Here is a 57,671-nt window from a genome sequence, read left to right as displayed (position 1 = left end):
TGTAATTTGTTCTGTGCTAATTTTTAAACAAGAAAGGTCAGCCTCTTTAGGCTGACTTTTCTTGTTTATGCCGTAATACGATTGAACTATAGTGTATATACTGGATATTTGTGAGTATACTGTCTGCCTTTACAGAATAAAGTTGCTTCTTCAATTCTTCGTCTTTGTAGCTTTCTATCATATGAAAATGCTTTGCTGACCAATTTTGAACAAGTATCAATTTCATTTGCTGAAAGTGGACCACTAAAAGTTGGATATATTTGCTTATAGGCAAGCATAGCTTTTACATCATTGGTTTCTAGCACCCCAGGACCTCCATTAAAAGTGGGCGAAACAAGTGCGTCAAACTGAGATTGTGAAAAATTCAGTTTCAATTTATTTACTGCCGTTACAGCCTTTGCAGTATCCTCAGTAAAAAAAGTATTTGCCTTAGACTGAGAAATTGGTGAAGTATAACCTAGATTTAAAGAGCTTGATAGAGCATTAGCTTCTGCTTGAGTTAGAAGAGACGTATTTGGATTACCTGATGTATTTTTAGTATATGTTTTAGTCTTTGTTATCAGATGTCCCCATCCAACTGTTGGATACCCATAAGGATCTCCATAAAATTTCAAGGTAATTCCCTCATGCGATTTGATAAGGGTTGCTCCACCGGTTCCTAGATTCGTAATAATCACTCCTGAAATTAGAGAATGAGCATATGGAATAAAATATATTGGCGCTCTGGGGTCTTCAGTATGAACCCCATAAGCCCAGCACTTGGGCCGGACCGGTAAGCTTGCCGTCCGGATAACAAAAAAAGGGCTCCCCGCCAGCCAAACGGCTTGCCGGAGACCCTTCTTAAATCATGTGTTAGCTATTACTGGAAGCTGCGTCCCTGGTTCATGGAAGAACCAAAGGATTGGCCTGAAGAGATTGGTGAATGCACCTGCTGTGAACTAAAGGATGAATTGAGCGGGCTGTGCAGCATCTGTGATGGCTGCTGGTTCATGGAAGAATTGAAGGCCGGGTTGAAGGATGGATTGAAGGATGGATTAAATCCTTGTGATCCTGTGCTGAATCCTTGAGCCCCAGTGCTGAAGCTGGAAGTTTGGGCATTTTGCTCCACCTGTCTAACCAGCTGGGATGCATGCTGCAGCTGCTGTACAGCCGTTTGATGACCCTGCAGGGCCTGCTGGATTATTTGGCTGGCTTTGCGTTCACGGTCTGCCAATTCTTCAAGCTTAGCAACATTTTGCTGTTCCTGTTGAAGAAGCTGCTGATAGTTTTGGCTGGCCTGTTGAGTCTGGGAGATCAACTGCTGAATAATTTGTTCACACTGGCTGACCTGGCTGGAAATGTTTGAATTCAAAGTGATTGCCTCCTTGGCAGGTTTGTTTTTTTAATGCGATATTATTATCTGTGATGAAAGTAAGGTTTATTCATGCTTGTTGTCCAGGGACGAGTTGAAAAAGAAAGGTACAGGCAGCCCAGCAACTTTCGCGGGTTCTTTTCGTCTATGTAGAAAATGGCTTCCATACACACCTATAACCTGGAGGAGGGGCAGCATGAATCTGCATGATTTATTAGCTAGACCGAGGACTTTTTGGAGACACAGCATCACGGTGCCGCTTGTATTTATGCTTCTGCTTACGTTTGGTTTCACAGGAGCGGCCACCGCATCGGCATCGTCAGCCTCGGATCTGATTATTGTGAACAAAAAAACGAACACTCTGGGCTATTTCAGCAGCGGCAAGCTGGTTCGGACTTTTCCGGTTGCCACAGGCAAATCCAAGAGCCTCACGCCTGAAGGCAGCTTCAAAATTGTCGTCAAAATCAAAAACAGGCCTTATTATAAGGAGCATATCCCCGGAGGCGATCCGTCCAACCCGCTGGGAGACCGCTGGCTCGGTCTGGAAGTGAACGGCACAAAGGGTACAACGTACGCGATCCACGGCAATAATAACGAATCCTCCATCGGCAAATACGTCAGTGCCGGCTGCATCCGGATGCACAATGAAGATATCCACTGGCTGTACCCGCAGATTGCTAAGAATACATTGGTGGTGATTACCTCATCCACACTCAGCCTGGAGAGCATTGCTGTCAAAAGCGGCTATTCTATCGGGTCCACAACGTTCGCAGGTACCTTCATTATTAACGGTAAACCTTCGAAGCTGAAGAATGATTTCGTCGTGGAGAATTCGCGTGTTTTTGTTCCGCTGAGGGAAACCGTAGCTTTACTGGGAGGTACACTTACGAAGGATGCCGGAACCGGTGCTCTGGTGATTACTATAGGGAACCGGACCGTAACGCATAAACCGCTGACCGCCCAAGCGGTGGTTCAGGGCACAACGATATCCATGACCGCGTCCAAAAATGTGAACAACCGTCTGTATCTGCCGCTTGGCAGCCTGACAGAGCTGTTCGGTCTTTCATTTAAATGGAGCAAGCAGGATGCCACCGTCACTTTTTAAGGCGGATTCAGCTTCGTACAATTCTTAAAACGCAGTAGGCGAATGCCTGCTGCTTTTTTACCTTTTAGGAAATTATGCAATACCAAACTTGAAAGCTTCAGATGATATAGGCGGTGCAGGAGGGTTGGGCTCCATCAGCCCTGGATAGATCGTGAAGAGAGCTAATCGCGTCTGCAGAGAACCCAAGCCAAATCGCACAGTCAACCATGCTGTCCTAACCACGCGATATAGACGAGAGTTGTGAGCAAAAAGATATTAATCTCGCTATTGTACAACAACCCTCGCCTCCAGTGTGCCCCCGTTGATTTTGGAACATGAGCTGAAACGGGTCCCCCTTTTGAAGAAGGTGAAGCCGTTTCTGCTTGTGGTTTAGTTAGTGCGGCTTCGGTTCAGCAGGAATTACAGGATAAATATTGAAGAAAAGAAGGATACAGACCCCTGGAGGGACATAACGAATGAAGGAGCGAATACTTTATGCCCGCTTTAGCTTACCGCAGCTTGAAGCCGGAGGACCTGGAAGCCATCTGTGGCTTCGTGCGGAATCCGGAAGAGCTGTTCTACGCCGGTCCCAAATTTCACTATCCGCTCACACCGGATCAGATTTTGTGTGGATTGGAGAACCGGTACAGCCCAACCGTAATTATGTCGGGCAGCAATCCTGAACCGCTGGCATATGCAAATTTGTATGATAAGGATGAGGATTCCCGGAGCTGCTGGTTGGGAAATGTCATGGTCAGTCCTGAATACAGAAGCACAGGCGCTGCGGCCTACCTGATCAATACAATGATGAATGAGGCGAAGTTTACGCACGGACTTCAGAACCTGAAGCTGTACTGCCACAACGCCAATACCAGAGCCCTGCTGTTTTATTGCAAAAACGGCTTTAACCCATGCGGGTATAAGATAGTGTTTAATCAGAAGGGCGAGAAAATAGCAGCGATAGAGATGCAGCGTCCGCTGTGAAAAAAAGGATGGTGCTGAACATGCCAATGGATTTTCACGATAGCCGTATCCTTTGTACAGGGCAGCGCTTTGGAGACCCGGCTTGGGGCAGACAGTATTGACGTGCTGCTGCAACGTGCTTTGATTCATCATATACAGCAGCTTGACCAGTGTTTTCTTGAAGCGTGGAGAGTATTGAAACCGGGAGGCAGGCTAATCGTTCAGGACCGGACTCCTGAAGACTGCGCGCTAACGGGGAGTGTGACGCATCCTAGAGGGTACCTTTTCGACCGAGGCTGATTTGCTGCAGCGTAAGGGAAGATCCATTCTGCATGAATTGACGGACAATGAGCTGGTAGAACTGGTCAGCTTCATGAAGGAAAGGCTCGGTACAGTGCAGCCTACAGTGCAGCCGATCGAGGAAAAAGACAGATGGACCGTCTGGGTTGCCGAGAAGCAATGATCATGGGCTGCGAATATTTTCATTATGGAAGGTGAGAAAGATCCGAATTCGAATCATTGGCGGCTGTGGGAGCGGAAAATCCTATACGGCCAGAGAATTATCCAAGCGATATGGCGTCCCTTACTTTGAAACGGATAATTTTGTATGGGACAGAAGTACCCCGTACTGCAGGAACACCCCGGAGGTTAGGGATGCTCAGCTCGCAGAAATTGTGGCTATGGACTCCTGGATCATCGAAGGGGTTCACTATAAATGGGGGAGCGAGAGCTTCCGGCAGGCGGACTTTATTGTGCTGATCAGGCCTAACCGGGTCACCCAGGATTGGCGGGTAGTGCGGAGATTTGTCAAGACAAGACTTGGCCTGGAGCAGGGTAATTACAAGCAAACCTTCAGGAATCTGAATGAGATGCTGTTTAAATGGAACAGGAAGTATGTGCGGGCGGATTTGCCCCGGATTATGGAACTGACGGAAGAATACAGGCACAAGCGGATAATTGTCAAAAATAACCAGGAAATTCTGCAGTGGTTCAGCCTTTACAACGATTTAGTTGAAACCGGAGCCAACGTTCCTGTGCAGACAGAGAGGTGATGTAGGGTTGGGCAAACTGGCAACGTTTATGCTGGAACTGCTGCGGATGTGTTTTCTGCTGGTACTGACGATAGGTCTTCTGGGCGGTCTGGAATATGCCGTATTTAAACTGTTGTATGGCTGGACAATATATCCCGGGAGCGCTGCGGTGGGGAATATTATTCTATTTTTTGTGCTGTACCGTAACTATTGGCAGTTCAGGGGCTGGTTCAAGTCAGACAAAAATCAGAGATTGGGGCAGCATCTGACGCGCAGCTTGATCAGCCTTTCGCTGTTGTTGATTCTGCTGCCGTTTGCTGTACCGCTGCTAAAGTGATTAAGATGATGGGAAACTTTGAGTAAAACAGTTCTTACCCTTGATTCTGCCTGAGGCATTGACTATGCTGTAAGCATTAGTACATTTCGGACAACTACGGAGGTTCACCCGACTGATGAATAACTAACACGTTTCCTTCTCAAATGACCATTAATTAGTGCTGTGCTTATGCACAAGCCACGGGACGCCTTTTGGGGGCGTACGGTCAGGGGATACGTGTGTCGATCGGGGAGCTTACGATGCTTATTACAGATGAACGCAGCCAACAGTTGACGGCTTGCCCTGCCATTACGCGGGCGGAGCAGTCCTCGGCGCTGTTTTCATGGCATCTTTTCCTCCTTCATACATGCTCTGCCGCAGGCCGCTGGCTGCGGTTTTTTTGTATTTACATGGAAGCGGAGGAATGGATATGACCTTAATCAAAGTTAAAAATATACGCAAAGAATGGAACGGTATTCCGCTGTTCGCGAATGTCTCCTTTGAAATTGCGGAGGGAGAATGCGTGCTGCTCTTCGGGCGCAACGGGATCGGCAAGACGACACTGCTGCAGGGGCTGCTTGGACGGCATCCTTTTGACGAAGGCAGCGTCTATTACGGTCTGCCGCCGGAGGAGTGGGGCGTGCTGGACCAGCAGCTGGAGATTCAGTCAGATATCAGCGCACTGGATTATGTATTGTCCGGTTCGCCAGAGCTGAATGACCTTAAGCGCAGATTAGAGCGGCTTGGGTGGCTGCTCCAAGAATCAGACGGCGGGGATGAAGCACCTGTGGCCGAATACGGAGAGGTCTACGAGCGATATATGCAACTGGACGGATACGGCTGGGAGGCCAAGGCAGAGAAATCTCTTGGCCATCTGCGGCTCAATGCTGCGGTATGGAACCTGCCTTACCGCCAGCTCAGCGGGGGGCAGAAGACAAGAGTTCAACTCGCTGCCTTGCTGGCCCGTCAGCCGAAGCTGCTGGTACTGGATGAGCCGACGAACCATCTGGATGAGGAAACGCTGGCTTGGCTGGAGGAGTGGGTTCGGAATTATCCAGGGACGGTGTTCTTCGTTTCCCATGACCGCACTTTCATTGAACGGACGGCGACGGCGGTGCTTGAGCTGGGCCCTCAGGGCTGCCGCCGTTATCCCGGAGCCTACACACAGTACCGGGAGCAAAAGGGGATAGAGGCGCGGACGCTGGCGGTGCAGTACAGGAAGCAGGAGCTGGAGAAGGAAAAGCTGCTGGAGAGCATCCGGCGGTACGCCGAATGGTTCCAGCAGGCTCACCGCGCCGCCGGCCAGAACGATTTCCGGCGCGCAAAAGCGAAAAAGAATGTCTCCCGGCTTCACGCCAAGGAGGCAAGTCTGGAGCGCCTGGAGCTGAACAGGGTGGAGCGGCCGCAGGCCGCGCCTCAGCTAAGCATGAAATTGGAAGGTGAAGTTTTCCGGGGGGATGCTCTTCTGGATATGAGCGGTATTCGTTATACTTACGGCGGAGGCGCTGCGCTGCTGGAGAATTTCAATTTGACCTTGCGGCGGGGGGACCGGCTTGCGGTGCTGGGCCCGAACGGTGCCGGCAAGTCCACACTGCTGAAGCTGATCGCCGGCTTGCTGGAACCTGATCACGGCGAAATGCGCAGGCATCCCCGCACGCGGGTGGGTTATTTTGCCCAGGAGCTGGATGATCTGCCTCTGTCTTCAACCATTCTGGACAGCTTGCTGGAGCTGCCGGGCATGACCCAGACGGAAGCCCGGACCATTCTGGGCTGCTTCATGTTCCCGGGGGAGGATGTGTTCAAGCGGATCGGTGATTTAAGCCTTGGCGAGAAATGCCGTGTGGCTTTCCTCCGACTGTATTTCGGCCGTGCCAACCTGCTGGTGCTGGATGAGCCAACCAACTATCTGGATATCGACACCCGGGAACGGGTAGAGGAAGCACTTGCCGCCTACCCCGGCGGACTCGTTATCGTCTCGCATGACCGGTATCTTCATGCCGCAGTAGCCAACCGTCTGCTGCTGCTGGAACGGGGAAGCAAGCCCCGGCTGTTCCCGGGCACTTATGAAGAATATGCTGCCAAGGAGCGCAGCTTTATGCTTACACCGGATGAGCAATTGCGGGAAGGAGAACTGCGTCTGCTAGAGCTGCGGCTCGCCCAGCTGATGCACAGCGAACCCAGGGAGACGGAGGAGGAGGACCGGGAACTGATGGCCGAAATTGTTGAGCTGCGGCGAACCATTCAACGGCTGCAATAGACCCCGCCCGCTTCGTGGGTACGGATAATGTAACGAAACCAAAAAATTACAGCTGGGATAGAGGATCATGTCCTATTTTGGCGAAATCTATATTGAATACAGCTAAAATATGAGGGAGGCACTCTCAAATGAGGAACAAGGGAATCAAAATCATGGTACTGCTGATGCTAATCTTCAGTATGGCCGTACCGGTACAGTCTACTTCAGCGGCGTCCAAAAGCATAAAGGTCAAAGTTACTCTGGTCAGTGCGGTACTGACCGAAAACAATCATGTGGGCAATGAATGGTATACCACGGCATCTATTAACGGCAAAGAGATCAGCGAAGACTCGTCCGTGGTTCTGGACCTGAAATCAACAGAAAGCGTGAAGCTGAAAGCCTATGCGGAAGAGCAGGATAAGATCCCGGAATCCGCCACAGCTACTGCTTCTATTAAAGCCTCGGCCATTACCAAAGACATCAGCAAAGCCGTGGAAGTGACTGTAGTCGAGAACCGGGGGCGCTATTCGGGAAATACGGCGACGTGGACGTTTACTTTTGAGGTGCAGAAGCAATGAGTATGGCAAGACTGATGCAGAGACGTTAATATACGAGGGATAATATGATGGCAAAACAGGAATTTAGAATAGAGGGGATCCCCGCAATTTTGTGGGGAGACCAATCAGACAAGTTGTTTTTGGCTATCCACGGCAATATGTCAAACAAGGCAGATGATGCAATTGTTATATTTGCCGGGGAAGCAGCAGCACGAGGGTATCAAGTAATCAGCTTTGATTTACCCGAACACGGTGACCGCAAAGAAGAAGCCTATAGCTGCAAAGTCCAAAATTGTGTTCATGATCTTGATGTAATCATGCGTTACGCACAAAGGCTATCGGATGACATAAGTATTTTTGCGTGCAGCATGGGGGCGTATTTCAGCTTGCTTGCTTATCGTAACCTGCCGCTTAAACAGTGTCTGTTCTTATCTCCGGTGCTGGACATGAAAAGAATTATTGAAAATATGATGGCATGGTTCGGCATAAGTGAGGACAGATTAAAGGCTGAAAAAGAAGTTGCTGCACCCGTTGGGCAGACACTCTATTGGGATTATTACTGCTATGTTAACTCCCATCCGGTTGACACTTGGAATAAGCCAACTTCCATTCTTTATGGTTCTGACGATAACTTGTGCGAGTTTGACGTTGTATCTGCGTTTGCCAGCCGCTTTCATTGCGGACTACAAGTGATGGAGCATGGGGAACATTATTTTCACACTAAAGAGCAGCTGCAATTCTTCCAGCAGTGGCTGAAAGAACATATTAGGTAAAAAGCAAAACTTATTCACTTGCAATGGAAAAATGGTTTCTGATCCCATTTCCTAGAGCGTTTAGACGGAGAAATCCGTCAAATGCTCTTTTTTTATGCTCAGAAGACGGGAAAATTGCGCCTTAAAATAAAATTTCGTAATTCTCATTTTTTAATATAAAAATTAAAGGGATTGTGCCGAAGGCTGTCGAATTATGGAATCGTTAAAGGGTTTACATGCCCGGTCATCCTAGATTTATTAAAATTATTGGAGGCAGAATTATGAAAAGGAGCTTCAAACATTCAAGACACTCGCTTATCGGAATGTTCCTGCTTGGGATTGCGGTGTTTTTCTGTTTACGTCCGGCAGATTTGTACGCTGCGGGTCCTACGCCGGACAATTTTACAACAACGAGCTATAGCAGCTTGCCTTCAAATGCAATGTCAGCAATGGCTTACGGCAACAACGTGTATATCGCAGTCGGCTATTACGGGGCAATTGTCAAATCGGCAGATGCCGAAACCTGGGTGAATGTCAAAACCAAAGCCGACATTAATTACACAGGTGTGACGGCTCCGGGTTCTTTTACTTTTAACGGGGCGGCTTATGGAAATGGTTTATTTGTTGTTACGGGAAGTGAAGGGGTGATCCTTACCTCGCCGGACGGCAACACGTGGACTCAGCGCAGCTCGGGAGTCACTACTGGAATCTGGAGTACTGAATTTTTCACTTTTAATGGAAGCAGCGCCTTCTACGCGACAACACAAGGGAAGCTGCTGACCTCACCGGACGGAATCAACTGGACTACCATCGTTCCAACGGGCGTGGACTCCTCGCTCACGTTAACCAAAGTTACCGTAGGAAATGGCGGGACACGGTTAGCCGTAGGGGGAGCCAACGGAAGAATTTACTCCACCACGAATGGCACGGCTTGGACCTCGACCCAGCCCTCCACCGCTGACGGACAGTCCATTGGCACCAACATGCTGACCTGGATGAATGACCGCTATTATATTTCAGATCCGATGGCCTACATATGGACCTCTACGGATCTCTCCACTTTTACGCTGCTAGGCCCTCCTTTTAAACAGAATGCCTCTCAACATAACAACCAGATGTTTAATGGCTTTTACGATGGTACTAAGTATTACATGTTCGGTTATGAGTCTCCAAACTATGGGGCAGTGTATACATCGACGAACGGAACCACATGGACCATGCAGCCGTTCAAAAATTATTTTGTTACGCAGAACGCACGTTTTCTGAACGGAAAGTACTTCCGCTTGGGTAATGAAGGAATGCTCGTGTCCTCAGATGGCGCAGATTGGCGTTATAAATGGGGAGGAGTTTTTACAGAAATTGTTCATGGCAGCGGCTCACAATATGTTGCGGTTGGGAAAACAGGCGGCGACGGGGCGATCTGGAACTCGACGGATCTTGCAGATTGGAACCAGGTAACGCTGTCCCCGAGGACGACAGGTTTCACAGCAGCTGCATACGGAAATAACACCTATGTCGCAATCGGTGAGAACAATCAGACGACCACAGCGCTTGCCACCTCGCCGGACGGAACCACCTGGACGCTGCGAAGCGGTATAAATGATTCAACCTCCATCACGGATATCGCTTTTGGCAATGGGAAATTCGTTGCGGTAGGTTCCGGTGCGGGAGGCCCTAAGATAAAAACATCGGAAGACGGTATTTCCTGGCATGAACCCACGCTGCCCGTGCAGTCCATAGACGCAGTGTACTCCATCGCTTACACCAATAATCAATTTATTGCTCTAGGATACGGGTATAGTGATGAAGGTTATTTGAATGCTGCCAGCATTTGGACATCCGCAGATGGAGAAACCTGGGTCAACCGTTCCGGGGCATACCCCAACCAGACGGACGGTTTCAATAACCTTTTGTATGATGGAAGCAAATATGTTTTGACGGGTTATGATTCAAGCACCTATGAGGTTTTTTCCCGTTCCAGCGACGATCTAACCACTTGGAGCAGTCCGACATTAACGGGGGCGTATACCTATTTTTCATCCTCAGCCATGCTGGGGCAAAAAGGTAATAATCTCTATATGCTGGCCTATGACAGCAGCAATAATCCCGTCGTATATTACACTGCCGACCACGGTTCGACCTGGCAAAATGCCGGTGTGGACATGTCTTCCATCGATCCGAATCTGATTTATTCGCTGATGGAGGCGAATGGAAGAGTGATTCTATCCGGGAATTCACAATTGGTTATGACGACAACGGGTACCATGGCGCAGGTTGAAGCACCAACAGCGAATCCAGCCGGAGGTGCGGTAGCACCGGGTACGACGGTTGCGCTGAGCAGTGCGACGAGCGGAGCGGCGATCCACTACACGCTGGACGGCAGCGTGCCGACGGTCAGCAGCCCAGTTTATAGCGGGCCGATCGCGGTCACGAGTGCGGTGACGATTAAGGCCATCGCTGTGAAGGCGGGAATGACAGACAGTGTGGTGATGAGCGAAGCATATACGATCATGGCGCAAGTTGAAGCGCCAACGGCGAACCCAGCCGGAGGTGCGGTAGCGCCGGGCACGACGGTGGCGCTGAGCAGTCCGACGAGCGGAGCGGCGATCCACTACACGCTGGACGGCAGCGTGCCGACGGTCAGCAGCCCGGCGTATAGCGGTCCGATCACGGTCACCAGTGCGGTGACGATCAAGGCCATCGCCGTGAAATCGGGGATGACGGACAGTGCGGTGATGAGCGAAGCGTATACGATTATGGCGCAGGCCGAAGCGCCAACGGCGAATCCAGCCGGAGGTGCGGTAGCACCGGGCACGATGGTGGCGCTGAGCAGTCCGACGAGCGGAGCGGCGATCCACTACACGCTGGACGGCAGCATGCCGACGGGCAGCAGCGCGCTGTATAGTGCGCCGATTCCGGTGACGAGTGCGGTGACGATTAAGGCCATCGCGGTGAAATCGGGGATGACGGACAGTGCGGTGATGAGCGAAGCATATACGATCATGGCGCAGGCCGAAGCACCAACAGCGAATCCAGCCGGAGGTGCGGTAGCACCGGGCACGACGGTTGCGCTGAGCAGTCCGACGAGCGGAGCGGCGATCCACTACACGCTGGACGGCAGCGTTCCGACGGTCAGCAGCCCAGTTTATAGCGGGCCGATCACGGTCACCAGTGCGGTGACGATTAAGGCCATCGCGGTGAAATCGGGGATGACGGACAGTGCCGTCATGAGCGAAGCGTATACGATTATGGCGCAGGTTGAAGCACCAACAGCGAATCCAGCCGGAGGTGCGGTAGCACCGGGCACGATGGTGGCGCTGAGCAGTGCGACGAGCGGAGCGGAGATCCACTACACGCTGGACGGCAGCGTGCCGACGGTCAGCAGCCCGGCGTATAGCGGTCCGATCACGGTCACCAGTGCGGTGACGATCAAGGCCATCGCCGTGAAATCGGGGATGACGGACAGTGCCGTCATGAGCGAAGCATATACGATCATGGCGCAGGCCGAAGCGCCAACGGCGAATCCAGCCGGAGGTGTGGTAGCACCGGGTACGACGGTTGCGCTGAGCAGTGCGACGAGCGGAGCGGCGATCCACTACACGCTGGACGGCAGCGTGCCGACGGTCAGCAGCCCAGTTTATAGTGGTCCGATCGCGGTCACGAGTGCGGTGACGATTAAGGCCATCGCGGTGAAATCGGGGATGACGGACAGTGCGGTGATGAGCGAAGCGTATACCATTTCTGCTGAACCGGAACAGGACAGTATCATTAGCCCGGTGAGTGCTGCTTTTGACAAAAAACAGACCCAACAGGCCGATGTGACCATTGAATTGACATTGAATGGAAATACCCTTATTGGAATCTCAAACGGGATAGCGAATCTTACTGCAGGAACGGATTATACGCTGTCAGGCAGTACGGTAACGATCTCTAAAGCGTATCTCGCTTCTTTGGCGACAGGCTCCACCAGCTTAACCTTCAGATTTAGCGCAGGAGCAGCGCAGACTTTGGACATAACAATTACCGACACAACGGTTCCAATTCCCGGAGTACCTCTTCTGCAGTCCGCAGTATTCGGTAACGCTAAGGTCCAATTAATCTGGACACCTGTGGAAGGCTCGACCGGGTATAAAATCTTCCAAAGACTGGCTGATGCGGAATATGGCAGCGAAGTCGGTACCGTCAGCGGATCTGTCTACAGCTATGATGCGGTGAACCTGGTGAATGGAACAACCTATTATTTTGTAGTCAAAGCAGCCAATGCTGAAGGGGACAGCGCAGCCTCCAATGAACTAAGCGCTACTCCAAAAACGGCTCCGGGAGCACCAGCAAATGTAACAGCCGTATCCGGAAACGGTGAGGCGGTGGTATCCTTTACAGCCCCTGATTCAGACGGAGGCAGTCCAATTACCGGATATGAGGTAACCTCCTCACCGGGAAATATTGTTGCTTACGGAACCGCAAGTCCCATTACGGTCACTGGACTCACTAACGGGACGGCGTATACTTTTACGGTAAAAGCGGTCAATAGCGCAGGCAGCAGCGCTGTCTCTGCCCTGTCGAATGCAGTAACGCCAGTCGCCCCTTCCAGCGGCGGCGGAGACACCTCTCCTGCTGCGCCTACTGCACAACCGGCACCGACAGCATCACCGGCGGCCACCGGGTTTGATATTCTTGTCAACGGCAAGGCGGAGAAGGCCGGAACAGTTGTAACAGGCAGCGTAAATGGACAGGCGGCTCTGACTGTAGTCATTGATCAGGCTAAGCTGGAGGAAAAGCTTGCAGCAGAAGGCCGAGGCGCTGTAATTACGATTCCGGTAACGATGAAATCGGATATTGTCATTGCCGAGCTGAACGGTCAAATGGTCAAAAACATGGAAGACAAACAGGCAGTACTAGAGTTGAAAAGTGAAAATGCAACCTACACTCTGCCCGCAGAGCAAATCAACATGGATACGATCCGAAGCCAGTTCGGTACCGCAGTTGCTCTCGCGGATATTAAAGTCAAACTTGAAATTGCTGCTCCTGCGGAGGATACATTAAGAATTGTAGAAAATGCTGCAGTTCAGGGAGGGTTCACGTTGGTTGCTCCACCGCTTAATTTTGTGGTGCGGGCCGAATATGGCGGGCAAACGGTCGAAATATCCAAATTCGGCGCCTACGTCGAACGGCAGATTGCACTTCCGGATGGAGTGGACCCGAACAAAATTACTACAGCCATCGTAGTGGAGCCAAATGGATCGGTAAGACATGTGCCAACCAAGGTTACTACTATGAACCAAAAGTATTATGCAAAAGTGAACAGCTTGACCAACAGCACCTACTCGATCATCTGGCATCCGCTGGAATTCAAGGATGTGGCCGGACATTGGGCCAAGGATATCGTAAATAACATGGGCTCGCGGATGATAATTGACGGTACCGGAAATGGGCTGTTCGATCCCGATGCCGATATTACACGCGCTGAATTTGCCGCTGTTGTCGTACGCGGACTGGGACTGAAGCTGGAGAACAGCACAGAATCATTTAAGGACGTGAAAGCCGAAGCCTGGTACAGCAGCGCGGTTCAAACAGCTTATGCTTACCATCTGATCAATGGATTTGAAGATGGTACCTTCCGTCCGGCGGACAAGATCACCCGGGAACAGGCGATGGCAATCATAGCCAAGGCTATGAAGCTTACCTCGTTAAAAGACAAGCTTCCGGTCCAATCGCCGGCAGAACTGCTGGGTCCGTTCAAGGATGCCGGCAAAATCTCGCAGTGGGCGCAGACCAGCGCTGCGGACAGTATTGAGGCAGGCATTGTCTCCGGACGCAGCGCTTCAGAGCTGGCACCTCAGGCGTATATTACAAGAGCAGAGGTTGCTGCTATTGTCCAAAGACTGCTGCAGAAGTCCAATCTGATATAACTAAAACTCACCCTAACACCTCCGGCTGCTTGGCAGCCGGGGTGTTTTTTTCTAAATATAAGCCAGGATTTATATGTTTTGGGGGAAGCGAAGCTTGCCCCATATTTAATTTATATACTTCCCTTTTTTCAACTCTGGCCTAATTCAAAGAGATTTGCATAAGACTCATATCGGCATCCGCATCTGCCTCTGCCTCTGCATCTGGATGGGCCTGCTTGCTTCCATCCCTACTTTTTTAAGTTCAAATTATTTAGTTGGAAAAAGGGAGCTTATTTCTCCTCAAAATCAACAATTGTGAGATTAAAGTGGAAAAAGGGAACTTAATGGATTCATATTCCTTCGTCAGGGGCGAAATAAGCCGGATTAGTTATCCTTTTTCCACTTCGCCTGTGGAGAATAGGGTGTTCGAGCAAATTAGTGCCCCTTTTTCCACTTGGAATTGCCGAACGATCTATACAGGGCCTCCATGCAGCGATAAACAGAAATCCAAAACGGCTGTCGAATTCAGTCAAGGACGGCGAAGCCGTTTCTGCTTGACACATTGGACCATGGCTTATTGCTGCAACCTTTACTTGCAGCCAGCCGTCTGAACTAACAGCCGGTCTATACGGAGAGACTAACTTACTCTAGGAGATGACAACAATATGACAACCTCATTGAAAACAATTACCGGAATTCTAATATTAGCGGGTATGCTGGGCCTTACCGGCTGCAGCTCCGGCAGCAACGATGCGGCAACCGCCTCCCCGGCAGCGGCTTCGGCAACGGCAGCCCCGGTAGCCCCGGCAGCCCCGGCAGCCCCGCAGCCGGCAGCAAGCAGCTCCTCTGCACCGTCCGCAGCCCCGGCGGAAGCATTGTCTACTGCTTCGCCCAGTGCTGCTGGCGGAGGTGCTTCTGCTTCCTCAGCGGCAGAACCCCAAGACAGCAGTAAGCTGCTTGAAGAGCTCCTTGAACTGGCCCGGGAGGGCAAAGTGCCTGATGTTGAATATGCCGCACACACCGGATTAATTGACGACGTGGAGGCTGCATGGGGCGAGCCGGACACCAAAGAGGCTGCGGGCAAGGGGATATACGCAACGTACAGCAAAAAACATGTGGTCTTCGGCTTCAACAAAGGCAGCCGGATCTTTGATGTCCGCTCCAGTGCCGCCAACCTGCAGAAATTGACACTGAAGGAGATTGAAGCTGTGCTTGGCGAACCAGAGAATACGGCCGTGAACGGCGGCGATAAAATCTATATGTATCAGGCAGGCAAGCAATATGAGCTGAAATTTATCATACCGGAGGCCTCGGGTACGGTGGATCATATCTCCGTATTTTCTGAACAGGATTCAATTAACAATATGGCCGGATAAGCTATAATACTTCCATGGACTTATCCTTGGAAAAGAGGTTCGGCTATGCATCTTGAATTAAATAACAGCGAATACAAAGTTACGGCAGACGGGATTACGGTTACATTGCTGCCCAAGGAGTTCGCTCTTCTGCAGTTTCTGTACCGCAATGTTGGACGCACCTTCAGCCGGGAGCAGCTGCTGGACCAAGTCTGGCCGATGGAATATCCGGTAGAACGTACGGTGGACGACCATATCTACCGCCTGCGCAAAAAGCTGCACGTCCTCAGCGGCCTGGACATCAAGACTGTCCGGGGGTTTGGCTACAGTCTTGCCGTTCCGGGTACACCTGCCGGCGTAGCCCTAAATCCCGCAATGAATGACCCGGAGCTGCGGGAAACCATGCGCAGCGTATTTTCCAAATTTCATGTATACGGCCAGGGCAAATCCATGGTAACACTAGCGCGTCAGCAGGATATACTTGGCTATGAGCTGGACTCGGTGTATACCATGGTCATTCATTTTGTGCAGGGAGATTTGGAATGGCTGCTGCATACGGATGAAGTTCCGCTCAAGGAACGGCTATTTTATCTGATGATCTTCTACTTTTTATCCGGTGATCCCAAGGAGCGGCTTGCATATTGCGAGCAGGTGATTGAGCAGAAGCTGTTGTACCCTAACTATCAGCTGGAGCTGGAGATTCTCACCATTCTGGACCTATTCACCCTTGCGGGACAACCGGAGCGGGCCTTGGAGCGTCTGAAACGTTCTCATCAGGTCATTGCTGAGCTTGGTTATGACAATTTCATTCCCGTGACGTTGATTACGGAGCTGTTCGTGCATCTGGTGGCCGGTACCGGAGATGAGGAGCTTAAGCGGATGGATGAAGCGATTGGCGTCATTCTGCAGGAAAAGCCTTTTCTCCGGGAAATCGGGAGCTATAAAGTGGTGAAGGGCCTCTGGTGTTTGCGGCTGGAACAATGGCGTGAGGCAGAGAACCTGCTCAGTGAGGGGCTGCAGGTGCTGGAGATGTCCGGATTCATTCCTTTGCGGCTATATGCGCTGTACCGGATTGTGCATTATTGCCGTATGTTCCCGCCCCCAAAAGCGCTGCAGCATAAATATGAAGAAATATTTATGGCAGAGCTGGAACAATCCGGGCTGAACCGGTTCAACCCCTCTCTGGAGGACACACTGCAGCAGGTCCTGAAATCCCTCTGATCATTCTCTGACAATTCCCCGTTACAGTAGGGTCATACGAATGAACCTGTTCTATGATTCTAAATGCAAGCTGGAGGAATGACAGATGGAAGCTTCTATTAAGCAGGGGAAAAGCCTGCTGCACAACAAAGTTTATATGCGCGTGTACAGTGCCTACGCCACAGCAGCCTTCGGGGATTGGTTCGATTCGCTGGCGATTCAGGTCCTGGTGGGCTACCGCTGGCATGCCAGTCCGCTGATGCTGGCGCTGATTCCGGTAGCGGTCGCGCTGCCAAGCGTTCTGCTCGGCTCCGTGGCCGGAGTGGCCGCCGACCGGCTGAACAAGCTGAAGCTGATGCGCACTTGTGATCTGCTTACTGCGATCCTGACCGTACTGGTGCTGTTCGCACCCAATATGGTGTGGCTGCTGCCGCTGCTGGCGCTGCGCTCGGCGCTCTCCACGCTGAATGTTCCGGCCCAGCAGTCCATGACCCGCAGCATTGTCAGAGAGGATCAGCTGCTTCAGGCCACCTCGCTGAACGGGATCGTCAACCAGGGCTCCAAAATCGCCGGTCCCCTGCTGGGTGGTGTAGCACTTACGCTGCTCAGTCCGCAGTGGTGCATCCTGCTGAACGCCATATTCCGGGTAGGCTCTTATCTGCTGCTGCTCTCCGTAAAAAACATCCATACCGGGGATGAACACCCGGCGGTGGAGGTGCAGGAAGGACGGGTTCCACTGCGCACGATGTGGGCGGAGGGCTGGGGCTTTATGCTGCGCAGCAGACTGCTGCTGCATACGATGCTCTTTGGACTTACGGGGGCGCTGGCAATCCAGATCATTGATTTTCAGTTCACCAGCCTGTTTCGCGTGATATCACCGTTGAATGAATCGCTGCTGGGCTGGATGGTTGCCGCATCCGGTGCCGGAGCCGTATCTGTTATTCTGCTTCTGGGCAAGTTGAAACCCGGAACCCGCTATGGACTTCGGCTCGGAATGGGCTATGTGCTGATAGGCGGGTCCGTCGGAGGGCTCGGCCTGCTTCAACCGGGGGCTTCTGTGATTTGGGTGCTTTTGTTCGGATGGATACTGGGGCTGGGGAATGGAACCTTTTTCGTAACCTTCAATTATTGCCTGCAAAAAGAAACCCCGCCCCACATGACCGGCCGCATCTTCGGCATCCAGAGCAGCATTCTCGGTCTGGTGATGATTACAGCGCCTCTTCTGGGAGGCTGGCTGGTTGAGGTAGCCGGACCCGGCCGGATCTTCATGAATTTTGGCATGATTCAAGTGCTTCTTGGGCTCGTCGGAGTGCTTTTTGGCCGGGTGCTCTGGCCTGAAGCTAAGCGGGAAAGTGTGCAGCCCATGGTGGAGCACAGTTAGTTCACCGAATCCCGAATCTACAGGTGCATGTCTGAAGTGTTCGGATGAAGCTTCCTAAGCCCTCAGGGGCTTTTTTCCTTTTTACATGGAGGAGACGGGCCCAGCCGGGCGAATATGTAAATGGGATTGTTTTTTTGTATTTTTCAGGAGGTTGAAATGACAACGACTACTTATATTTACATGGTGCGGCATGGAGATTCGCTCAAAACATCAGGCAATGAAAGATCGCGTATCCTGTCAGCTCAGGGTAAAAAGGATGCGCAGAGAGTAACGCAGCGGCTGCTGGGTGAAGGCATAGATGCCCTATACAGCAGTCCGTATACCCGGGCAGTAGATACGATTGCGGGACTGGCCGGGGTGTTGGGCCAAGAGATCCATAAGGTCGAGGATTTAAAAGAAAAATGCTGGACGGAAGACGACCGTACGCTGCAGGACCCGGAGCTGTATCCTTTTCTGGAGCAAATGTTCGCGGAGCCGGATTTTGTGCTGGAAGACGGCGGGGAGTCGAACCGGGCCTGCAAAGAGCGGGCTGTTAAGGCGTTGAAGGAGATTCTGCGGAATCATCCGGACGAGAGGATCGTGATCGGCACCCACGGGATGGTCATGACGCTGATGATGAATGAATTTGCTGAGGAATACGGGCTGGATTTTTTGCTGCAGCTGAACAAACCGGATATTTACCATATGGAAATGAAGGATGGACTGCTTAGTCACGTGCAAAGAATGCCGCTTAGTGACTGATGCTTACATCATTAAGAGCAGGCAGGTGGGCTATGAGAAAAAGCATACTGCTGATCCAGCCGGAGAATCAGAAGATCAATCGCTTCCGGAGAAAGCAGTTCAACAATTTTGTGCAGATTACGATGCCTTATTTGGCTGGTTTCATAGATGAAGCAAAATACAAAATTACGCTTGTGGACGAATATCAGCAGCAGATCCCTTATAACCAAAAGTTCGATCTGGTAGCGATCACAGTAAATACGCCGAACAGCGGGCATTGCTACAGGATGGCGGAGAGATTTCAGGCGGATGGAGCCAAGGTTGTGATGGGCGGTCCTCATGCCACACTGCTGCCGGAGGAGGTGTCGGAGCACTGCGACATCATCGTCATTGGAGAAGCAGAGGCCACATGGCCGCAGCTGCTGGAGGATTTTTATCTGGGAAAATATCAATCCGAGTACCGTTCGGAAGCCATTCCTGAGCTGACGAACCTGCCGTTGCCCAGATGGGATCTCCTGCATAGAAACTCGCTGATGAAGGGTGCCGTATTCTCCACCCGCGGGTGCCCCTACAACTGTTCTTATTGTAACTTGAAGCAAATTTACCACAACCGGTTCCGTACCCGTCCGGTCGGTGAAGTGATTCATGAGATTTCCCTGATGAAATCGCGTTTTTTTGTGTTTTGGGACGACAACTTTTTTGCAGACAAAGCCCATGCCATAGAGGTGATGGAGCAGCTGCGGCCGCTGCGCAAAAAATGGGCGGCACAGGTGACCCTGGCTGACTGCAACAACGATGAACTGCTGGCCAAAGCCAGTGCCGCAGGCTGCCTGTACCTGTTCGTAGGCCTGGAATCCTTCTCGCCAGCAGCACTCCGGGGTGTGAACAAAGGAATGAACCGGGTGGGTGCCTACCAGGACATTATCGGCAAGCTGCACCGGCATAACATCATGATCCAGGCCGGCATTGTGTTCGGGTTCGATGAGGATACGCCGGATTCCTTCCGGCAGACCCTTGAGGGCTGCGAGGCACTGGGGATTGACGGAGTGACGGTCAGCTTGCTGACACCCTTGCCCCGGACACCGGTGTACGCCCAGATGAAGCGGGAGCAGCGTCTGCTGAACGAGGATTGGAGCCTTTATAACGGCAAAACCGATGTGGTATTCCATCCCCTCGGCATGACCCCCGCGCAATTGTATGAGGGTTATCTCGATTTCCGGCGGCGCTTCTATTCACTGCCTTCGTTCATCCGCCGGATGCGGGTGTCCAGAACACATCCGGTCTATAATTTTGTCATGAACCTTGGCTACCGTCTGGCAATCAAGCGCAGCTAATACGAAGGCTTATTGCCTGGCTTGGTGTATCGGTGAAAGTCTAACCTGGTCATGGCATCCGCTACAGCTGATAAAAGCGTACCGTATTGGCGGTCAGCATCGCCTTCGCCTGGGCGGCAGAATATTCTTGCAGCTCCGCCCAGGCGGCTGCGACGCTGTGAACCATTGCCGGGCGGGTTGGACGTCCGGCAAAAGGGCCTTCGAACGGCCAAGGCCCGTCCGTCTCGGCCATGACCAGCCCCGGCGGGTAGCGCCGTGCCAGCTCCCGGATTTCCGGCTCATATACAATATCCGGGGTGAAGGAAATATGATAGCCGCGTTCAATCATGCGCATGACCGCTTCTTCCGGACCTTTGAACCAATGAAAATGCGCTCTGGTAATGCCATGCTTCTCCAGCAGATTGCAGGCGGTAATGGCGTCCTCGTAGACCGCATGCAGCACCACTGGTTTGTTCAGGCGGGCTGCCAGAGCAAGCAGGTTATCGAGTACCCAAAGGTAAGGCTCCATCTCAAAAGCTTCCCCGCGTGCCAGCGCCTCAGCTCTTGAATAGTAGGGAAGCCCGATCTCGCCTACAGCCGCCATCTCCCCCGCATGCTGACTGATCCATTTCAACAGTGCCGCAAGTTCAGCTTCCGTTGGAGCCGGCTGCTCCGGGTGAAATCCGTAGGCCGGTTTTACCCGGCCCGGATACCGGGCGGCGATTTCTTGTGTGCGCATACAGGAGTCGAGGTTCATCGAGACTGCAATGAGCGATTGGATATCTTGCTCAGGCAACCCAAGCAGCATGGCCTTCTGCTCAGAATCCTGATATTGCTCCAGATGAATATGAGCGTCAATCATCGCCGCACTACTCCTTCTCCACATACTGCTCAGTGGTGTCATGGGGTTCAAACTTGATCGAGTCGAGGATCAGTCCTGTTCCGCCCCGCTTGTAGTCCAGCATAAGTCTCCCCATGCTCTCCAGCATTCCCACACTTAGGCTGGTTTCAGCCTTCAGCTTGCCATTTGCTACTTTATAATAGGTAACCGCTCCGATTCCTGCCTGCTTGCCGAAATAATCCAGTCCGCCGTCCCCCGCACGGCCGGGAAGCCTTAAGGCAACCTTCGATGGAGTAGACCCTGCAAGCTCAAGCCGGACCACAACATCGCCGCTGTCCAACGAAATCTGGGAGGACACAGCAGCGGAGGCAGCCTTTTCCGCTGCGGGTACCGCAATCTCCTTCCACACTTCCGGCTTGACCACATGGACCTCCTCCTGAGAAATCCCCGTTCCTGTACCAAGACTTAGGATCACTATAGCCTCCGGCTTCCCGTCTTCATCCACATCGGCATAGTGAAGTTCCGGCGGGTATGACACCAGTCTGGGGGATTTCCAGTTAAAGCTGTGCTTCCCGCCGTTCACTTCGAGTATGAACCCTTTATAGGTGCTGCCTTCCTTCCGGGCCGCATACAGCTTGACCTTACCGGAGCTTCCCGCTGCAATTGCAAGGGGTTCCTTAGGGACCCGTACGGATGTACTGACATCTCCAGATGTAATATTTACGGTACCTCCAGAAGCGGCAAGCTTGGCTACAGCTCCGGTAAGCAGGTCAACGGCCCCCGAAGAAACATACACATGCCCCTCCTTGAGGAGGACTGGCCCCTCTAGCTTGTCTTCATAAGCTCCGTCAGTCTGCGTATATTGAACCTGTATGGCTGAACTGCCCGGTGAAAGAACCGTACGGGAGCTGTTAGTAGTAAAGATGAGTTTTTTGTGTGCATTGTCCCATTTCAATTCACCCGGATAATATTCCAGCAGCGCCCTGGCCGGAACATACAATAACTCTTCGGAATGAAAAGGGTGGAGCTTGGGCAGAACGGACTGGCCGTCTACCGACAGTGTTAACGGTGCAGCCGCGGATACTGAATCTATAGTTGGAGCTGCCGCACACCCGGCGATTAGCAAGGCGAGAGCGGAAGCGGTCAGTATTTTTTTCACAGAATAACCTCCAGAGTCTAAAAGTTCCAATCCATTCAATTATACTGTATATCTTCCGCTCCAGGGACACGATCCGTTAACAATAAGAAGACAGGAATGTTACGTTTATGCAAGAAAAGAGGCCGTACACTACAGTTCAGGCGGAAAGCTGCGGCTCCAGCATCATCTTCTGTAATGACACCGTACGGTCTGCGTAGGGATGGGAAGGGGACACCGGAACCACAGCTCATCCTCAAAAAGCTCCAGCCAGTCGATATCCTCCGGCCTGTCCTGTGCTCCCCCTCCATAGAAGGCGACGTCGGCTTCATGGCGCTTCAATTGTTCAAAAGCCTGCTGGGAATTGGTTGTAGTAATCTCCATTTCAATCTCCGGATGGCTGGCCTTGAACCTCGCAGCCCAGCCGGGAACCAGGGAATTTGCGGGAAGATAAGTGGCGGAATGCGGAGCTTGCCTTTCCGGCCGTGGCGGTAGTCCTCTACATGGAAGAAATGAACACATGGAGCGAGGTCGACGGATATTTCAACAGCAGGCTGCTGCCAGCCGATCCGGTGCTGGATACTGTGCTGGATGCGAATGCAGGTGCGGGATTGCCGGCGATTGATGTTGCCCCGAATCAGGGGAAGCTGCTGTATCTAGGCTGGCAGGATTAGCCGATAAAACAGAGGTGATTGAAGGTCCGGCGCTGGAGTCTCTGGCAGCGCTGGAAGCGCGGGGGGCTGTGCCTTTTGATTTTATTTTTATCGATGCCGACAAGCCCAATAATCCGACTACCTGAAGTGGGCGCTGAAGCTGGCCTGTCCGGGAGCGGTCATAGTGGCAGACAATGTTGTCCGCGGCGGTGCGGTGGTTCAGGCGGACAGTCAAGATGACCGGGTGCAGGGCATCCGTCAATTTATGGACCTGCTGCAGCCGAACCGCGGGTAGAGGCGACTGCACTACAGACCGTAGGCAGCAAAGGATATGATGGATTTGTGCTTGGAATGGTAACAGCATAACAGTACCCCGCAGAACTGGACGCAAAAGCTGTCCGTATCTGCGGGGCCATTGTCCCGAATTCACCGGCGCGGGAAACAAGTTCATTGAACGGGAGAAGTCTTCCATTAAACCACCGGAAAGGCGTAACCTTGCATTCCGGTGGTTTTTCCTTCAATGCTGCATTTCTCTCAACGTCCTATAATTTAACATAACCTTCTAAACTACCTAGGGGAGGTTATGTTCATGAACAAGCTTGAAGCCATTCAGCGTCGCATCGAAGCAGAACGCAAGAAGCTGAATGAGATGGAAACAACCTATGGGCTGCTGCATCCGAAAGTGATCAGGCAGTCCATGAAGCTGGACACCTTAATTAATGAGTATACCAAGGAAGAATCGCTACGCACTGATCCCTTCGAAAGCTAATGCCAACAGCTTTTCTACGAATTCTCCATTGAGTGTGTCCCCTGTAATCAGCAGCCGGTAGAATATCGGACCATACATAAGATCAATACTGCAATTTACATCCAGATCCTTTTTCAGTTCCCCGCGCATGATCCCGCGCTCCAGCAGTTGTCTGGCTTCCTGACGGCGCGGCGCGAAGAATCTCGTCCGGTAAGCCTCGGCAAGGCCGGCATCGAATTGTCCCTCTCCGATCATCTCCGTAATGACCTTTCCTTCACGGCTGTACAGAAAAGCTGCCAGGTTTGTAGCATGGATTCTAATATCCTCTTTAACGGAACCCGTATCCGGTACAGGAAGCCGGGCAGAAGCGGCCGACAGATACCCGTCAATGACCACGGCCGCTTTATTGGGCCACCATTTATAGATTGTCGCTTTGCTGACTTTCGCCCGTTCCGCAATCTTCTCTACCGTCACGGCCCCAAATCCCGTCTCCAGCAGCAAATCATAGGATGCGGCAAGAATGGCAGCCTCTGCCTCATTATTGCGCGGCCGTCCTCTTTTTTTATCCATTATTATAACCTCCTGATCGCATATACCCCTGCCATATTCCGGTTCGCTCTGAGAAACTATACGTTCATTATACAAAAGCATACATGGAGTTAGCCAGCCTGACGAAGGATAAGTTGTAAAATACAGACTTTATAAATAAATTTCGAATTGCCTATTTACAAAACTGTACGTTCAGTATATCATAAGGACATGAATTAATGAACTGTACGTTTAGTATTTAAATGAAGGGTGGAATTCACATGAACCAGGTAAACCAGGCAAGTCGGGGAATGAACGTGAAACATGCGCAAGAAAGCACAGTAAGTAATGCAGTCCCTGGCTGGATCACTTTTCTGCTGGCAGCCTCCTGCGGACTTATTGTCGCCAATCTGTATTATGCTCAGACGCTGGTTGGACCGATCAGCGCAGCTACTCATCTTTCCTCTGGAGCTGCAGGGCTGATTGTGACGCTAACCCAGATCGGTTATGTTATTGGACTGCTGTTCGTGGTGCCGCTTAGCGATATTATTGAAAACCGCCGTTTGACAGTGACCTCGCTGGCAGTTGTGGTCGCTGCACTGGTAGCGGCTACGCTTGCTCCCAATGCGCCGTTGTTTCTGGTTGCCTCCTTGTTTATTGGCCTCGGTTCGGTAGCCGCGCAAATTCTGGTGCCGTATGCTTCCTATCTGGCCGCTGAAGAACACCGCGGCCGGGTCGTAGGCAATGTTATGAGCGGATTGCTGCTGGGAATTATGTTCGCCCGCCCGCTGGCCAGCTTTGTCTCCGGCCTCTGGGGCTGGCATGCGATCTTTGCCATCTCTGCGGTGGTGATCGCGCTATTGACGATTCTGTTATCCCGTGTCCTTCCTAAACGTCAGCCTGTCCCAACCATGAACTACGGCGGATTGATCCGTTCGCTGGGAACGCTGCTGAAGAGCACACCGGTGCTGCGCCGCCGGGCCTTGTATCAGGCTAGTCTGTTTGGGACCTTCAGCTTGTTCTGGACGACCGTTTCTTTGCGGCTGGCCGATACCTATCATCTGAGTCAGCAGGGAATTGCCCTGTTCGCATTGGCCGGTGTCGCCGGTGCGGTTGCTGCTCCTATTGCCGGAAGATTAGCGGACCGGGGTTGGACCAGACCCCTGACGGGGCTTGCGTTTGTGCTGGCGGCAGCAGCCTTTTTAATCGCTTACCTGTTCCAGGGTGATTCCAAAGTAACGCTGGGGCTGCTGGTAGTGGGGGCAATTATTCTGGATATGGGGGTTTCGGGGAACCTGGTGCTTGGGCAGCGGGCGATCTATTCCCTTGGCAACGAAGCAAGAGGACGTTTGAACGGATTGTTTATGGCCATTTTCTTCATAGGCGGAGCTATTGGCTCCTCTCTCGGAGGCTGGGCATATGCGTATGGCGGCTGGGGATTGACTTCTCTGATCGGGCTGGCTCTGCCGGTATTGGCCTTCTTGTACTATTTAACGGAGAAAAAACAAGCGTAAGCGGCAGGACCTTGTTAAAAAGACTGCTCTCTGGGCTGGATCAACCAGCGCTGGAGAGCAGTCTTTCCTTTTTATATGAAAATACCAAGCAGCAGAAGGTGCAACATAATCCGCATACAGCAGAGAAACAATCCATGATACTAGAGGGGATAAGGAAGATTTGGACTTTTTATTCCTGCTTGTAATGAAATGCTGATCCTGGCGTATTAGCTGGTGTACAACACTTGGCCCGGTGGATGTTGCAGGAAAGGAGAGCTTGAAGGATGCAAGAGCGCGCATTGTTACAATCTTTTAAGCAAGGGAGAATTAAACAAGCAAAAGAGGATTCAGAACCAAATTCAGTGGATACAGACAAGCTGTTCACAACGGTTTTTGAAACCTATTATTCAAGAATATTCAATTATATTGCTTACCGTGTCAGCTGCCGCTATACAGCGGAGGATTTGACCAGCCAGGTCTTCGAAAAGACATGGTCCAAGCTGCATAGCTACTCCCCGGAAAAAGCACCGTTTGAGGTATGGCTGTTCGCCATCGCCAGAAATGTAGTGAATGATTATTACAGAAGCCGGAAGCGGAACCGTCTGTTTTCTCTGGATGCCATCCGGGAACTGGTGTCAAGCAGACAAGCCCCGGAGGAGCACATGCTGGAGGGAGAACGCAGCGGAAGGCTAAATCTTGCGCTGGATACACTGTCAGCCAAAGAGCGGAATATCGTGGCGCTGAAATTCGGCGCTGATCTGAAGAACAAGGAAATTGCCAGCCTCACCGGAATGACTGAAAGCAACGTCGGCGTCATTCTATACCGCTGCATGAGAAAATTGAAATCTGAAATAGGGAGCGTGGACCAGCTGTGAAAACTAAAAAGACAGTGCAAAAGTTTTCCAGGGATGTTGACGCAGGTCTGCATCATCTGGAGCCCGCCCAGTGGAAAGGTTCCCCGGAGTACCTGGAGCTGCTGGAGCTGAGCAGAGTTATGGCCGGACAGGATTTCAGCGAAGCCTCCCATAAGCAGGCTGTTCTCGGCAGAGTGAGGAACAAGACCTATAACCAGCAGGAGGAAAAAATAATGAAAATGAACGCTAAATTGAGACGCCCAGTCATAATCCTCGTTTCCCTATTAGTTGCAGGGGTGCTAAGTATAAGCATCGTTAAGCCATCCTTTGCCCAGGAGCTGCTGGACAGAGCGTTGAACAAGATTAATCTCGGCAACATTATTGCCAGCCAGATGGACCCTGACCAGGCTCCGCCGTTTCCTGAGGCGTGGAAGGGCAAGCTCTATGATAAAAACGGAAATAAGATCGAAGATTATACCAAGAAGCTGGGTGAAGTCTATAACGCTGAAGGAGAGCAGATCGTTAATTTTGATGGCGATAAGCTGATTACGAAGAGCGAGCAGGAGCAGCGCGACAAGGAAGCGGCGGCGAACCGGCAGATCGTGAAGGACCCGGCGGAACTGGATCGATACGCACTTTTTACTGTAAAGCTGCCGAAGTATCTACCTGAAGGGGTTGCTTTTGACCATGGGGAATTCAGCAAAGGGGAACAAGGTGTGAACGGCAAATACCTCGACCTGATATTCACCAGTGAAAAAATTGGCCAGAAGCTCTCCATGCAGTTTCGCTATTCTGACGAGGAAACAGCCTACGAAATGTCAACCAGCGGGAAGATGGAAAAAGTGCAGGTGAACGGCGCCGATGCTGTCATGATGGATGACAGAAGCCTGCATTGGGAAGCGGACGGCGTGTTGTATGCTATGAACACCCGCGGTCTGGAGCGGTCCGAGGTGTTGAAGATCGCTGAGTCGATCCGTTGACCAGAAATTAGCCGAAAAAAAGCAGCGATCCTCCATTTTGGAGAACCGCTGCTTTTTATCTTTTTTACTCTACCCGAAACTTAGAGGCTGCTTCGGCCAGATTTTTCGAGAGCTGATCAATGGTTCCCACCATCTCAGCCAGCTGATCAACGGCGGAGGATTGCTCCATCATAGTAGCGGTAACTTCCTCTACTGATGCGGAGACCTCTTCTCCGGTAGCCGACAGGCTTTGAGCTGAATCGAGAACCTCGTCCTTATCCTTTTGCATATGGGAAATTTCATCGGCCATCGATTGGATTTGCACGGTGATGTCTGTGATTTTATCCAGAATGGTCTGGAAGGCATTTTGGGTTTGTCCTACGAGCTGATCCTGCTCTTCGGTAATATGATTAATCTCCATTACGCTATCATTATTTTCGGCGACAAACGCCAGGTTTTGCTGAATAATCTCATAAATTTCGTTCGATTGCTTTGAGCTTTGCTCGGCGAGCTTGCGAATCTCGGAAGCTACTACGGCAAAACCTCTTCCATGTTCCCCGGCTCTTGCAGCTTCAATCGATGCATTAAGCGCAAGCAGATTGGTCTGGGCGGCAATCTGATTAATTGCCCCCGTAATATTGCTGATGCTGTTGGAGCTGTCTTGAAGTTTAACGGTGATGGCTGAGATTTTTTGGACTTCCTGTTCATTTTTGCTGCTGATCTCAATCAATCCTTCGACGACTTGACTGCTCGTATGGAAGACTTGGGTGATTTCTTCTGCTCTTTGTCTGACCGCTTGCGCATTATCATTCATTCCGGCAAATTTCTCACTGAACCCGTAGAACTTATTGACGATTTGCTCAGTATCATTGGATTGAAGCTCCATCGCCTGGGCTATTCCCATTGAGGTCACTGAGGTTTCATTAACAGAACGGGCGGCCTGTTTGGAAGTCTCCTCCAGCTCATGCGTGCTTGTCTTAAGAATGGTAATCGAATCGTTCATATTGGTGATGAGCGCTTTATTTTGCTGGACCATGATATTAAAGCTGTCCGCCAGATCCTTGAACTCACTTTTATAGCTGCCATCTGCGGTTACCGTCAAATCTCCCTTAGCCAATGTTTTGAACCGTGAGGTCAGCGTAACCACAGGTTTGGTAATGGAACGGGACAGCAACAGTCCGAAACCAATGGCAACCAGCAGGGCAATGACGGTTACAATCAAAATCTTCATTAACATATCCTGAATGGGGCGTTCAATATCGTCGTAGGAATCAATAACGGATATGGTAAGGTCGGCCTTGGGAATTTTATTGATTCTCAGATACTCGGTGGCCAGTTCGGCCGTCTGGATATCCAGCTCATCCGTTGCCCGGGTAGCCAGTAAAGGTTTGATCCCCGGTTCATCACCAATGTCCAGCCCAATGCGTGTCGGGTCGGAGGAATTGTACAATACAATCCCGCCCCGGCTTAGAACCTCAATTTTACCTTTGCCGTTAATTTGAATGTTGCCCAGTTTGTCGAGGAAGAAGTCGCTGGCTACTGTCATGGCCAGGACGCCCAGAACTTTGCCGCCGGCAGATTTGACCGGTTGCGAGAACACCAGCAGCAGTTTGTTGTTTGATTTGGATACAATGGCGTCGCTGATAAACGATTTTCCTTTAAAGGCTTCTCTAAAATATTCCCGGTCGGCCCGGGATTGCCCCAAACTCTCTTTATTGGTTCCTGCAACGATAGTCCCCTGCGAATCCAATACAAGCAAGGAGTCATTCCCTCCCTGCAGACTATCCTGAAGGATGGTGTTCGCTTTACTGAAAACGGGATTCTCTGAGGAAAAGAACGCTTGATCCGATAGAGTTCCTTGTTCTCTAAGCTCCAGTAGCTCTTTGAAGGTATTATGCACGGAAATGACATAAGAGATTTGCTCCTCAAGCTGCATCGCAGTCCATAGTCCCTCGCCTATACGGTCACTATTCGCATTAATTTCATCCTTGCTCTTGCGGAGCAGCAGGTCCGAAGAAAACAAATAGACCGTCACTGAAGTTGCCATGAGAACTACAGCCACAAGTAAGCTTAATAGAATAGGAAGCTTAACCTTCAGAGAGATGTTGCTTATTTTATTGGATACTTTGTTTGCTTTCCACATGTTGTTATTCTCCTCTGCTTTGTATAAGTTACTCACATGGTTACGTTAATATATCGGCTGCAAATTTGCTTTAATTAAATGATAAAATATTACATTTGACCTGCTGCCTTGGCGAAAAAAACGGTTGCTGTTGCTGAATAAAACCAGGCTTGTGCTATTGAGGGTAAGATATCTAATATAGAGATATTTTCTCCTATGCTATAATGATCAAAAATGTTTTCGTGGGAGCTGTTGCGGTCATGAACAATGAAACTGAGCTTGGACAACTACTGGAGTCTCTGAAAATATCACTGCCGCTGGTGCAGCGTCTATTTCCGCTGGATGTAATGTTCGCATTGGCGGATTCGGAAAAATTCATCTACTATCTGCCGGGAACAGAGCTGGATATCCGCATTCAAGAGGGGACGCCGGTTCCGCCAAGCGGGGGAATCCGCATGGCATTGGATACGGGTGAGGACGTGAGTGCCAATATTCCGAAGGAAATCTACGGCTGGCCGTTCAAATCCACCTCTATGCCGATAAAGGATCAGAACGGAGCGGTAGCTGGTGTTTTTACCATAGGAATCAGCCTCAGCAACCAGGAAACGCTCAGCGATGCGGCGAATGCTCTGGCAGTGACCTCTGAACAAATCAGCTCGACCTCGGAAGAGATCGCGGAAACCGCCTCTGATCTGGCGAACACCGTAGGTGAGCTGAAGCTGCTGGGGCAGAAAGTGGTTGAGGAGCTGCAGCAGACGGATGAGATTCTGGAGTTCATCCGCAAGGTGGCAGATAATTCCAACCTGCTGGGGCTTAACGCGGCGATTGAAGCTGCCCATGCTGCGGAGCACGGGCGCGGCTTCGGCATCGTTGCACAGGAAATCCGGAAGATGTCCGTATCCAGCGCCTCGTCCGCGAAGGACATCGCCGGCATTCTGCAGACGATCAAACAGAACATTAACCAGATGGAAGCAACGCTGATGGATTGTCTGGCCCAGAGTGAACGTCAGGCCGCGGCGACAGAGGAGATTACCGCCTCGATGCAGCAGATGTCGGCCTCCGCCGTGGAGATTGAGAAGATCGCGCGGTTGATATGAAGAGAGAGCAGAGCGGTCCTGCTGCACCCTGAGTTATCGCCGTCCGACGGGTCATGGTGACCGCTTACCCCCCATTTACCTCAGCAAGCCTGCGCTCTGCGCGGGCTTTTTGGGCTGCTGTCCGGCTGGCTGCCATTATCCATCCTGCTTGTCATGCCCGTCTGCATAATGCAGGCAAGTCCCTCATAGACATGTACTAATCAATGCTTTTCCAAAACAGGTTAAGGGGATGATGTCATGCGCCGGATAACATGGGTACTCGCGATCATTATGAGCGTGGCCCTGGTGCTCGCGGGATGCGGAAAGAAGGACGCCGCTTCCGTGGTCAAGGATTTGAACAATGTGTCTGACAAGCTGGAGAGCAAGCAGGGGGCTTACCAGGGTTCGGGCACGATGACGCTGTACACCGGCGAGCAGCCGCAGGAGTATAAGGTGGAGGTCTGGTACAAGAATCCTTCCTACTACCGGATCAGCCTGTCGAACGTCCAGAAGGATGTTACGCAAATCGTGCTGCGCAACGATGAGGGCGTATTCGTACTGACACCAAGCCTTGGCAAAAGCTTCCGCTTCCAGAGCGACTGGCCGGACAATCAAGGCCAGGTCTATCTGTACCAGACGCTGCTCCGGGGAATTGTCTCCGACAACAACCGCCAGTTTGTGGAGGATGGAGACAACTACGTGTTCGAGGTAGCCGCGAATTACCAGAGCAGCGCGCTGGTCCGCCAGAAAATCTGGCTTGCGAAGAAGACCTATGAGCCGAAGCAGGTGCAGGTCTCCGATTCGGAAGCCAAGGTTGTGGTGAACGTGAAGTTCGACAGCTTCAAGTTCGATCCGGAATTTACCAAGGATTCTTTTGATATGCAAAAGAATATGGCAACAGGCAGTGCAGCCGAGAGCACACTGGCGGAAGTGGATGAGAATGGAAATCCGGTCGCTGCACCGGAGAACGCCCGGCAGGAAGACCAGACGGCAGCCGCTGAACCCGGTGATTTCGGGATTATTGAACCGGGTTATATTCCGGCCGGTGTGCAGCTGAAAGATTCCAACAAACTTGAGGACAGCAAGGATCATTCCGTGCTCCTCCGGTATGATGGAACGTACCAGTATACGATCATTGAGTCACGGCCGCTGGACCGTGCTGTCTCACTGGCTCCGGCAACCCTGGTCGATCTCGGATTCACCGCAGGAGCGCTGACCGGAGATGAACAAAAGACACTGACCTGGATGAGCGATGGTGTGCAGTACCGGATCACCAGTGCAAATCTTCCAGTCAGCGAAATGATGCAGATTGCCGCTTCTATGGAGGAACAATCGGGTAAGTAAATATCAGTAGGCGGATACTGCGTATTGTGGGAGTCATTCCTCTACAAGCAGTATCCGCTTTTTCAGCTCTTCTGGCCCTGACAGGACCTATAGAGGTTCTGCCAAAAGATAGCTCCCTGCTTACATTGACAGCCGCCTTCGATTAGCATTACCATTGATGGTAAGACTATAATCAATACGATGCAGAGATGTTTTACTACAATGTTAGAAGGTGACCCTGAAGTGCAAGCAAGCTATCGACCTACAGTAGCCGAGATTAATCTCGATGATCTGCGTGCCAATTATGAGGCCTTCCGCAAGGTTCTTCCTGCGGAGACCAAGTTCATGGGATGCGTCAAAGGAAATGCGTACGGCCATGGGGCGGTGGAAGTGACCCGGGAGCTGGAACGGCTTGGAGCGGATTATGTAAGTGTTGCTTTTTTGGATGAGGCATTGGAGCTGCGTCAAGCGGGAATACTAATTCCTATTCTGGTGCTCGGCTACACCTCTCCGGAAGGAATACCCGTTGCCTGGAAGAACCATGTAACCGTAACACTGTTCACCCCGGAGGTACTGGAGGCGGTAAGACAGCTTCCGGTTGACCCGGAGCACCGGCTGAAAGTGCACATCAAGATAGACAGCGGGATGGGACGGCTGGGGCTTTTGCCGGCTGATGCCCCTGATTTTATCGCTGAAGTGCATTCTGTAGCGCAGGCGGAGCTGGAGGGGATGTTCACACATTTTGCCAAAGCAGACGAAAAGAACAAAAGCTATACACTGATGCAGTACCGACGGTTTATGAGCGTGGCCGAAACGCTTCGGGACAGAAACATTCACATCCCGATCATACATACGGGCAATAGCGCTACGGCCATTGATACACCTCTTCTATCCAGTAACATGGTGCGTGTAGGCATAAGCTTGTACGGTTTCTATCCCTCGACAGAGGTGAACCACGAGCTGGTGGCTCTACACCCGGTAATGACGCTGAAGACGCAGGCGGTCTATGTCAAAACCCTGCCGCCCGACTGGGGCATCAGCTACGGCACCCGGTACTTCACAGACAGCGAGGAGATCATTGCGACGCTTCCTGTGGGGTACGCTGACGGATATTCCCGCATGCTAACAGGCAAAGCTGAGGTGCTAATACGCGGACGCCGCGTTCCTGTCGTCGGAACCATCTGCATGGACCAGTGTATGGTAACGCTCAAATCTTTCGCTGAAGAAGCGGAACAAATCAAAGCTGGCGAAGAGGTTGTACTCATCGGACGCCAGGGTGCCGTGTCCATCACGGCAGACGAACTGGCGCTCCATCTTGGAACGATTCACTACGAGGTAATCTGTATGCTGGCCCACCGGGTGCCGCGTGTGTATGTACGCGAAGGCGCTGCTCCTAACCTGGTGAACCCCTTGCTGCAGACCTAATGTCTTGACCGAGTTGCTCATGCAGGAACGGAATAGAAGGATATGCCCGTGTGACTAGTGTGACTTATGGTCTATACGAACCGCCATTTCTAGTTTATAATGGAATGCAGCATACTTGATATACTGGCGGCATATATTCCTTGTATAAAATTCCTTGTATATTGTAACACTGGAACACAAGGGCAGAAGGTTTGTGGGGGTGGAAGAGAAGGTGGCCAATTTGCAGAACACCAAAAGAATCATGATCAGCTTGCCCGATCATCTCTTGCAGGAAGTGGATGGGATCGTCCAATTGGAGAACTCCAACCGGAGTGAATTGATCAGGCAGGCCATGAAGCTGTATCTAAGCGAACGGAGGAAACGGACCATCCGCGATTCGATGCAGCGTGGCTATATGGAAATGGCTAAAATCAATTTGACCATGGCATGCGAGGCGTTTCTCGCGGAGGAAGATGCAGACAGTACTCTTGGCCGCTTAGTAAGCGGGGTGTAGATATTGATCGTTAAACGCGGCGACGTTTTTTTTGCCGACCTTTCGCCGGTGGTGGGTTCAGAACAAGGCGGAGTACGGCCGGTACTGGTCATTCAGAACGATATTGGCAATCGCTTCAGCCCGACAGTCATTGTGGCAGCCATCACTGCCCAGATTCAGAAGGCTAAACTGCCGACGCATGTAGAAATTGATGCGGCTGCTCACGGCTTTGACAGGGACTCCGTCATACTGCTGGAGCAGGTTCGGACAATTGACAAACAACGCTTAACTGATAAGATCACCCATCTGGACGATGAAACAATGAAGCTGGTGGATGATTCGCTGCAAATCAGCCTGGGACTGATTGATTTTTGAATCAGGCAGACGTATAGATCACAGGAAATGTATGGAGAGGCACACTGGTAAAATTCCAGTGTGCCTTTTTGAGTTGGACGCAGCTAAAATATCATGAATTTTACAGTGTGCTCCATCTGTGAATTGTAGTATCATGTCCATATAAATAACACTATATGTTATTTATATTTTAAAATTTATATAAACAGTTCTTATATTCCCAAAATAAACCCCCGCTTTTTGAACTGTGTGTATTCGGTTTTAATAGTAAAACGCTGTCAATTCTCCCCGCTTGAATAAGCTTACCAAACGATTTGTAAAAAAAGATTTAAAATTAACTATTGGTGTGGTATAGTGTTGTTACGTAACAATACGTTACCTATTTTCCGTGTTACATAAGTTAATCATCGATGGGAGGTATTTACAATGTATCGGATGGGACGAAAATTGGGCTTGTTAATGTTGGCGGGTTTACTGGTAGTACTGACGGCGTGCAGCAGCAATAATTCTAGTACTGCAGCTAACGGGAATGGGAATGGGGAATCGGAAGGCAAGACAACCACGCTTAAGTTTTTTCACCGCTGGCCCAATGAACCAAGAAATTCGTATTTCAATTACATTAAGGAGGAATTCGAAAAACAGAATCCGGGTGTCAAAATTGAGATGGAATCCGTCCTGAACGATAACTACAAGGAGAAAATCAAGGTTCTTGTCTCCTCAGGGGACATCCCGGATGTCTTCTCCTCCTGGTCGGACAGCTTTGCCGAAAGTCTGGTCTCCTCCGGCAGAGTTGAAGATCTTAGTTCAATGTACGACTCTGATCCGGACTGGGCAAAAACCCTGGTTCAGAATCAGCTGAAGTCCTTCACTTTTGATGACAAAATATATGGTGTGCCTTTTACGATGGATGGAAAGGTCTTCTTTTATAATAAGAAAATATTCAGCAAGCTGGGTCTGGAAAAACCAAAGACCTGGGACGAGTTCATAGCTCTGCTGGACAAGCTTAAGGCTGCCGGCTACGACACGCCCATTATCGAAGGCCTCCAGGATTCCTGGGCCGTGGGGCACTACCTGGGCACTATGAATCAGCGGATGCTGAGTCCGGAGGTGCTGGCAACTGACTATGCGGTGGGTACAGGCCAGTTTACCGATCCGGGATATTTACAAGTACTGAAGTATTGGCAGAAATTATCCTCGTATATGGGGCCAAACGCGACTTCCGTCAACCATGAAGCGACGAGAAATATGTTCATCGCCGGAGAAGTGCCGATCCATTATTTGCAGTTTGCCGAGCTGGGTTATCTGAAAGATAAACCCGATCTTGAGTTTGATTATTTTAACTTCCCGCAGTTCTCCGAAGGTAAAGGGAATGCCGAAGGTCTGACAGGTGCACCCGAAGGATTCATGATCAGCAAGGAGACAGCCAATAAAGAGCTTGCCGAGAAATTTGTAAAGTTCATTGTCTCTCCTGAGAATGCAGCGAAGTTTCAGCAGGATGTAGGTTCTATGACAACTGTAATCGGTGCGGCTACGAAGGAAAATTCCCCGCCGGGAACCTTGGAAGCGATCGATGTGATCCAGAATGCGGCAGAAACCACCCCTTGGCTGGATAATGCGGTGGATGCCAGCGTAGCCGATGCCTTTATGCGTGGAGGCCAGGCCATTGCTGCGGATATTGAGACTCCTGAAAATGTGCTCAAAGAAGTGCAGGCTGCAGCGGCGAAGCTTAAAGCAGTCAAAAAGTAGAAACGAAGTGCTTCAACTGTGAAGAGGGGGCTTCAGCTCCCCTCTTTTCTTCTAAGATACAAGGGAAATGCGTCTAACTGGGTTCCCGGATAAAACAGGGGGAAAGTGATGAGAACGAGAAGAACGATAGCTCCTTATTTGTTTGTCTTGCCGTGTGTGCTGATGCTTGCAGTCTTCGTATATATGCCTCTGATCCAGAATTTCTTCTATAGCTTTCAGAATATCTCCCTGCTGTCAGGAAAAAGCTCATTCGCCGGTTTTGATAACTATAAAACGCTGTTCTCCGACCCTGTTGTGGGCAAAGCCTTAATCAATAATGTGAAATATGCCGTGATCTCATTAATCTTTCAGGTAGGATTTGGACTAGTTCTGGCCGCCATCCTGGAGGAAGAGTTTCTGAGAAAGGTCTCAGCGGTATTCCGGACGATCTTTTTTATACCCGTTATTATTTCCATTACGGTTATCTGTTTGTTATTTTCCTTCGTCTATAACCCGACGGACGGTCTGCTGAATATGTTCCTGCAAGCTGTGGGACTTGATTCCTGGGCTAAACCTTGGCTGGGTTCCGGTACTACAGCCATTTATGCCGTCATTGCCGTATCGCAGTGGCAGAGCATCGGCTATTGCATGATGTTGTTCATTGTGGCCATTCAGAAAATTCCGCGCGACCTCTATGAAGCGGCCAAAATTGACGGGGCAGGCAAAATAAAAATCTTTTTCAGCATCACGCTGCCTCAGGTGAAAGAAATGATTTTTGTAAATTCACTTCTGACCATAACAGGGGCGTTTATGGTATTTAACGAACCCTTTATTTTAACCAAGGGCGGAGGCCCCGGAACCAGCTCCATTACGATTGCGGTTCTGATGTATCAGAACGGTTTTGTCAGAGACAGCATGGGTTATGCCGCGACCATCTCGCTGCTTATTTTTGCCATTACAGCAGTGCTGGCGCTCATACAGACGTTGTCATTCAGAACAGGGAAGGGGGACTGATTATGGCCGGCAAGCTGTCTATTTACAGACTCATTGTGTTGCTGCCTCTCCTGGTAGGGGTAGTCCTGGTGGTGTACCCGTTGTTCTGGATGGTGTCCTCATCATTTAAAAGCTATGATGAAATTTTTGGTTCTGTTTGGAATCTGCCAAGCGAGTGGCTGTTTTCGAACTACGTAACCGCCTGGACCAAAGGGATCGGCAATTATTTTATGAACAGTGTGATTGTCACCGTCAGCACGATTGCGGGCGTTGTCATCATTGCTTCACTGTGCGCGTATGGACTGAGCCGCTTCCGTTTCCGGTACAGCAAGACGCTGTTTTTGTTCGTGCTCGGTGGAATGATGCTGGACCCGCAGGTGTGTCTCGTACCACTGTACAAGCTTTTGCAGAATTTAAATATTCATAATACGTATTTCGCTCTGATTCTGCCCTACATTGCCTTCAGGCTGTCGATTGCAGTGCTGCTCATCCGCTCTTATTTCCTGGGGATCCCCAAAGAGATTGAAGAGTCGGCAACCATGGACGGCTGTTCGGTCTTCCGGACCTATCTCAGCATATTTCTGCCCATGTCTCTTCCTATTATTATGACAACCATCATTCTTACCTCCTATTATGCCTGGAACGAGTTCCTGTTCTCTATTATTTTTATTGACTCTGACAAATACAGAACCATTCCGGCAGGGCTGATGAACTTCAAAGATGCATTGTCAACAGACTGGGGGGTTCTGCTGGCTGGACTGGTCATCTCTTCAATGCCGCTTATTATTCTATTTATTTTTATGCAGAAATACTTCATTCAGGGCATGTCTGACGGCTCTGTAAAAGGCTGAATATCGAACTTGGGAGGATTTATCCATGAGAATAATTGCCGTGGGCGACAATGTTGCGGATTGTTATTTGGATCAAGGGCTCTACTATCCCGGAGGCAATGCCGTAAATGTGGCTGTAAATTGTAAGCGGAACGGATGCGAGGAAGTGTCCTATATCGGTGTATTCGGGAATGACAAGAAGTCAGATCATATTATGGACTCGCTGGATAAGGAAGGAATCAGCTATCGTTATTCACGCAGAGTGTATGCGGACAGCGGCTCGCCCGGTGTGAAGCTGGTCGGCAATGACAGAGTATTCGTACGCGGTGCCCAGGATACAGCCCAGCATCTTCTCCGGCTGCGCCTAATGCCTGCGGATCTGGAATATATTGCGGGACATGACGTCTGCCATACCAGCTGTTATTCCAGCATAGAGAGGGAGCTTCCTGTAATTAAAGAGCATTGCGATATTTCCTTCGACTTCTCCACAAGGACGGATGAAGATTATTTGGGGCAAGTATGCCCTCATATTAAATATGCGTTTTTTTCGGGTGCGGAGCTTGACTCTGCGCAGATTGAAGCACTCATAAAGACTTGCCACCGGTTGGGGACGGAGATTGTAGGCGTAACGAAAGGAAGTGAAGGCGCGCTGTTCTCCAGAAACGGTGTGCTGTACAAACAAGGAGTCACTCCGGCGGAAGTCGTGGATACGATGGGAGCGGGAGACAGCTTCATTGCCGGATTTCTGGTATCTTATCTGAAAAAGGGAGTTATGGAAGAGGCGCTGCAGTCCGGGGCGAATTCTGCCGCGTATACCTGCACCTTTTATGGGGGATTCGGGTATCCCAAACCCATCGGGGAGTAGTTATACACCTGAGTGTACGGTCACAAGCTGTTCATTGCTTGAACAGCTTTTTGACATGTTATTTATTGCTCACTAAATATACAATACGAATTTGTCGCCTACGATATGCTGTTCCCCGTAATGAATGATCTCCATGGTGGAGGAAACAACGGTGCCCTGGGAGAGCAGCAGCGGATAGCCGACCGGAATCTCCAGGTACTGTGCTTGTGCCGAATCGGCAAATACGGTCTGGATCGATTTGCGCTGGCGCATGAAGGAGACATCACGTTTGGCTTTGATAGCAGCGTACAGCGAACGGTTGTCCATATTTTCCTGCAGCAAAAAATTATATGCTTCTGTAAACACGGCGTAATCCATCATTACCGGAACTTCGTCGGCCAGCATAATGCGGCGGATAGCTACAAGACTGGAGTTCACAGGAACATTCAGCGCTTCGGCGAGCTTGGAAGTGGCACTGATCTGGCGCTGTTCAACCAATTTGGAAGAAGGTCTGAGGTTGTTAAGCTTGCAAATTTCCGTAAATCCCAATACCGAGGGGCCGAATTTCGCTTGAATTTTGGGTGTGGTGATAAAGGTGCCTTTCCCTTGCTTGCGGTCAAGCAAGCCCTCTTCAATCAATTCACTGATTGCAGTCCGGACCGTGCGCCGGCTGATTGAGTACATCTCGCATAACTCAAATTCAGTGGGAATCTTCTGCCCCGGTTTTATGATGCCGGCTTCTATATCGGATTTGATAATGTCTTTTAACTGCACATAAAGAGGGATAATGCTATCCGGCTGTAATTGTCTCATTGCAGCTCCTTTTGAGAACGATATTAGAATTCAACTAATGATTATAACGTTGGCGATTATTGCTGTCAAAAGCCAACCACTGGTAATATATAATACTTTTTTTATAATGTAAACCGTTTGAACTTCAGGAAAAGGGTTGATTTCAGGGAATATCCATAGTAACATATAGATACATTACGTTACATAACGTAACAAATAGGTGTTTCTGGCCTGCCAGAGATATCTACAACAAGAGGAGGAATTTATCAATGAACCAAGAGCATGTGCAACAACTGGAAGCAGCGATTCAAGCCGTAGCCCAAAGAAAGGTAACCAATTTCTATTTTGTAGCCTGCGGTGGCTCGCTAGCAAACGTTACACCAGCGCAATATATTCTGGATCGTGAGATTGAGATTCCCTCAGCCGCTTATTCCTCTAACGAATTTATTCACCGTTCCCCCAAAGCCCTTGGACCAAATTCCGTGGTTATTACCTGCTCCCACTCCGGGAACACCCCGGAAACTGTTGCTGCAACGACATTTGCCCGTGAGAAGGGTGCATTGACGATTTGCCTGACCAACCTGGTGGACTCACCGCTCTGGGAGGCTGCGGAATTCAAACTGCATTACAATTACGCCCCTTATGGCGAGGAGCTTCGTGGGGAAGAGACCAGTATGGCTATCCTGTACCGTCTGGTATTCGGAATTCTCCAGACTTTGTATCCGAATGAGAAATATGCCAATGCGATCAGCTCCATTGAGAACGGCCTGCATGGTGTGTATGAACGGAATAAGGCTTTAACCCTCGAAGCTGCCAAAGCATTCGGACGGAATTACAAGCGGGAAAAGCTGATTTACACCATGGCCAGCGGAATTAACTATTCTGTAGCCTACTCGTTCGCTATCTGCCTGCTGCAGGAGATGCAATGGATTCATTCCAGTGCCATCCATTCCGGGGAATACTTCCATGGACCTTTTGAAATTACAGACTTTGATGTACCGTTCATCGTGATTAAAGGGCTGGGAGAGACCCGGCCGCTGGATGACCGTGCTTACGATTTCTGCGTAAAATATTCCGACAAAACTATTCTGATTGATGCGGAGACGTTTGATCTGGAGGGAATCTCCCCGGATGTGCGTCCGTACTTTACGAACCTTGTAGCCGGTATTGTACTCAGACAATACGCACAGCATTTGTCTGAAGAAACCGGGCATGCGCTTTCGGTGCGCCGTTACATGTGGAAGATGGAATATTAAGATATTCCAATAGGTAATATTTCTTGTGAAACGGGAGCGGCGATGTTCCCGTTTCCTTTTCCTTTTAGGTTGGATTCCCGTTTCGTTGTCCGGAATTTAGCAGATGGATGAGGGATTGAAATGAGCATTTATCATTCAATAGATGATTTCTTGCATCGATTGGAGAGTACGCTTATATCCAATAAAGAGCCGGTCGATGCCAACCGGATTCTTGCCGAGCTGCGGGCCTCCTATCATGAAGTGGGCGGGAACGGGGGCAAGCTGTATCTTAAGTACGCGGATGAGATCAGGGCTATGCTGGAGTATCCGGAAGAAGTCGTGATCAGTAAGGCTATGTATTGTGAGTTCAAACAGGGCTTCAGACAGCTGAAGAAGCTGTGGCAGGCCAAAAGGAATGTGGAAAGCTTCTATATACATTGCTGCTGCCAGATCCGCCAGTTGCTCATATTTAACAGAATGTCAGAAGAACGCTGCCGCAGCTGTCAAGGGGCTCTCCTCTATTATTATGAAGAAAACTCCCAAATGGTCATCAAAGAATGCCAGGCCTGCAGAAGAATCTACAGCAGCAGAACAGGCACATTAATTTCCGCCTCCAAAGGCCTGAAGCTAAGCAGGGCAAGCAAACAAAACCTGCAAGAGGTGGTCAGCCCCGCCGAATGGATCGGATATGGCGGGGAGTGAAGGGATAAAGGAGCTTTGCTATAGTTTCAAATGGACTGGCCCGCCGTTACTGCGGGTCTTTTGTTTGATTATGGAGGATGCCCGGGCAATAAAATATAAGAATAAATATGCTTCGCAATAAATGTTCCGTGTTTTTCTCGCTGAAACGGATACCGTCTGCTTAAGGACGGCGTACCCATTTCGACTTGTTACAAGACCGGATGCAGCCTATGATGACAAAAATTCACTTTTGGAAAGTTTTTGTGTTACAATTAGACCGGATGGTCGGTTTAGAAGGGGGTGGTCAGGATTAAAGGACGTTCTGACGGAGAAGAGACAAAGAAACGGATTGTGCAGAAGGCTGCACAGCTGTTTGTTCAAAAAGGATACGGAGCTGTAACGATGAATGAGGTCTGTTCAGCGGCAAAGGTCAGCAAAGGCAGCCTGTATCACCATTTTCCCAGCAAGGATGAGTTGTTCCTGTACGTGGTCGAAGACGATACGGAGCAGTGGCTTTCCCAGTGGGCCGAGAAGAGCAGCAGCATCAGTGGCCTGGAAGAGCGTTTCTATGCGCTGGGCGAGCATTATGCGAACGATTTCCAGAATCCCCTGATCCGGGCGCTGGAGGAGTATGCCAGATCCCGCCCCCATTCCGACGAGGTTCATCAGCGTCTGGCGCAGCTCTGCGAATCTGCCTCGGAAGCCTGCCGGAATCTGCTGCAAGAGGGAATGGATACCGGATATCTGATAAAGGGAAATCTGGACAATTACGTTATCATTGTGAGCGGTTTGCTGGAGGGAGTCGCCAGAGTCAGCGAGATTATGGCTGCGGCGAAGGCGCCGGAGGATATCATGCAATATTACCGGGAAGCGATAGGGCTGCTGCTGCAGGGGATACGTGCCCGGTAGGGACTCCCGGTTAATAACGCTGCTCATGTAAGCCTCCACTGAGGGATTCGTCAACATCGTCAGCAGGACTCTGTCAGGAGTTTTCTTAATATCATTAAGGTAAAACTTTGGCCTCCGGTGCACCGCTATATGCTGAGTAGGAATGAGCAGAGGTAAAAGTACCTTTGAATTCGGTGTGGGCGGGAGATATAGGGAGATGAGAGGTAAAAGTACCTTTGATTTCTCCAAAAGTGGGGTGCAGCGTGGAATGTGAGGTAAAAGTACCTTTGATTTCTCCAAAAGTGGGTTTCAGCGCGGAATGAGAGGTAAAAGTACCTTTGATTTCTCCAAAAGTGGGTTTCAGTGCGGAATGAGAGGTAAAAGTACCTTTGAATTCTCCAAAAGTGGGTTACAGCACGGAATGAGAGGTAAAAGTACCTTTGAATTCTCCAAAAGTGGGTAACAGCACGGAATGAGGGGTAAAAGTACCTTTGATTTCTCCAAAAGTGGGTTACAGTGCGGAATGAGAGGTAAAAGTACCTTCGATTTCTCCAAAAGTGGGTTGCAGCACGGAATGAGAGGTAAAAGTACCCTTGAATTCTCCAAAGTGGGTTACAGCACGGAATGAGAGGTAAAAGTACCTTTGATTTCTCCAAAAGTGGGGTGCAGCGTGGAATGAGAGGTAAAAGTACCTTTGATTTCTCCAAAAGTGGGTTACAGTGCGGAATGAGAGGTAAAAGTACCTTTGAATTCTCCAAAAGTGGGTTACAGCACGGAATGAGAGGTAAAAGTACCTTTGAATTCTCCAAAAGTGGGTAACAGCACGGAATAAGAGGTAAAAGTACCTTTGAATTCGGTGTGAGGGCGCAATATTTTCGTGTGTGCTATCGTCAGCCGGGTAATTTTCTTTTGCATATAAATAGACCGGATGGTCGGTCTTATTGTTTTTTAATTTCTTACTTAAGGGAACACCAAGGATATGAAGATTGGGTTCTGGAAATACGGAGGTTACTCAAATGACATTATTACTTAGGAACCGGGGAGCGATGCTGCTCCTGATGCTGAATATATTTCTGGCGTTTACAGGGATCGGACTCGTTGTCCCGATTATGCCCACTTATATGAATGAGCTGGGGATCGGAGGCAGCATTGTCGGGCTGCTGGTGGCAGCCTTTTCGCTGACCCAACTGATCCTGTCCCCTTTTGCAGGCGGGGTGTCCGACCGGGTGGGCCGCAAAAAAATCATTGTCGGCGGTTTGGTTGTATTTGCGCTGTCTGAGCTGCTGTTTGGTCTTGCCGAGTCAAGCTGGCTGCTGTTTGCGTCGCGAATGCTGGGAGGCGCCGGAGCGGCAATGATTATGCCCGCGGTCATGGCCTATGTGGCGGATACGACCTCTATGGAGGAACGGGCCAAAGGCATGGGGCTGATCAATGCAGCGATTACCACCGGTTTTATCATCGGACCGGGTCTCGGCGGCTATCTGGCGGAGCTTGGCATTCGTGTGCCTTTTTTTGCAGCTGCAGGAGCAGCGGCATTCGTGGCCGTGGTGACTTTTGCCGTACTGCCGGAGTCACGTTCGAGCGCAGAGCTGGGCGCAGCCAAGTCTATACAGGAAAATAAAGACAGTAAGGACAGCCTTATTACTCAACTGGTACGCTCCTACCGGGAGCCTTATTTCTTCGGATTGCTGATCGTCTTTGTGCTGTCCTTTGGACTTGCCAATTATGAAACGGTATTCGGATTGTTTGTGGATCATAAGTTTGGCTTCACCCCCAAAGATATCGCCTTTGTGATAACTTTTGGTTCGATTTCGGGGGCGGTGATTCAGGTTACGGCGTTCAGCTGGATTCTGAATCGTTGTGGGGAAAATAAGGTTATTTCGGCTTCACTGCTTGTTTCAGGCCTATCCATCTTTCTGACTTTATTTGTGCATGGCTATTGGGCCATTGTTACTGTAACCTTCATTGTGTTTCTTGCGATGGATATTTTGCGGCCCGCTGTTGGCACGCAGCTCTCCAAAATGGCGACGGAGTCGCAGCAGGGCTTCGTAATGGGCATGAATTCCGCGTATACAAGTCTAGGGAATATTGCCGGACCGATTGTTGCCGGAGTCCTCTTTGACCTGGATATCAACTTTCCGTATGCTGTGGCTGCGCTTGTGCTCATGCTCTGCTTTTTGCTGTCGCTCGGTTCAAGAAAGCGGATGGGCCGCCCGGATCAGCAAGCGATTCATGGTGATTAATTTTCTCAGGGTTTTGGCACGGGGCTAATCTGTGATACTATTTTAGGTAGACTATATGAACACAGACCGTGTACGGAAAGAGGGATTTCATTGACGGTGGATACGAATCAGGCGGGTCCGGCGGCTGAAGAGGCGCTGGCCCGCCAGGAGCAGGAAACGATCACGCAGGCGATTGCCAAGGAGCTTGGCATCAGTGTGAAGCAGGTACGGACTACGGTAGGGCTGTTGGATGAGGGGAATACGATTCCTTTTATCGCCCGGTACCGCAAGGAAATGACCGGTGAGCTGGACGAGAACGTACTGCGTGATATTGAAGAGCGGCTGAGCTATTTGCGCAATCTCGGGGACCGTAAAAAGGATGTGCTCCGCAGCATTGAAGAGCAGGGCAAGCTGACAAAGGAGCTGCAAGAGCAGATTCTGAAGGCTGTGAAGCTGCAGGAAGTGGAGGATTTGTACCGTCCGTTCCGCCAGAAGCGCAAGACGCGCGCCAGTGTCGCCAAGGAAAAAGGGCTGGAGCCGCTGGCAGACTGGGTGATGGAGCAGCGCCGCCAAGGTCAGCCGCTTGAGGAAGCCGCGAAATATATAGATGCGGAAAAAGGTGTGGAAAGCGCAGAGCTGGCTCTTCAAGGCGCGATGGACATTATCGCGGAGAACATTGCCGACGATCCCGCCATCCGCTCCTGGGTCCGCCAGTATACAGCGAGTCAAGGCATACTGGTCTCGGAGGCCAAGGATACGGAGCAGGAGAGTGTCTACGAGAACTATTACAATTACCGTGAACCGGTACATAAAATGCCGCCGCACCGCATTCTCGCCATCAACCGCGGCGAACGGGAAAATGTGCTGAAGGTCGGCATAGAAGTGACGGCCGACAAGATTCATGCCTTTATCCTGCGGAAGCTGGTGAAGGGGCCATCTCCGGTCAAAGAACTGCTGGAAGCAGTGACCGAAGATGCCTACAAACGGCTGATCGCACCTTCCGTGGAGCGCGAGGTGCGCGGGGAGATGACGGAAAAGGGGGAAACGCAAGCGATTTCCATCTTCTCCGGAAATCTGCGCAGCCTGCTGCTGCAGCCGCCGGTGAAGGGGCGAAACGTGCTTGGTGTCGACCCGGCCTACCGCACCGGCTGCAAGCTGGCCGTGGTGGACGACACCGGCAAGCTGCTGGAGGTGGCGGTCACCTATCCGACGCCGCCGAACAACAAGAAGCGGGAAGCGGCGGCGAAGTTCAAAGAGCTGATTGCCAAATATGGCATCCAGCTCATTGTGATCGGCAACGGCACCGGCTCGCGGGAGACGGAGCAGTTCACCGCCGAGGTGATCGCAGAGATCGGCGATCCGGGGCTGGCGTACCTCATTGTCAATGAGGCCGGAGCCAGTGTGTATTCCGCCTCCAAGCTGGCGCAGGAGGAGTTCCCGGACCTCGATGTGGCGGAGCGCAGCGCCGCCTCCATCGCCCGCCGCGTGCAGGACCCGCTCGCGGAGCTGGTCAAGATCGACCCGAAGGCGATCGGTGTCGGGCAGTACCAGCATGACGTCTCCCAGAAGCATCTGGAGGAGAGTCTGAAAGGCGTCGTGGAGTCGGCGGTCAACCACGTCGGTGTCGATGTGAATACCGCATCCGCTTCCCTGCTGTCTTATGTCGCGGGAGTCAATGCGACCATCGCCAAGAATATAGTGAAGTTCCGTGAGGAGAACGGCAAGTTCACGACCCGGAAGCAGCTGCAGAAGGTGCCGCGCCTCGGCGCCAAATCCTACGAGCAGTGCATCGGCTTCCTGCGTATTCCCGGCGGCGACAACACGCTGGACCGTACACCCATCCACCCGGAATCCTATCCGGTGGTGGACCGGCTGTTCCGCGAGCTGGGGCTGGATGTGGCCTCGCTCGGCAGCAAGGAAGTAGCCGAACAGCTTCAGGCGCAGGATGCCGCCGAGCTGGCGGTGAAGCTTGATGTCGGCGTGCCTACACTGCGCGACATCCTGGAGAGCCTGCAGCGTCCGGGCCGCGATCCGCGCGAGGAGCTGCCGCAGCCGATCTTCCGCACGGATGTGCTGAAGATCGAAGACCTGGTTCCCGGCATGGAAATGCAGGGAACCGTGCGCAACGTGATCGATTTCGGCGCCTTCGTCGATATCGGCATCAAGAACGACGGGCTGGTGCATATTTCCCAGCTTAGCGGCAGCTACGTGAAGCATCCGATGGACGTTGTCTCCGTTGGGGACAATGTCACCGTATGGGTGATGGGCGTCGACCTCAAAAAAGGCCGGGTCAGCCTGACCATGCGTCCGCCGCGCGGCAATGATGGAGGCGCGAAATAAACCATACCGTAAGCCACCTGCTTCGTCTTCTGAGGCAGGTGTTTTTTTGTTAGTTAGGCAATTATGATTTCCCTTACTTATGGACAAGATGTACATAAAGTTGGGTTAAGTAGAAGTGAGTTCAGCAGATTTACCCAAAAGGGTAGAAAATCCAGTCGAAGTTGGCAGCCTTCTTGAGCCCTTTTTGAGCTCATTTTACAAATAGCGCCTTTCGAAGAATTAGCTGAGCAATGCTAGTTGGAAAAAGGGAGCTTATTTCTCCCCAAAATCAGCAAATGTAAGGTTTAAGTGAAAAAATGTAACTTAATTGGACCATTTTACCTAAATAGGAGCGGAATGAGCTTAATTAGTTATCCTTTTTCCACTTCACTTGCGGAGAATGGGGTGTATGAGCAAGTTAGTTACCCTTTTTCCACTTGGAATGGCCGAAGGATTCGTAAAGGGTTCGCCAGGCGGCGCTAACTGAAATTATAAACGGCTATGATTTGGAAAAAATATGAGACAGGCGGGCAAGCTATTGAATGAAACCGTGATTCGGAATTTTAGGCAGGAGGACATGGCAGCGCTGGGTGGATTTTATCAGGCGGTGACGGCAAGCGGTCCCGCTTTAGCGTATGATGCCCTCACTACAGAAGACAACCTCCCGTTAATCTCGGCCAGTGGCTGAACGATCGGGAGGTTTTCCTTTGGTCAACTGCACAATACATTTCGTCCGAACATCAATATTATTTAATGAGGACAGCCTTTATACTGAAAGCGTGTTCAACAAGAGTTATAGGGGGCTGTACAATGGAAGGATTAACAATAGGCTGGTATGGGGCACTGGCAGGACTGGCGCTCGCGATTATTCTGATCCTGAGAAAGCTGAATCCGGTGTACTCCTTGTTTCTGGGGGCTATCGCAGGTGCGCTGATTGGCGGGGCCAATCTGGAGCAGACGGTCAGTGTACTTGTAAGCGGTACGCAAAGTGTCATGGGTACGGTTCTGCGCGTGCTTGCCGCCGGTGTATTGGCAGGGGTGATGATGGAATCGGGAGCGGCCGAAACAATTGCCCAGGCCATTGTGAAAAAGTTCGGCGGGAGCAAGGCCATTTTGGCGCTGGCTCTGGCTACGATGATAATTACAGCGGTGGGGGTATTTATACCCGTAGCCGTACTGATAGTGGCACCGATTGCTTTATCTGTAGGCAATAAAATGGGCATCTCCAAAACGGCGCTGCTGCTCGCACTCTCCGGCGGCGGAAAAGCAGGGAACATCATCTCCCCCAATCCGAATACGATTGCCGCTGCGCGGGGGTTCGACCTGGATCTGAGCCATGTGATGCTGGCCGGCTTCATTCCGGCAGTTTGCGGCTTAATTGTAACCGTTATCGTAGCTTCTCTTCTGAAAAATAAAGGTGTGAGGGTGCTGGACGGGGAAGCAGTGTACAACGAGATTGACACCTCCAAATATCCGCCGCTCGGCAAGGCTATCGTGGCACCGCTTGTTGCGGTCATTCTGCTGATGGTCAATCCGATCGGTTCGATCACGGGCATCGATGCTCTTTCCCGCATTAAAGTTGATGCCTTGTACATTCTGCCGGTTGCCGGGATTATTGGCCTCCTGGCCATGGGCCAGGGAAACAAAATTCTGGCCTATACCTCATCCGGCCTCAATAAAATGACAGCAACGGTGCTGATTCTGATAGGTGCCGGAGGGATTGCCGGACTCATTGCCGCTTCCGATTTGTCTGTGCAGATCGTCAGCCTGATCCAGGCGTCTGGGATTTCGGGAACGTTCCTGGCACCGATCTCCGGTATTCTGATGGCGGCCGCCACCGGCTCTACCTCGACGGGGGTTATCCTGGCGACGGGTTCGTTCGGACAAGCGATTTTGAATATGGGCACGGCGCCGCTGGCTGCAGCGGTCATGGTGCATACCGGAGCAACGGTCATCGACTCCCTGCCGCAGGGCAATTACTTCCATGTCACAGCGGACAGCATGAAAATGTCGATTAAGCAGCGGATGGGGCTGATTCCCTATGAAGCGATAGTTGGCGGGACGATGGCGGTTGCGGCGACGGTCATTTACGGATTTTTGTTATAGAGTACAGGCTTTAATATATGGTATGGGGTGAGGATATGAGCGAAAAAGAAAAAACATTTATACTGGCACCGGATTCCTTCAAAGAGAGCATGACTGCCAAAGAAGTCTGCATTGCCATGGAAAAGGGTCTGAGGAAGGTCTACCCGGCTGCCCGTTATATTCATGTGCCGATGGCTGACGGCGGGGAAGGAACCGTACAGTCCCTGGTCGATGCTTCGGGCGGGGAAATTCATTATAAAGAGGTGACCGGACCGCTTGGGCAAAAGGTTACAGCGAAATACGGCATTCTTGGCGGTGGACAGACTGCGGCGATCGAGATGGCTTCCGCGAGCGGCATCCATCTGGTGTCGAAGGAAACCCGGAACCCCTTGGTCACAACCACTTACGGCACCGGAGAGTTGATCCGGGAGTGCCTGGACCGGGGTATCCGCAAGATTATCATCGGCATCGGCGGCAGCGCGACGAATGACGGAGGTGTTGGCATGGCCGAGGCGCTCGGGGCCAGGTTCCTGGATGAGTCGGGAGCGGAGCTTCCCCGGGGCGGCGGCAGTCTGGACAGACTGGCGAGCATAGATATTTCTGCGCTGGATGAACGCCTCCATCATGTGCAGATGATTGTTGCCTGCGATGTGACGAATCCGCTGTGCGGTGAGCAGGGAGCTTCCCGTGTGTTTGGCCCGCAAAAGGGAGCTACGCCGGAAATGGTGCAAAAACTCGACGTCAATCTGGCCCATTATGCGGAGGTCGTGAAGCAGCAGCTTCACAAGGATGTGCGTGATCTGCCCGGTGCGGGTGCTGCCGGAGGGTTGGGAGCGGGGCTGCTGATCTTCACCCGGGCTGTGCTGCAGAAGGGGATTGAGATTGTGATTGAATATACCGGCCTGAAGGAAAAGCTGGCTGGTGCCGATGTGGTGTTCACAGGCGAAGGCGGCATTGATTATCAGACGAAGTTCGGGAAGACTCCCTACGGTGTCGCCCGTGCTGCCAAAGCCAGCGGACAAAAGGTCATCGCAGTCGCCGGTTACATTGGCGAGGGCATAGATGCCCTGTATGAAGAGGGCTTCACGGCAATCTTCGGCATCGTCCCCGGGGCCTCCGGCCTGGAGAAGCTGCTGGCCGAGGGGCCGCAGAACGTCGAGCGGACCTGTGAGAATATTGCGAGAGTTCTGAAGCTAAGCGAATAACGTAAAAGCTGCGGTCCTGAAGAGTTTACTTCAGGGCCGCTTAGTGTGTGGAGCGGTATTACTTATAGAGCGCCAGCAGACCATGCGTGAGCTCGAATAGCTGGAGCAGATTGCGCGGATCTTTTCCGGTCAGGGACTGAATCCGTTTCAGGCGGTATTGCAGCGTGTTGCGGTGGATATTCAAGTCATCGGCGGTATGGGAGACGCTGCAATTATGGTTAATGAAGCTTCTAAGCGTCTCTATCATATCTACGGCATCCTCCAGCTTGGCGGCGGTGTTAAACGGAGCCAAAGGAGCATGGCTCAGCTTCACCAGAAATTCCACATTTTCAAAAGCAATAACCTGTGAAGCAGGCTTCAGCGCCAGTAGAATATTCATCGCGGATCTGGCCTGGCGGTAGCTTTCGGCTATGCTTGCTTCCTGTTTGCCGGCGGCGATCAGCACTTGGGGCTGGACCTGCAAAAGCTCGCGGATCAGCGGCCTTGGATCGCCTGATTCCTGTAAGATAAGCAGCTGTGTATCTTCATCCATAGCAAATGAAGGGTAGCGCAGCAGCAGCTTGTCCGGGTCTGCATCGGTACTGAAATGCTTGATGTACAGCACCACGGTTTTCAGCAGCAGGTCAATCTGATACGGCGCTGCTTCTTTTCTCAGCTTTTGGGAATAGGCCCCCTGATGATTCAGCAGCAATTCAAGGAAGGCTTTTTTACGATTCGCTTCATGGGCCAGAGTCTCTAAGCTGTTGCGCTGCTCAATTAACAGGGATACTGTAGTTCTGACAATATTGCAAAAAGGGCGGACCTCGTCCGGGTTCCCGGAAATGCCGATGACTCCCACACGGGTATGACCGATTACAATCGGTTCATTGGTGCCTTTTTTCTCAAAACGGCTGTCCTCCCAGACCTCAACCATTCTGCCGGTGGACAGTGCCTGGACCGCTCCCTGATGCACCGTGCCGACCCGCTCTCTTCGGCCGCTGCCGATAATAATCCCGTCTGCATTCATGATATTAATATTGTATGGAATATCCATCATCATTTTATCCACGATCTCCTGGGCCTGATTCTCGGAAAGCTGGAACAATTCTACATCCTCCTTCGCCAAATGGGTAGATAACAGTTAGGGGCTTATTAGGGCTGACCCGTTACATTAAAGTTGTTGTGCATCTGAACAAAAGTATAGCGGATTTTAATGCTGATGTCAGGAGCACTTATTTGTTTCGGGTAGATCTGGTTCATATGCAACTTTAATCCAGCAGCGGACGTCTAAATACAGAGAGAGAAACAGCAGCATAAGGAGGGAATTTCAATGATTACTGTAAAAAAAATATTGGGGCATTCCGCCCTGGCCGCTCTAATGCTGGTCCTCGCGGCCTGCAATTCGGCGTCTGAAGCGGAACCGGAGGCTACGCTGGCACCGGGGCAGACCCAGGGTTCGCCTTCGCCAAGCGCGTCAGCGAGTGCAGCGCCGAGCGCGTCAGTGAGCGCAGCACCGAGCGCGTCGGCAAGTGCACCGGCGAGTGCAGCGCCGGCTTCTTCGGAACCCGCAGAGAGCCAGGTACCGCAGGCTACGGACGCACCGGAGGAGGGGATGCCGCCTACAGCCAAGGAAGCGGCATCCACAGTGCTGAGAGCACTGAGCAGAGGCGATATGGAGACACTCGCGTCCTGGGCGCACCCCGACAAAGGTGTCCGTTTTTCACCTTACGCTTACGTAGATACGGCCACTGATCTGGTGTTCACCAGAGATCAGTTGAAAGGGCTGATGAAGGATTCTAAACCGTACGTATGGCGCGAATTCGCCGGTTCGGGGGAGGTCATCAAGCTAACCTTTGCGGAATACTTCAAGCGGTTTGTATATGACGCTGACTTCATGAATAAGGCTAAAACTGCCCTGAATAAGGGGCTGGGGCAGGGAACAACCTTGAATAATATCAACGAAGTCTACCCCAAGGACAGCTACGACTTCGTTGAGTATCATATCGCCGGTGTAGATCCTTCGGCGGAAGGCATGGACTGGCGCAGCCTGCGCCTGGTCTTCGAGAAGATGGGCGAGGACCGCGCCCTCGTAGGCATTGTCCATGATCAATGGACGCCATAATGAGAGACGGACGCACCACTGGTTTATTCCGGTGGCAGCGTCCGTTTTCTATATGGCGACTCATTGAAAAAATACCGGAAATGCCAAGTGGGAGCAAAGATTGAACACAGGGACGTCTTGCGGACAGAGAATCCGCTATGTTGCCGAAAAGGCTGCATCCGGCTTCATTACGGACTGAGAATCCGTTATTTTGCCTAAAACGGCCATGTCTGCGGGTGTTTTAGGCAAATAAGCGCTCTGGAGTTCGGAACTATTGTACTTCGTGCCAATGCTTCAGCGCCCGGCGGTCAGTATCCCTGTGGAATGTTCCCTTCCGTTTGTTCCACGCCAAAAAACCGTGCCTCCCGGAGGGACACAGTTTTTTTAGGCCTATCGTCTGCAACCCGTAGCCAGCCTTTCAATTCCAATCGCGGCTTACCTTACACTGGAACCGGAGGATGAAGGAGCAGTGGTTAGGGACTTGGCTGTTGCGGTATAACCTTCCGGCAGATACGTTACTGCGGTGCCCTTGGTGATGACCATCGGGTACATTTTGCCCGGGGCCGGTTTGGTTACACTGAAATAGATGACCGCCGTTTTGTCTTTGCCGAATTCGATCCGGTTAATAGTCAGTCCATACCCCGGGTTCGGCAGATCGTTGACGGTAAGTGTAGCTTTGTTTACGCCTTGGCCCGCTTTTTCCAGAGTTATTGCACCCTCATACAGCTGAGCAGGAGCTGCGGTTCCCTCATCCGGAGGTGTCACCTCTGGAGTAATCACCGTTTGCGCAAACTCAGCAGCGTCATAGATCCAGACGGCAGCTTCCGCACGGGTCACCGCATCATTTGGACGGAAGGTATTGTTCTTCTCCAGTGTCACCAAATGGGTGTTTACCAGAATCTGCAGGCTATTCATCTCAGCATTGGACAGCTTGCTGCCATCCGAGATATCGGCGTACATCAGCGTTACCGGGAAGTTTCCTTTGCTCTGCAAAGCCTGAGTCATCAAGTGGGCGAACTGGATGCGTGTCATTGCAGCGTTCGGATCAACCGACTTATCCAGGGTCAGACCGTTTTGCTTCGCAATGAGGAAAGCGGATGCATACCAGGCCTTATCCTTTACTTTGTCAAAATATACACTAGACGTAACTGTACTGCCGCCGCCCGATGCCTTCGGGGACAACTGCAGGCCGTTCACGATAAACTGGATGCCTTGGGCAAAGGTAACCTTCGATTTTGGCGCGAATCTGTCCGTAGTCACTCCATTAACGACTCCCTTGTTATGCAGTGCGTTGATTTTCGACTCAGCGGGATCTCCCTTGATGTCGGAAAAAGCAAAAGCCGATGCTCCAAAAGATACGCTTGCCGCCAGAATGCCGCACGCAATAGTCATTTTTTTTGCGCTCATCTGGAAAGAATATTTATTCATTGTGCCTCACCTCTTATCCTCTTAGATGGCAGAAAGCGTAGAAAGGTTGCAGGTCCACTCCAAAAAAATGCAATGCAGAGGAATTATCCGCGCAGCAGCGATTCCGCACCGTCCACAAAAATCTCCGTGCCGGTAACATGAAACGACTCATCCGAAGCCAGGAACAGCACCAGGTTGGCGACTTGCTCCGGTTTGCCGGGAGCCTGCTCCAGCGGATGATTGCCGTCCGGGAATTCTACGGGGATTTGTACTTCCTTCAGATCTTCGCTTTTATACGTATTCTCTCCAATATTGGTGTCAATAGAACCGGGGCACACGGCATTTACGCGAATGGCGTATTGGGCCAGCTCCAGTGCAGCCATTTTCATAAAAGCAGTCTGTCCAGCCTTCGAGGTCGAATAGGCCGCCGCGCCAATGTTGGAGAATACCCGGTTGCCGTTAATCGAGCTGGTGATGATCATGCTGCCGCCGTCTTCCTTCATATAAGGGATGGCGTACTTGACGGTGGCAAAGGTGCTGCGCAGATTCGTATGGATCGTCTGATCCCAATCGTCCATTTCCAGGGTCTCGATGGGAGCCATCGTTCCGTTAATCCCGGCATTGGCAAAAATCACATTAATCCGCCCGTTCTCGCCGCCAATCCTGTTGATACTTTCTTCCACCAGGCCGGGATTGGAGACATCGCATTCGATGACTGTGGCCGTGCCGCCGATGGACTCAATCTCCTGTTTAGTCTCTGCCAGATTCTCGGGGGTAAGATCGAGTATATATACTGCAGCCCCATGCTGGGCAAAACGGATTGCCGTGGCCTTGCCGATCCCTGAAGCACCTCCGGTGACTACTGCGATCTTATCTTTCAATCGTTTGTCTGCCATGATCTATTCCTCCTTAAAGTTTTTTGAGCTTAGCATTCCTTGAAGAGCTTCGTACAAGCTGGTTTCGGAAACGTGTGTTCAGTGTTGTGTGCGTAAACCTTCCTAATTATCACTATGTGCAAAACTGATTTCGGGAGCAGCTGCTTGGGATGTGGCGTAACGCGATATTTTAGCACTTCAGTACCTAAATACCCTGTGCCCCCGGGATGAACCAGCCTTTTGATACGGTGAGGGTACATGGTGAGGGTAAATGGAGAGGGTGCACGGTGAGGATTGAACAACGGCGCCTTTTCGCTGTACACTTAAGAATGGTAGCGCTTTGATTATAAAATCAGTTCATGACAGGAGAACATAGATGGTTCAGCAGCAGGGGATGGAACGGATTAACGTGGGGATTTTTGCCCATGTTGATGCGGGGAAGACAACAACTACGGAGCATATTCTCTATGAAAGCGGCCGCATTAAGGCGGTGGGCAGTGTGGACAGCGGAACGGCGTTGACCGACTCCATGGAGGTGGAGCGCCAGCGGGGGATTTCCGTGCGTGCGGCCTTGGCATCGTTCGAGTGGCGGGGCGTGCTGGTGAATCTGGTCGATACACCGGGGCATGTCGATTTCCTGTCCGAGGTGGAGCGGAGCTTGCGGGTGATGGACTGTGCGGTGCTTATTTTATCGGCGGTTGAAGGCGTGCAGGCCCAGAGCGAGATGATCTGGAACGCGCTGCGTAAGCTGGGGATTCCGACACTGATTTTTCTGAACAAAATGGACCGGACCGGCGCGGACCCCGCAGCTGTGCTGGCTCAGGCGCGAACGTATCTGTCCGGTGATATCCTGCCGGTCCAGCAGGCGCTGGGTCAAGAGCGGAACTATGCCGGTGCCGTGGATCTATGGGCAGAAGCTGCGGACCCTGCGGCGCGGACAGAGCTATTGGAATCGCTGGCGGAACGGGACGAGGCGCTTTTGGAGACATATATGTCGGGGGCTCCGCTTGATCTGACAGCCTGGAAGAATCAGTTGAAGGCTGGAGCAGCTGCTGGTAAATGGTTCCCTCTTGTCTACGGCGTGGCAGCCAAGGGTCTTGGCATTACGCAGCTGCTGGACGCGATGACCGATTATTTTCCCCGTGCGTGCGGGAGTCTGGAATTGCCGGTATCCGGAATCGTGTACAACATTCAGCGTGACAAAAGCATGGGCCGCATGGCATTCGTCCGCCTCTATCAAGGAACGATCCGCAACCGGGATACGGTGATGAATTATACGCAGGATGTTCAAGGCAAGGTCACGCAGATCCGCAAGGTGGAAGGCGGGCGCACGGAGGATGTCGGCGCGCTGGAGGCCGGAGATATCGCCGTAGTCTACGGATTGTCCGGGGTAAGAATCGGTGATGTGCTGGGCGTGCCGGACGCGATTCCGCAGGAAGCGAAGCTGGCTGTACCGCTGCTCACCGTGCGGGTGCATTGGGATGCGGCTGTGGATGAGCATGAGGTCATCGGAGCCTTCCAGGAGCTGGCCGATGAAGACCCGCTGCTCGATACCCAGTGGCTGCAGGATGAGCGGGAGCTGCACATCAAGGTCATGGGTCCGATTCAGCTGGAAATTCTGGACAGTGTGCTGGAGAGCCGATATGGCTTGAAGGTTACCTTCGGCCAGCCGTCGGTGATCTATCGGGAAACGCCAAGCCGCACGGGCGAAGGCTATGTCGCCTACCTGATGCCCAAGCCGTGCTGGGCTATTCTGCGGTTCCGGATTGAGCCGGGACCGCCGGGCAGCGGTCTGGTCTATGAATCGCTGGTCCGCAGTTCCGATCTGCTGCCGCAATACCAGAACGAAACCGCCCGCCGCGTGCCGGAGGCGTTGATGCAGGGCCTGTACGGCTGGGAGGTTACCGACCTGAAGGTGACGCTGACCGAGGGGCAGCATCATGTGTGGCATACGCATCCGCTGGATTTTGCGGTGGCTACGCCGATGGCAATCATGGACGGACTGAACCGGGTCGGCACCAAGCTGCTGGAGCCGATTCTCCAGGTCCGCATCGTCGTGCCGGAGGAGAACGGCGGCCGCGTGATGAACGATCTCGTGCAGATGCGCGGCACCTTCGAGCCTCCCGTCTTGCAAGGCGAGCGGATGATCATCGAGGGACGGCTGCCGCTGGCAACGTCGCTCGATTATCCTGTGAGCTTAAGCTCCTACACGAAGGGGCGCAGCACGTTCACTTCCTTTTTTGCCGGCTACGAGGAATGCCCGCCGGATGTCCGGGCCGAGCGCACCCGCCGGGGTGTGAACCCGCTCGATCAGGCGAGGTATATTCTGAGCGTGCGGAAGGCGCTGCAGGGGTAGTTTTGAGGCGCCAGACCATTGGGTCTGGCGTTTTGTGATAGGGTTCTCCGGAGAATGTTGCTTTTGTGCAAGGTGCTTATCCTGATGCGCGGCTCCCTCAGAATGTATGGCTTTGATCCCTGTTCCTGCTTACATTTTTCTACAAATATGAAACTTTCATAGTATCAAATTCTTAATATCCTAAATTCTCCATTCTTACTGGTCGATATACTACTAGAGAACTATTTAGTGGGGAGGGAAGAAATGAGTAAGCATCATAGAAAAGGAAAGAGTATCAAAAAGAAAACCACTGCAGTCATATACTTGGCTGTAGTGCTGACGCCTCAAGCTGCGCAATATGCACAAATTGCTCAGGCCAAACCTTACATAGCACCCGTAAAGCAAATTACACTGCCTTCCGATCAGAAAGTAAACTTGAATCTGGATAATAGCTATAATTACAAAGCTAAGGAATATAACGGAAATGTAATCAAAGTGACTACGGACTCTGGTAATACTTTAAGTATTGAGCCATTAAAAGAAGGTAGCACATTCCTGACAGTGGAACTCTCCGACAGCGTAAATACCATCGTCCAATCTTTCGTTATCAATATTGTTGATACCGGTACGGATGGTATTTTGGATGTCGGAGATATCGTTAATCATTTGCGGATGTTCCCATCATCGGCCGTTGTCAGTGACGTTACCAAAATGCTCGAAGGCATAGAATCGCGTGTCTTCGCAACCTCACATACATACGTTTCCAATCTCTCACCTGTGGCGCTCAGCCAACCTATGATTATTTTTGATGCAAAGGAAGAGGCTTTTGTTCAGTCGTTCTCTGAGCTGAATTCTATGTTTACAGATCTCAACGGCGATTATCTTTCGTATTCGATTGTGCAGGGACCTGACCCGCTGAGTGGCCTGAGCCTGAGCTTGAATGGCGGTTACCTGTCCATTGGCGGGACCCCGACAGCACCGACGGCCTTCACGGTCCGTGCGACCGATCCGTCCGGCTTGTACGC

The 57,671-nt window shown here is 51.3% G+C and carries 50 protein-coding genes and 1 pseudogene; 40 read left to right on the top strand and 11 right to left on the bottom strand.

Annotation, left to right across the window (positions count from 1 at the left end; all coding sequences use genetic code 11):
* Positions 1–86: 86 nt before the first annotated feature.
* Positions 87–677 (bottom strand): lysozyme, encoded by a 591-nt coding sequence (locus tag BLQ82_RS27290; protein ID WP_248845147.1) that lies wholly within the window; start codon positions 675–677, stop codon positions 87–89.
* A gap of 182 nt (positions 678–859) precedes the next feature.
* The gene (locus BLQ82_RS33275; RefSeq protein ID WP_425281112.1) at positions 860–1,351 is read right to left on the bottom strand and encodes a hypothetical protein; all 492 of its coding nucleotides are present in this window, start codon (positions 1,349–1,351) and stop codon (positions 860–862) included.
* Between the two features lie 196 nt (positions 1,352–1,547).
* On the opposite strand from BLQ82_RS33275, the gene BLQ82_RS33020 reads away from it, so the two are divergent.
* The 15 genes from BLQ82_RS33020 (at position 1,548) to BLQ82_RS27190 (ending at position 20,168) form a co-directional block, all read left to right on the top strand.
* A complete protein-coding gene (locus BLQ82_RS33020) occupies positions 1,548–2,456 on the top strand; it encodes a L,D-transpeptidase family protein (RefSeq protein WP_062519987.1) in 909 nt (302 codons plus the stop codon).
* A gap of 474 nt (positions 2,457–2,930) precedes the next feature.
* Positions 2,931–3,419 (top strand): GNAT family N-acetyltransferase, encoded by a 489-nt coding sequence (locus BLQ82_RS27275; RefSeq protein WP_062519985.1) that lies wholly within the window; start codon positions 2,931–2,933, stop codon positions 3,417–3,419.
* Between the two features lie 30 nt (positions 3,420–3,449).
* Positions 3,450–3,698, top strand: coding sequence for a class I SAM-dependent methyltransferase (locus BLQ82_RS33270; protein WP_082722532.1), 249 nt, complete (start codon positions 3,450–3,452; stop codon positions 3,696–3,698).
* 1 nt (position 3,699) lies between these two features.
* Positions 3,700–3,861, top strand: coding sequence for a hypothetical protein (locus BLQ82_RS32205; protein WP_157243753.1), 162 nt, complete (start codon positions 3,700–3,702; stop codon positions 3,859–3,861).
* Positions 3,862–3,892: 31 nt separating this feature from the next.
* Positions 3,893–4,450 (top strand): P-loop NTPase family protein, encoded by a 558-nt coding sequence (locus BLQ82_RS27265; RefSeq protein ID WP_208810782.1) that lies wholly within the window; start codon positions 3,893–3,895, stop codon positions 4,448–4,450.
* 7 nt (positions 4,451–4,457) lie between these two features.
* Positions 4,458–4,766 carry a hypothetical protein gene (locus BLQ82_RS27260; protein WP_062519983.1) on the top strand — a complete coding sequence of 103 codons (309 nt, stop codon included), beginning with the start codon at positions 4,458–4,460 and terminating at the stop codon, positions 4,764–4,766.
* Positions 4,767–5,175: 409 nt separating this feature from the next.
* Positions 5,176–7,002 (top strand): ribosomal protection-like ABC-F family protein, encoded by a 1,827-nt coding sequence (gene abc-f / locus BLQ82_RS27250; protein ID WP_062519979.1) that lies wholly within the window; start codon positions 5,176–5,178, stop codon positions 7,000–7,002.
* Positions 7,003–7,130: 128 nt separating this feature from the next.
* Positions 7,131–7,559 (top strand): hypothetical protein, encoded by a 429-nt coding sequence (locus BLQ82_RS27245; RefSeq protein WP_062519977.1) that lies wholly within the window; start codon positions 7,131–7,133, stop codon positions 7,557–7,559.
* 47 nt (positions 7,560–7,606) lie between these two features.
* Entirely contained in the window at positions 7,607–8,311 is a 705-nt protein-coding gene (locus BLQ82_RS27240) for an alpha/beta hydrolase (protein ID WP_062520063.1), read from the top strand.
* 260 nt (positions 8,312–8,571) lie between these two features.
* Positions 8,572–14,199: a chitobiase/beta-hexosaminidase C-terminal domain-containing protein gene (locus BLQ82_RS31180; RefSeq protein ID WP_167544737.1), complete on the top strand. Its 5,628-nt coding sequence runs from the start codon at positions 8,572–8,574 to the stop codon at positions 14,197–14,199.
* A 644-nt stretch (positions 14,200–14,843) separates the two neighbouring features.
* A complete protein-coding gene (locus BLQ82_RS27210) occupies positions 14,844–15,554 on the top strand; it encodes a YjgB family protein (RefSeq protein ID WP_062519671.1) in 711 nt (236 codons plus the stop codon).
* 45 nt (positions 15,555–15,599) lie between these two features.
* Positions 15,600–16,754 carry a winged helix-turn-helix domain-containing protein gene (locus BLQ82_RS33015; protein WP_062519667.1) on the top strand — a complete coding sequence of 385 codons (1,155 nt, stop codon included), beginning with the start codon at positions 15,600–15,602 and terminating at the stop codon, positions 16,752–16,754.
* 85 nt (positions 16,755–16,839) lie between these two features.
* Positions 16,840–18,114, top strand: a complete 1,275-nt coding sequence (locus tag BLQ82_RS27200) for an MFS transporter (protein ID WP_062519660.1) — start codon at positions 16,840–16,842, stop codon at positions 18,112–18,114.
* A 156-nt stretch (positions 18,115–18,270) separates the two neighbouring features.
* Entirely contained in the window at positions 18,271–18,855 is a 585-nt protein-coding gene (locus BLQ82_RS27195) for a histidine phosphatase family protein (RefSeq protein WP_062519655.1), read from the top strand.
* A 32-nt stretch (positions 18,856–18,887) separates the two neighbouring features.
* Complete coding sequence (locus BLQ82_RS27190; protein ID WP_062519653.1) at positions 18,888–20,168, top strand: B12-binding domain-containing radical SAM protein; 1,281 nt, start codon at positions 18,888–18,890, stop codon at positions 20,166–20,168.
* A gap of 61 nt (positions 20,169–20,229) precedes the next feature.
* Here the strand turns inward: BLQ82_RS27190 and BLQ82_RS27185 are convergent, their stop codons facing one another.
* The 3 genes from BLQ82_RS27185 to BLQ82_RS27175 form a co-directional block, all read right to left on the bottom strand.
* Entirely contained in the window at positions 20,230–21,009 is a 780-nt protein-coding gene (locus BLQ82_RS27185; RefSeq protein ID WP_082722524.1) for a TatD family hydrolase, read from the bottom strand.
* A gap of 7 nt (positions 21,010–21,016) precedes the next feature.
* Positions 21,017–22,147 carry a stalk domain-containing protein gene (locus BLQ82_RS27180; RefSeq protein WP_062519637.1) on the bottom strand — a complete coding sequence of 377 codons (1,131 nt, stop codon included), beginning with the start codon at positions 22,145–22,147 and terminating at the stop codon, positions 21,017–21,019.
* A 162-nt stretch (positions 22,148–22,309) separates the two neighbouring features.
* Positions 22,310–22,645, bottom strand: a complete 336-nt coding sequence (locus BLQ82_RS27175; protein ID WP_074648694.1) for a LysR family transcriptional regulator substrate-binding protein — start codon at positions 22,643–22,645, stop codon at positions 22,310–22,312.
* On the opposite strand from BLQ82_RS27175, the pseudogene BLQ82_RS27170 reads away from it, so the two are divergent.
* Both BLQ82_RS27170 and BLQ82_RS27165 read left to right on the top strand, forming a co-directional pair.
* Positions 22,627–23,142: pseudogene (locus BLQ82_RS27170) on the top strand (O-methyltransferase). The gene BLQ82_RS27175 and the pseudogene BLQ82_RS27170 overlap by 19 nt on opposite strands.
* Positions 23,143–23,365: 223 nt before the next feature.
* Complete coding sequence (locus BLQ82_RS27165; RefSeq protein WP_062519630.1) at positions 23,366–23,545, top strand: aspartyl-phosphate phosphatase Spo0E family protein; 180 nt, start codon at positions 23,366–23,368, stop codon at positions 23,543–23,545.
* On the opposite strand, the gene BLQ82_RS27160 is transcribed toward BLQ82_RS27165, so the two are convergent.
* A complete protein-coding gene (locus tag BLQ82_RS27160) occupies positions 23,519–24,094 on the bottom strand; it encodes a TetR/AcrR family transcriptional regulator (RefSeq protein ID WP_062519626.1) in 576 nt (191 codons plus the stop codon). The two genes, BLQ82_RS27165 and BLQ82_RS27160, sit on opposite strands and share 27 nt — an antisense overlap.
* A gap of 269 nt (positions 24,095–24,363) precedes the next feature.
* On the opposite strand from BLQ82_RS27160, the gene BLQ82_RS27155 reads away from it, so the two are divergent.
* The 3 genes from BLQ82_RS27155 to BLQ82_RS27145 all read left to right on the top strand — a co-directional run bounded on the left by BLQ82_RS27155 (position 24,364) and on the right by BLQ82_RS27145 (position 27,379).
* Entirely contained in the window at positions 24,364–25,566 is a 1,203-nt protein-coding gene (locus tag BLQ82_RS27155) for an MFS transporter (protein ID WP_244281026.1), read from the top strand.
* A 263-nt stretch (positions 25,567–25,829) separates the two neighbouring features.
* Positions 25,830–26,420: a sigma-70 family RNA polymerase sigma factor gene (locus tag BLQ82_RS27150; RefSeq protein ID WP_062519624.1), complete on the top strand. Its 591-nt coding sequence runs from the start codon at positions 25,830–25,832 to the stop codon at positions 26,418–26,420.
* A complete protein-coding gene (locus tag BLQ82_RS27145; protein ID WP_062519622.1) occupies positions 26,417–27,379 on the top strand; it encodes a DUF4367 domain-containing protein in 963 nt (320 codons plus the stop codon). The genes BLQ82_RS27150 and BLQ82_RS27145 overlap by 4 nt, the downstream gene beginning before the upstream one ends.
* Before the next feature lie 64 nt (positions 27,380–27,443).
* On the opposite strand, the gene BLQ82_RS27140 is transcribed toward BLQ82_RS27145, so the two are convergent.
* Positions 27,444–29,501, bottom strand: coding sequence for a methyl-accepting chemotaxis protein (locus tag BLQ82_RS27140; protein WP_062519620.1), 2,058 nt, complete (start codon positions 29,499–29,501; stop codon positions 27,444–27,446).
* 239 nt (positions 29,502–29,740) lie between these two features.
* Between BLQ82_RS27140 and BLQ82_RS27135 the strand changes: the two genes are divergently transcribed.
* The 9 genes from BLQ82_RS27135 (at position 29,741) to BLQ82_RS27095 (ending at position 38,543) form a co-directional block, all read left to right on the top strand.
* Positions 29,741–30,577 (top strand): methyl-accepting chemotaxis protein, encoded by an 837-nt coding sequence (locus tag BLQ82_RS27135; protein WP_062519618.1) that lies wholly within the window; start codon positions 29,741–29,743, stop codon positions 30,575–30,577.
* 237 nt (positions 30,578–30,814) lie between these two features.
* Complete coding sequence (locus BLQ82_RS27130) at positions 30,815–31,900, top strand: LolA family protein (RefSeq protein WP_062519614.1); 1,086 nt, start codon at positions 30,815–30,817, stop codon at positions 31,898–31,900.
* Positions 31,901–32,122: 222 nt separating this feature from the next.
* Positions 32,123–33,304, top strand: coding sequence for an alanine racemase (gene alr / locus BLQ82_RS27125; protein ID WP_062519611.1), 1,182 nt, complete (start codon positions 32,123–32,125; stop codon positions 33,302–33,304).
* A gap of 211 nt (positions 33,305–33,515) precedes the next feature.
* Complete coding sequence (locus tag BLQ82_RS27120; protein WP_025708964.1) at positions 33,516–33,797, top strand: CopG family ribbon-helix-helix protein; 282 nt, start codon at positions 33,516–33,518, stop codon at positions 33,795–33,797.
* Positions 33,798–33,800: 3 nt separating this feature from the next.
* Positions 33,801–34,151: a type II toxin-antitoxin system PemK/MazF family toxin gene (locus tag BLQ82_RS27115; protein ID WP_019913013.1), complete on the top strand. Its 351-nt coding sequence runs from the start codon at positions 33,801–33,803 to the stop codon at positions 34,149–34,151.
* Between the two features lie 405 nt (positions 34,152–34,556).
* Positions 34,557–35,876 carry an ABC transporter substrate-binding protein gene (locus tag BLQ82_RS27110; RefSeq protein ID WP_244281024.1) on the top strand — a complete coding sequence of 440 codons (1,320 nt, stop codon included), beginning with the start codon at positions 34,557–34,559 and terminating at the stop codon, positions 35,874–35,876.
* 108 nt (positions 35,877–35,984) lie between these two features.
* Complete coding sequence (locus BLQ82_RS27105; RefSeq protein ID WP_062519608.1) at positions 35,985–36,869, top strand: carbohydrate ABC transporter permease; 885 nt, start codon at positions 35,985–35,987, stop codon at positions 36,867–36,869.
* Positions 36,870–36,871: 2 nt separating this feature from the next.
* Entirely contained in the window at positions 36,872–37,699 is an 828-nt protein-coding gene (locus tag BLQ82_RS27100; protein ID WP_062519606.1) for a carbohydrate ABC transporter permease, read from the top strand.
* Positions 37,700–37,724: 25 nt separating this feature from the next.
* Complete coding sequence (locus BLQ82_RS27095; protein ID WP_062519605.1) at positions 37,725–38,543, top strand: PfkB family carbohydrate kinase; 819 nt, start codon at positions 37,725–37,727, stop codon at positions 38,541–38,543.
* A gap of 72 nt (positions 38,544–38,615) precedes the next feature.
* Here BLQ82_RS27095 and BLQ82_RS27090 read toward each other — a convergent pair whose 3' ends face one another.
* On the bottom strand, positions 38,616–39,335 hold the full coding sequence (locus BLQ82_RS27090) for a GntR family transcriptional regulator (protein WP_062519604.1): 720 nt from the start codon (positions 39,333–39,335) through the stop codon (positions 38,616–38,618).
* Between the two features lie 248 nt (positions 39,336–39,583).
* On the opposite strand from BLQ82_RS27090, the gene BLQ82_RS27085 reads away from it, so the two are divergent.
* The 8 genes from BLQ82_RS27085 to BLQ82_RS27055 all read left to right on the top strand — a co-directional run bounded on the left by BLQ82_RS27085 (position 39,584) and on the right by BLQ82_RS27055 (position 49,949).
* Positions 39,584–40,570 carry an SIS domain-containing protein gene (locus tag BLQ82_RS27085; RefSeq protein ID WP_062519603.1) on the top strand — a complete coding sequence of 329 codons (987 nt, stop codon included), beginning with the start codon at positions 39,584–39,586 and terminating at the stop codon, positions 40,568–40,570.
* Positions 40,571–40,690: 120 nt separating this feature from the next.
* The gene (locus tag BLQ82_RS27080) at positions 40,691–41,251 is read left to right on the top strand and encodes a hypothetical protein (RefSeq protein ID WP_062519602.1); all 561 of its coding nucleotides are present in this window, start codon (positions 40,691–40,693) and stop codon (positions 41,249–41,251) included.
* 279 nt (positions 41,252–41,530) lie between these two features.
* On the top strand, positions 41,531–42,139 hold the full coding sequence (locus BLQ82_RS27075) for a TetR/AcrR family transcriptional regulator (RefSeq protein ID WP_062519599.1): 609 nt from the start codon (positions 41,531–41,533) through the stop codon (positions 42,137–42,139).
* 995 nt (positions 42,140–43,134) lie between these two features.
* Positions 43,135–44,361, top strand: a complete 1,227-nt coding sequence (locus tag BLQ82_RS27070) for an MFS transporter (RefSeq protein WP_062519596.1) — start codon at positions 43,135–43,137, stop codon at positions 44,359–44,361.
* A gap of 135 nt (positions 44,362–44,496) precedes the next feature.
* On the top strand, positions 44,497–46,680 hold the full coding sequence (locus BLQ82_RS27065) for a Tex family protein (RefSeq protein ID WP_208810834.1): 2,184 nt from the start codon (positions 44,497–44,499) through the stop codon (positions 46,678–46,680).
* A 517-nt stretch (positions 46,681–47,197) separates the two neighbouring features.
* A complete protein-coding gene (locus tag BLQ82_RS32200) occupies positions 47,198–47,347 on the top strand; it encodes a hypothetical protein (protein ID WP_157243747.1) in 150 nt (49 codons plus the stop codon).
* A 122-nt stretch (positions 47,348–47,469) separates the two neighbouring features.
* The gene (locus BLQ82_RS27060) at positions 47,470–48,765 is read left to right on the top strand and encodes a GntP family permease (RefSeq protein WP_062519590.1); all 1,296 of its coding nucleotides are present in this window, start codon (positions 47,470–47,472) and stop codon (positions 48,763–48,765) included.
* Between the two features lie 35 nt (positions 48,766–48,800).
* Entirely contained in the window at positions 48,801–49,949 is a 1,149-nt protein-coding gene (locus BLQ82_RS27055) for a glycerate kinase family protein (RefSeq protein ID WP_062519588.1), read from the top strand.
* Positions 49,950–50,007: 58 nt separating this feature from the next.
* Here BLQ82_RS27055 and BLQ82_RS27050 read toward each other — a convergent pair whose 3' ends face one another.
* Positions 50,008–51,033 carry a CdaR family transcriptional regulator gene (locus BLQ82_RS27050; protein WP_074648687.1) on the bottom strand — a complete coding sequence of 342 codons (1,026 nt, stop codon included), beginning with the start codon at positions 51,031–51,033 and terminating at the stop codon, positions 50,008–50,010.
* A 225-nt stretch (positions 51,034–51,258) separates the two neighbouring features.
* Between BLQ82_RS27050 and BLQ82_RS27045 the strand changes: the two genes are divergently transcribed.
* Positions 51,259–52,050, top strand: coding sequence for a hypothetical protein (locus BLQ82_RS27045; protein WP_062519586.1), 792 nt, complete (start codon positions 51,259–51,261; stop codon positions 52,048–52,050).
* A gap of 414 nt (positions 52,051–52,464) precedes the next feature.
* Here BLQ82_RS27045 and BLQ82_RS27040 read toward each other — a convergent pair whose 3' ends face one another.
* Together BLQ82_RS27040 and BLQ82_RS27035 are read right to left on the bottom strand one after the other, a co-directional pair.
* Entirely contained in the window at positions 52,465–53,457 is a 993-nt protein-coding gene (locus tag BLQ82_RS27040) for an S-layer homology domain-containing protein (RefSeq protein ID WP_062519584.1), read from the bottom strand.
* An 83-nt stretch (positions 53,458–53,540) separates the two neighbouring features.
* The gene (locus BLQ82_RS27035; RefSeq protein WP_062519582.1) at positions 53,541–54,332 is read right to left on the bottom strand and encodes an SDR family oxidoreductase; all 792 of its coding nucleotides are present in this window, start codon (positions 54,330–54,332) and stop codon (positions 53,541–53,543) included.
* Between the two features lie 355 nt (positions 54,333–54,687).
* On the opposite strand from BLQ82_RS27035, the gene BLQ82_RS27030 reads away from it, so the two are divergent.
* A complete protein-coding gene (locus BLQ82_RS27030) occupies positions 54,688–56,667 on the top strand; it encodes a GTP-binding protein (RefSeq protein WP_074648684.1) in 1,980 nt (659 codons plus the stop codon).
* 243 nt (positions 56,668–56,910) lie between these two features.
* On the top strand, positions 56,911–57,671 hold a 761-nt coding region (locus tag BLQ82_RS27025; RefSeq protein WP_143013570.1), incomplete at its 3' end, for a hypothetical protein.

Source organism: Paenibacillus jilunlii (assembly GCF_900102965.1).
GTDB lineage: Bacteria > Bacillota > Bacilli > Paenibacillales > Paenibacillaceae > Paenibacillus_AQ > Paenibacillus_AQ jilunlii.
Note: the sequence above shows the minus strand (reverse complement) of the source record. Positions and strands in the feature narration are given on the sequence as shown.

What these genes read in the sequence shown, in the direction of transcription:
- BLQ82_RS27210 (WP_062519671.1), top strand. Translation starts at nt 14,844, where the DNA reads ATGACAACCTCATTGAAAACAATTACCGGAATTCTAATATTAGCGGGT.
- BLQ82_RS27155 (WP_244281026.1), top strand. Translation starts at nt 24,364, where the DNA reads ATGAACGTGAAACATGCGCAAGAAAGCACAGTAAGTAATGCAGTCCCT.
- BLQ82_RS27030 (WP_074648684.1), top strand. Translation starts at nt 54,688, where the DNA reads ATGGTTCAGCAGCAGGGGATGGAACGGATTAACGTGGGGATTTTTGCC.
- BLQ82_RS27045 (WP_062519586.1), top strand. Translation starts at nt 51,259, where the DNA reads ATGATTACTGTAAAAAAAATATTGGGGCATTCCGCCCTGGCCGCTCTA.
- BLQ82_RS27275 (WP_062519985.1), top strand. Translation starts at nt 2,931, where the DNA reads ATGCCCGCTTTAGCTTACCGCAGCTTGAAGCCGGAGGACCTGGAAGCC.
- BLQ82_RS33015 (WP_062519667.1), top strand. Translation starts at nt 15,600, where the DNA reads ATGCATCTTGAATTAAATAACAGCGAATACAAAGTTACGGCAGACGGG.
- BLQ82_RS27175 (WP_074648694.1), bottom strand. Translation starts at nt 22,645, where the DNA reads ATGTGTTCATTTCTTCCATGTAGAGGACTACCGCCACGGCCGGAAAGG.
- BLQ82_RS27200 (WP_062519660.1), top strand. Translation starts at nt 16,840, where the DNA reads ATGGAAGCTTCTATTAAGCAGGGGAAAAGCCTGCTGCACAACAAAGTT.
- BLQ82_RS27105 (WP_062519608.1), top strand. Translation starts at nt 35,985, where the DNA reads ATGAGAACGAGAAGAACGATAGCTCCTTATTTGTTTGTCTTGCCGTGT.
- BLQ82_RS27060 (WP_062519590.1), top strand. Translation starts at nt 47,470, where the DNA reads ATGGAAGGATTAACAATAGGCTGGTATGGGGCACTGGCAGGACTGGCG.
- BLQ82_RS27070 (WP_062519596.1), top strand. Translation starts at nt 43,135, where the DNA reads ATGACATTATTACTTAGGAACCGGGGAGCGATGCTGCTCCTGATGCTG.
- BLQ82_RS27245 (WP_062519977.1), top strand. Translation starts at nt 7,131, where the DNA reads ATGAGGAACAAGGGAATCAAAATCATGGTACTGCTGATGCTAATCTTC.
- BLQ82_RS27190 (WP_062519653.1), top strand. Translation starts at nt 18,888, where the DNA reads ATGAGAAAAAGCATACTGCTGATCCAGCCGGAGAATCAGAAGATCAAT.
- BLQ82_RS27035 (WP_062519582.1), bottom strand. Translation starts at nt 54,332, where the DNA reads ATGGCAGACAAACGATTGAAAGATAAGATCGCAGTAGTCACCGGAGGT.
- BLQ82_RS27150 (WP_062519624.1), top strand. Translation starts at nt 25,830, where the DNA reads ATGCAAGAGCGCGCATTGTTACAATCTTTTAAGCAAGGGAGAATTAAA.
- BLQ82_RS27100 (WP_062519606.1), top strand. Translation starts at nt 36,872, where the DNA reads ATGGCCGGCAAGCTGTCTATTTACAGACTCATTGTGTTGCTGCCTCTC.
- BLQ82_RS31180 (WP_167544737.1), top strand. Translation starts at nt 8,572, where the DNA reads ATGAAAAGGAGCTTCAAACATTCAAGACACTCGCTTATCGGAATGTTC.
- BLQ82_RS33020 (WP_062519987.1), top strand. Translation starts at nt 1,548, where the DNA reads ATGAATCTGCATGATTTATTAGCTAGACCGAGGACTTTTTGGAGACAC.
- BLQ82_RS27080 (WP_062519602.1), top strand. Translation starts at nt 40,691, where the DNA reads ATGAGCATTTATCATTCAATAGATGATTTCTTGCATCGATTGGAGAGT.
- BLQ82_RS27165 (WP_062519630.1), top strand. Translation starts at nt 23,366, where the DNA reads ATGAACAAGCTTGAAGCCATTCAGCGTCGCATCGAAGCAGAACGCAAG.
- BLQ82_RS27130 (WP_062519614.1), top strand. Translation starts at nt 30,815, where the DNA reads ATGCGCCGGATAACATGGGTACTCGCGATCATTATGAGCGTGGCCCTG.
- BLQ82_RS27110 (WP_244281024.1), top strand. Translation starts at nt 34,557, where the DNA reads ATGTATCGGATGGGACGAAAATTGGGCTTGTTAATGTTGGCGGGTTTA.
- BLQ82_RS27055 (WP_062519588.1), top strand. Translation starts at nt 48,801, where the DNA reads ATGAGCGAAAAAGAAAAAACATTTATACTGGCACCGGATTCCTTCAAA.
- BLQ82_RS27095 (WP_062519605.1), top strand. Translation starts at nt 37,725, where the DNA reads ATGAGAATAATTGCCGTGGGCGACAATGTTGCGGATTGTTATTTGGAT.
- BLQ82_RS27090 (WP_062519604.1), bottom strand. Translation starts at nt 39,335, where the DNA reads ATGAGACAATTACAGCCGGATAGCATTATCCCTCTTTATGTGCAGTTA.
- BLQ82_RS27085 (WP_062519603.1), top strand. Translation starts at nt 39,584, where the DNA reads ATGAACCAAGAGCATGTGCAACAACTGGAAGCAGCGATTCAAGCCGTA.
- BLQ82_RS27185 (WP_082722524.1), bottom strand. Translation starts at nt 21,009, where the DNA reads ATGATTGACGCTCATATTCATCTGGAGCAATATCAGGATTCTGAGCAG.
- BLQ82_RS27160 (WP_062519626.1), bottom strand. Translation starts at nt 24,094, where the DNA reads ATGGATAAAAAAAGAGGACGGCCGCGCAATAATGAGGCAGAGGCTGCC.
- BLQ82_RS27040 (WP_062519584.1), bottom strand. Translation starts at nt 53,457, where the DNA reads ATGAATAAATATTCTTTCCAGATGAGCGCAAAAAAAATGACTATTGCG.
- abc-f (WP_062519979.1), top strand. Translation starts at nt 5,176, where the DNA reads ATGACCTTAATCAAAGTTAAAAATATACGCAAAGAATGGAACGGTATT.
- BLQ82_RS27195 (WP_062519655.1), top strand. Translation starts at nt 18,271, where the DNA reads ATGACAACGACTACTTATATTTACATGGTGCGGCATGGAGATTCGCTC.
- BLQ82_RS27135 (WP_062519618.1), top strand. Translation starts at nt 29,741, where the DNA reads ATGAACAATGAAACTGAGCTTGGACAACTACTGGAGTCTCTGAAAATA.
- BLQ82_RS27140 (WP_062519620.1), bottom strand. Translation starts at nt 29,501, where the DNA reads ATGTGGAAAGCAAACAAAGTATCCAATAAAATAAGCAACATCTCTCTG.
- BLQ82_RS27240 (WP_062520063.1), top strand. Translation starts at nt 7,607, where the DNA reads ATGGCAAAACAGGAATTTAGAATAGAGGGGATCCCCGCAATTTTGTGG.